Origin of the sequence: Acidovorax sp. 100 (assembly GCF_003688355.1) — a bacterium.
GTDB classification, from domain to species: domain Bacteria; phylum Pseudomonadota; class Gammaproteobacteria; order Burkholderiales; family Burkholderiaceae_C; genus Acidovorax; species Acidovorax delafieldii.
In genome coordinates this window covers 1,758,380-1,814,927 of the sequence record NZ_REFD01000001.1, presented here as the reverse complement: position 1 = coordinate 1,814,927, position 56,548 = coordinate 1,758,380, and the positions used below count along the sequence as shown (strand labels likewise).

Annotated in this window: 53 protein-coding genes and 1 pseudogene (2 of these 54 cut by a window edge); 20 read left to right on the top strand and 34 right to left on the bottom strand. The window is 64.3% G+C overall.

What is annotated here, in order from left to right; genetic code table 11:
* The 3 genes from C8C96_RS08495 to C8C96_RS08485 all read left to right on the top strand — a co-directional run.
* Positions 1-640 carry the 3' portion of a YcjF family protein gene (locus tag C8C96_RS08495; RefSeq protein WP_121942037.1) on the top strand. The gene continues 335 nt to the left of window position 1, outside the view, so 640 of the gene's 975 nt are visible here — the last part of the coding sequence; its start codon lies off the left edge, out of view; it ends in the stop codon at positions 638-640.
* 203 nt (positions 641-843) lie between these two features.
* On the top strand, positions 844-2,193 hold the full coding sequence (locus C8C96_RS08490; protein ID WP_121942036.1) for an SPOR domain-containing protein: 1,350 nt from the start codon (positions 844-846) through the stop codon (positions 2,191-2,193).
* A gap of 115 nt (positions 2,194-2,308) precedes the next feature.
* A complete protein-coding gene (locus C8C96_RS08485; protein ID WP_121942035.1) occupies positions 2,309-3,061 on the top strand; it encodes an SGNH/GDSL hydrolase family protein in 753 nt (250 codons plus the stop codon).
* A 6-nt stretch (positions 3,062-3,067) separates the two neighbouring features.
* Here C8C96_RS08485 and C8C96_RS08480 read toward each other — a convergent pair whose 3' ends face one another.
* Both C8C96_RS08480 and C8C96_RS08475 read right to left on the bottom strand, forming a co-directional pair.
* On the bottom strand, positions 3,068-3,853 hold the full coding sequence (locus tag C8C96_RS08480) for an alpha/beta fold hydrolase (RefSeq protein WP_121943932.1): 786 nt from the start codon (positions 3,851-3,853) through the stop codon (positions 3,068-3,070).
* A gap of 1 nt (position 3,854) precedes the next feature.
* Positions 3,855-4,859: a M14 family zinc carboxypeptidase gene (locus C8C96_RS08475; protein ID WP_121942034.1), complete on the bottom strand. Its 1,005-nt coding sequence runs from the start codon at positions 4,857-4,859 to the stop codon at positions 3,855-3,857.
* A 188-nt stretch (positions 4,860-5,047) separates the two neighbouring features.
* Between C8C96_RS08475 and C8C96_RS25275 the strand changes: the two genes are divergently transcribed.
* The 4 genes from C8C96_RS25275 to C8C96_RS08465 all read left to right on the top strand — a co-directional run bounded on the left by C8C96_RS25275 (position 5,048) and on the right by C8C96_RS08465 (position 6,648).
* Positions 5,048-5,179 carry a hypothetical protein gene (locus C8C96_RS25275; RefSeq protein WP_255342784.1) on the top strand — a complete coding sequence of 44 codons (132 nt, stop codon included), beginning with the start codon at positions 5,048-5,050 and terminating at the stop codon, positions 5,177-5,179.
* Entirely contained in the window at positions 5,151-5,312 is a 162-nt protein-coding gene (locus tag C8C96_RS25005) for a hypothetical protein (RefSeq protein ID WP_167514362.1), read from the top strand. Before C8C96_RS25275 ends, C8C96_RS25005 begins: the two co-directional genes overlap by 29 nt.
* A 10-nt stretch (positions 5,313-5,322) precedes the next feature.
* Positions 5,323-5,964, top strand: a complete 642-nt coding sequence (locus C8C96_RS08470; RefSeq protein ID WP_121942033.1) for a hemolysin III family protein — start codon at positions 5,323-5,325, stop codon at positions 5,962-5,964.
* Positions 5,965-6,171: 207 nt separating this feature from the next.
* Positions 6,172-6,648 (top strand): HU family DNA-binding protein, encoded by a 477-nt coding sequence (locus C8C96_RS08465; RefSeq protein WP_121942032.1) that lies wholly within the window; start codon positions 6,172-6,174, stop codon positions 6,646-6,648.
* 122 nt (positions 6,649-6,770) lie between these two features.
* Here C8C96_RS08465 and C8C96_RS08460 read toward each other — a convergent pair whose 3' ends face one another.
* Genes C8C96_RS08460 through C8C96_RS08450 form a run of 3 tightly spaced genes read right to left on the bottom strand, consistent with a single transcriptional unit; the run spans position 6,771 to position 10,587 of the window.
* Entirely contained in the window at positions 6,771-8,570 is a 1,800-nt protein-coding gene (locus C8C96_RS08460; protein ID WP_121942031.1) for a feruloyl-CoA synthase, read from the bottom strand.
* A 48-nt stretch (positions 8,571-8,618) separates the two neighbouring features.
* Positions 8,619-9,584: a 3-hydroxyacyl-CoA dehydrogenase NAD-binding domain-containing protein gene (locus tag C8C96_RS08455; RefSeq protein WP_121942030.1), complete on the bottom strand. Its 966-nt coding sequence runs from the start codon at positions 9,582-9,584 to the stop codon at positions 8,619-8,621.
* A 10-nt stretch (positions 9,585-9,594) separates the two neighbouring features.
* A complete protein-coding gene (locus C8C96_RS08450) occupies positions 9,595-10,587 on the bottom strand; it encodes a Bug family tripartite tricarboxylate transporter substrate binding protein (RefSeq protein WP_121943931.1) in 993 nt (330 codons plus the stop codon).
* A gap of 138 nt (positions 10,588-10,725) precedes the next feature.
* Between C8C96_RS08450 and C8C96_RS08445 the strand changes: the two genes are divergently transcribed.
* Entirely contained in the window at positions 10,726-11,418 is a 693-nt protein-coding gene (locus C8C96_RS08445; protein WP_121942029.1) for a Crp/Fnr family transcriptional regulator, read from the top strand.
* A gap of 60 nt (positions 11,419-11,478) precedes the next feature.
* Here the strand turns inward: C8C96_RS08445 and C8C96_RS08440 are convergent, their stop codons facing one another.
* The 4 genes from C8C96_RS08440 to C8C96_RS08425 are packed head-to-tail and all read right to left on the bottom strand — an operon-like array spanning position 11,479 to position 15,981.
* Positions 11,479-12,309 carry an alpha/beta fold hydrolase gene (locus C8C96_RS08440; protein WP_121942028.1) on the bottom strand — a complete coding sequence of 277 codons (831 nt, stop codon included), beginning with the start codon at positions 12,307-12,309 and terminating at the stop codon, positions 11,479-11,481.
* Entirely contained in the window at positions 12,306-13,859 is a 1,554-nt protein-coding gene (locus tag C8C96_RS08435) for a benzoate-CoA ligase family protein (protein ID WP_121942027.1), read from the bottom strand. Before C8C96_RS08435 ends, C8C96_RS08440 begins: the two co-directional genes overlap by 4 nt.
* Positions 13,860-13,908: 49 nt before the next feature.
* Positions 13,909-15,459 (bottom strand): 3,4-dehydroadipyl-CoA semialdehyde dehydrogenase, encoded by a 1,551-nt coding sequence (locus tag C8C96_RS08430; protein ID WP_121942026.1) that lies wholly within the window; start codon positions 15,457-15,459, stop codon positions 13,909-13,911.
* A gap of 54 nt (positions 15,460-15,513) precedes the next feature.
* Complete coding sequence (locus tag C8C96_RS08425) at positions 15,514-15,981, bottom strand: DUF4863 family protein (protein WP_121942025.1); 468 nt, start codon at positions 15,979-15,981, stop codon at positions 15,514-15,516.
* Positions 15,982-16,172: 191 nt separating this feature from the next.
* Between C8C96_RS08425 and C8C96_RS08420 the strand changes: the two genes are divergently transcribed.
* The 9 genes from C8C96_RS08420 to C8C96_RS08380 all read left to right on the top strand — a co-directional run bounded on the left by C8C96_RS08420 (position 16,173) and on the right by C8C96_RS08380 (position 27,537).
* Complete coding sequence (locus C8C96_RS08420) at positions 16,173-17,114, top strand: helix-turn-helix transcriptional regulator (RefSeq protein ID WP_056746950.1); 942 nt, start codon at positions 16,173-16,175, stop codon at positions 17,112-17,114.
* Between the two features lie 272 nt (positions 17,115-17,386).
* The gene (gene boxC, locus C8C96_RS08415) at positions 17,387-19,057 is read left to right on the top strand and encodes a 2,3-epoxybenzoyl-CoA dihydrolase (RefSeq protein WP_121942024.1); all 1,671 of its coding nucleotides are present in this window, start codon (positions 17,387-17,389) and stop codon (positions 19,055-19,057) included.
* 41 nt (positions 19,058-19,098) lie between these two features.
* Positions 19,099-20,526 carry a benzoyl-CoA 2,3-epoxidase subunit BoxB gene (boxB, locus tag C8C96_RS08410; protein ID WP_121942023.1) on the top strand — a complete coding sequence of 476 codons (1,428 nt, stop codon included), beginning with the start codon at positions 19,099-19,101 and terminating at the stop codon, positions 20,524-20,526.
* Between the two features lie 148 nt (positions 20,527-20,674).
* The gene (gene boxA, locus C8C96_RS08405) at positions 20,675-21,952 is read left to right on the top strand and encodes a benzoyl-CoA 2,3-epoxidase subunit BoxA (protein WP_121942022.1); all 1,278 of its coding nucleotides are present in this window, start codon (positions 20,675-20,677) and stop codon (positions 21,950-21,952) included.
* Between the two features lie 256 nt (positions 21,953-22,208).
* Complete coding sequence (locus tag C8C96_RS08400) at positions 22,209-23,009, top strand: DUF3348 family protein (protein WP_121942021.1); 801 nt, start codon at positions 22,209-22,211, stop codon at positions 23,007-23,009.
* Positions 23,006-25,675: a DUF802 domain-containing protein gene (locus C8C96_RS08395; protein WP_121942020.1), complete on the top strand. Its 2,670-nt coding sequence runs from the start codon at positions 23,006-23,008 to the stop codon at positions 25,673-25,675. Before C8C96_RS08400 ends, C8C96_RS08395 begins: the two co-directional genes overlap by 4 nt.
* On the top strand, positions 25,672-26,340 hold the full coding sequence (locus C8C96_RS08390; RefSeq protein ID WP_121942019.1) for an OmpA family protein: 669 nt from the start codon (positions 25,672-25,674) through the stop codon (positions 26,338-26,340). The genes C8C96_RS08395 and C8C96_RS08390 overlap by 4 nt, the downstream gene beginning before the upstream one ends.
* A complete protein-coding gene (locus C8C96_RS08385) occupies positions 26,337-26,927 on the top strand; it encodes a DUF2894 domain-containing protein (protein ID WP_121942018.1) in 591 nt (196 codons plus the stop codon). The genes C8C96_RS08390 and C8C96_RS08385 overlap by 4 nt, the downstream gene beginning before the upstream one ends.
* A gap of 316 nt (positions 26,928-27,243) precedes the next feature.
* Positions 27,244-27,537: a DUF4148 domain-containing protein gene (locus C8C96_RS08380; protein ID WP_121942017.1), complete on the top strand. Its 294-nt coding sequence runs from the start codon at positions 27,244-27,246 to the stop codon at positions 27,535-27,537.
* 241 nt (positions 27,538-27,778) lie between these two features.
* Here C8C96_RS08380 and C8C96_RS08375 read toward each other — a convergent pair whose 3' ends face one another.
* From C8C96_RS08375 to C8C96_RS08350, 6 genes are all read right to left on the bottom strand, one after another.
* Entirely contained in the window at positions 27,779-28,354 is a 576-nt protein-coding gene (locus C8C96_RS08375) for a VOC family protein (RefSeq protein ID WP_233584190.1), read from the bottom strand.
* A 4-nt stretch (positions 28,355-28,358) separates the two neighbouring features.
* Entirely contained in the window at positions 28,359-29,372 is a 1,014-nt protein-coding gene (locus tag C8C96_RS08370) for a zinc-dependent alcohol dehydrogenase family protein (RefSeq protein ID WP_121942016.1), read from the bottom strand.
* A gap of 8 nt (positions 29,373-29,380) precedes the next feature.
* Positions 29,381-29,959 carry an amino acid synthesis family protein gene (locus C8C96_RS08365; protein ID WP_056066523.1) on the bottom strand — a complete coding sequence of 193 codons (579 nt, stop codon included), beginning with the start codon at positions 29,957-29,959 and terminating at the stop codon, positions 29,381-29,383.
* A gap of 29 nt (positions 29,960-29,988) precedes the next feature.
* Positions 29,989-30,960 carry a tripartite tricarboxylate transporter substrate binding protein gene (locus tag C8C96_RS08360; protein ID WP_121943929.1) on the bottom strand — a complete coding sequence of 324 codons (972 nt, stop codon included), beginning with the start codon at positions 30,958-30,960 and terminating at the stop codon, positions 29,989-29,991.
* A gap of 97 nt (positions 30,961-31,057) precedes the next feature.
* Entirely contained in the window at positions 31,058-31,918 is an 861-nt protein-coding gene (locus tag C8C96_RS08355) for a fumarylacetoacetate hydrolase family protein (protein WP_121942015.1), read from the bottom strand.
* Positions 31,919-32,275: 357 nt separating this feature from the next.
* Entirely contained in the window at positions 32,276-32,995 is a 720-nt protein-coding gene (locus C8C96_RS08350; RefSeq protein ID WP_056066532.1) for a GntR family transcriptional regulator, read from the bottom strand.
* Between the two features lie 34 nt (positions 32,996-33,029).
* Between C8C96_RS08350 and C8C96_RS08345 the strand changes: the two genes are divergently transcribed.
* The 3 genes and pseudogenes from C8C96_RS08345 to C8C96_RS08335 all read left to right on the top strand — a co-directional run.
* Positions 33,030-33,617 (top strand): NADPH-dependent FMN reductase, encoded by a 588-nt coding sequence (locus C8C96_RS08345; protein WP_121942014.1) that lies wholly within the window; start codon positions 33,030-33,032, stop codon positions 33,615-33,617.
* A gap of 106 nt (positions 33,618-33,723) precedes the next feature.
* Positions 33,724-34,140 (top strand): SRPBCC family protein, encoded by a 417-nt coding sequence (locus C8C96_RS08340; protein WP_121942013.1) that lies wholly within the window; start codon positions 33,724-33,726, stop codon positions 34,138-34,140.
* 31 nt (positions 34,141-34,171) lie between these two features.
* Positions 34,172-34,438, top strand: a pseudogene (locus C8C96_RS08335) (cytidyltransferase); the annotation flags it as partial.
* A gap of 79 nt (positions 34,439-34,517) precedes the next feature.
* Here C8C96_RS08335 and C8C96_RS08330 read toward each other — a convergent pair.
* The 19 genes from C8C96_RS08330 to C8C96_RS08240 form a co-directional block, all read right to left on the bottom strand.
* Positions 34,518-35,774, bottom strand: a complete 1,257-nt coding sequence (locus tag C8C96_RS08330; protein ID WP_121942012.1) for a Zn-dependent hydrolase — start codon at positions 35,772-35,774, stop codon at positions 34,518-34,520.
* A 25-nt stretch (positions 35,775-35,799) separates the two neighbouring features.
* A complete protein-coding gene (locus C8C96_RS08325; RefSeq protein ID WP_121942011.1) occupies positions 35,800-37,284 on the bottom strand; it encodes a M81 family metallopeptidase in 1,485 nt (494 codons plus the stop codon).
* 39 nt (positions 37,285-37,323) lie between these two features.
* The gene (locus C8C96_RS08320) at positions 37,324-38,025 is read right to left on the bottom strand and encodes an ABC transporter ATP-binding protein (protein WP_121942010.1); all 702 of its coding nucleotides are present in this window, start codon (positions 38,023-38,025) and stop codon (positions 37,324-37,326) included.
* On the bottom strand, positions 38,022-38,798 hold the full coding sequence (locus tag C8C96_RS08315) for an ABC transporter ATP-binding protein (protein WP_121942009.1): 777 nt from the start codon (positions 38,796-38,798) through the stop codon (positions 38,022-38,024). Before C8C96_RS08315 ends, C8C96_RS08320 begins: the two co-directional genes overlap by 4 nt.
* Positions 38,795-39,805: a branched-chain amino acid ABC transporter permease gene (locus tag C8C96_RS08310; RefSeq protein ID WP_056743892.1), complete on the bottom strand. Its 1,011-nt coding sequence runs from the start codon at positions 39,803-39,805 to the stop codon at positions 38,795-38,797. The genes C8C96_RS08315 and C8C96_RS08310 overlap by 4 nt, the downstream gene beginning before the upstream one ends.
* A 5-nt stretch (positions 39,806-39,810) precedes the next feature.
* Positions 39,811-40,671: a branched-chain amino acid ABC transporter permease gene (locus C8C96_RS08305; RefSeq protein WP_121942008.1), complete on the bottom strand. Its 861-nt coding sequence runs from the start codon at positions 40,669-40,671 to the stop codon at positions 39,811-39,813.
* 118 nt (positions 40,672-40,789) lie between these two features.
* A complete protein-coding gene (locus tag C8C96_RS08300; protein ID WP_121942007.1) occupies positions 40,790-41,995 on the bottom strand; it encodes an ABC transporter substrate-binding protein in 1,206 nt (401 codons plus the stop codon).
* 204 nt (positions 41,996-42,199) lie between these two features.
* Complete coding sequence (locus C8C96_RS08295) at positions 42,200-42,958, bottom strand: response regulator transcription factor (protein WP_121942006.1); 759 nt, start codon at positions 42,956-42,958, stop codon at positions 42,200-42,202.
* Positions 42,959-42,996: 38 nt separating this feature from the next.
* Positions 42,997-45,009, bottom strand: coding sequence for a sensor histidine kinase (locus C8C96_RS08290; RefSeq protein ID WP_121942005.1), 2,013 nt, complete (start codon positions 45,007-45,009; stop codon positions 42,997-42,999).
* A 462-nt stretch (positions 45,010-45,471) separates the two neighbouring features.
* Positions 45,472-46,404: an electron transfer flavoprotein subunit alpha/FixB family protein gene (locus C8C96_RS08285; protein ID WP_121942004.1), complete on the bottom strand. Its 933-nt coding sequence runs from the start codon at positions 46,402-46,404 to the stop codon at positions 45,472-45,474.
* Positions 46,405-47,154, bottom strand: a complete 750-nt coding sequence (locus tag C8C96_RS08280; protein WP_015012599.1) for an electron transfer flavoprotein subunit beta/FixA family protein — start codon at positions 47,152-47,154, stop codon at positions 46,405-46,407. It lies immediately after the preceding gene.
* Positions 47,155-47,186: 32 nt separating this feature from the next.
* Complete coding sequence (locus C8C96_RS08275; RefSeq protein WP_121942003.1) at positions 47,187-48,752, bottom strand: class I adenylate-forming enzyme family protein; 1,566 nt, start codon at positions 48,750-48,752, stop codon at positions 47,187-47,189.
* A gap of 8 nt (positions 48,753-48,760) precedes the next feature.
* Positions 48,761-49,774, bottom strand: coding sequence for a tripartite tricarboxylate transporter substrate binding protein (locus C8C96_RS08270; protein WP_121942002.1), 1,014 nt, complete (start codon positions 49,772-49,774; stop codon positions 48,761-48,763).
* Positions 49,775-50,112: 338 nt separating this feature from the next.
* The gene (locus C8C96_RS08265) at positions 50,113-51,120 is read right to left on the bottom strand and encodes a tripartite tricarboxylate transporter substrate binding protein (protein WP_121942001.1); all 1,008 of its coding nucleotides are present in this window, start codon (positions 51,118-51,120) and stop codon (positions 50,113-50,115) included.
* 78 nt (positions 51,121-51,198) lie between these two features.
* A complete protein-coding gene (locus tag C8C96_RS08260; RefSeq protein ID WP_121942000.1) occupies positions 51,199-52,446 on the bottom strand; it encodes a CaiB/BaiF CoA-transferase family protein in 1,248 nt (415 codons plus the stop codon).
* On the bottom strand, positions 52,443-53,279 hold the full coding sequence (locus tag C8C96_RS08255; RefSeq protein ID WP_121941999.1) for an oxepin-CoA hydrolase, alternative type: 837 nt from the start codon (positions 53,277-53,279) through the stop codon (positions 52,443-52,445). The genes C8C96_RS08260 and C8C96_RS08255 overlap by 4 nt, the downstream gene beginning before the upstream one ends.
* Positions 53,280-53,283: 4 nt before the next feature.
* The gene (locus tag C8C96_RS08250) at positions 53,284-54,417 is read right to left on the bottom strand and encodes an acyl-CoA dehydrogenase family protein (RefSeq protein WP_121941998.1); all 1,134 of its coding nucleotides are present in this window, start codon (positions 54,415-54,417) and stop codon (positions 53,284-53,286) included.
* A gap of 10 nt (positions 54,418-54,427) precedes the next feature.
* Positions 54,428-55,636 (bottom strand): acyl-CoA dehydrogenase family protein, encoded by a 1,209-nt coding sequence (locus tag C8C96_RS08245; protein WP_121941997.1) that lies wholly within the window; start codon positions 55,634-55,636, stop codon positions 54,428-54,430.
* A gap of 162 nt (positions 55,637-55,798) precedes the next feature.
* Positions 55,799-56,548 carry the 3' portion of an acetyl-CoA C-acyltransferase gene (locus C8C96_RS08240; protein WP_121941996.1) on the bottom strand. 426 nt of this gene lie beyond the right edge of the window, so only the last 750 of its 1,176 coding nucleotides appear in the window; the start codon falls outside the window, past its right edge — the gene reads right to left on this strand; its stop codon occupies positions 55,799-55,801.

The following is a 56,548-nucleotide window of genomic DNA, read 5'->3' as shown; positions in this document are numbered from 1 at the left end:
GACGGCAGCGTTTGACCTGCAAGCCGATGCGCTGGTGGACGTGGCCGAAAAGGCCGTGCCGATGGCGGTGCCGGTGGCCACTGCTGCGGCAGCGCCTCTGGCCGTAGCAGTCGGTGCAGGTGCCTCGGACGCAGAGCTGGACAAATCCATCCTGAACTATGCGCTGCTCAATGGCGCGCTGGAGCTGCTGCCGCAGTCATGGGCGTCGATGGCCATCATCCCGCTGCAGGTGAAGATGGTCTACGGCATCGGCAAGGCCCACGGGGTGGAGCTGGACCAGGGCCACATCAAGGAGTTCATCGCCGCTGCCGGCGTGGGCATGACGTCGCAGTATCTGGAGCAGTTTGGTCGCAAGCTGCTGGGCGGCCTGCTGGGCAAGGTGGCGGGCCGCACCATCGGCGGGCTGGGCGGCGCTGCCACAGGCATGGCGTTTTCGTTTGCCACCACCTACGCGCTGGGGCAGGTGGCCAAGCGCTATTACGCCGGTGGCCGGGTCATGAGCACGGCCATGCTGCGCGAGACCTTTCAGGGCCTGCTCACGCCCGCCAAGCAGCTGCAGACGCAGTACTTGCCACAAATTCAGCAGAAGGCAGCGACGCTGGACGCGGGCCAGATCATGGCCCTGGTACGGGGCAAATAGCGAACGCTATATAATTGATAGCTGCTTGCACATATTCGACTAGCGCTTGCAGCCGATTTGACTCAAAACCCGTCCCACAGGCACGTAGTGGCTTGCTCGGACGCTCCGCAGCGCGCCACCACGCTGCGCGCACCCGTTGCCGCCGCGCAGCACCTTGCAATTCGGCAGGTAATACACCGCCCGGTGCATGACAGAATCCGACCATGCTCGACCACACGGATCCTGTCGCCTCCATCATCCCGGCCATGTCGCTCGATTCGCCGTCCGACAATGCCATGGCGGCCATGTCGCGGCTGGCCCTGGGGCCCGTGAACACGGACTACTACCTGAAGGTGTTCGAGCGCTTTGACGACACGGGCCGCACGACCACCACCTGGAACTGGGCCGCCTGCCTGTGCACCCTGAACTGGATGCTGTTTCGCCAGCTGTGGGGTGCCGCGCTGGTCTATGTGGCGGCGGCAGAGGGTCTGGCACTGATCGTGTTTGGCGTGGGCCGTTCGTTTTTGCACTGGCCTGTGGGCATCGAACTCGGGGTGCTGGGCGCCTTTGCGGTGCTGGCCTTTGCCGTGCCGGGGCTGTACGGCAACGCCATCCTGTACGCCGACATCCGCAAGCGCATTGCGCGCGCGCTGGCCGCGTCGCGCACCGTGCCGGAAGCCTGCGCGCTGCTCGAAAAGCAGGCCAGCTCGCGCAAGCGGCTGCAGGTGCTGGTGCTCGCAAACGTGGTGCTGGGCCTGGCCGCACTGATCGCCTACCTGGCGCTGTCGCCGTCGGACGTGAAGCCCCTGGCGCTGGAACCCGCCGTCACGGTGGCGCAGGCCACGGCAGCGGCCCAGGCGGCATCTGCCACCAAGCCCGTGGGTGCCTTGCCGGTGCCGGAGGCCGAAGGGGTCACCACGCCGCCAACGCCTGCCCCTGAAGTGGCAACAGAACCACCGCCAGCGCCACCGCCAGCGACCACACCCGCGCCCCAGGCTCCTGCTGCAGCAGCAGCCCCCAAGCCTGCGCCTGCACCTGTGGCATCGGCACCTGCGGCTGTCGCGTCCGCTCCTGCCGCCACTGCCGTTCAAAAATCGGCCGAGCCCCCAACTACAGCACTGTCCGCATCGGTCACGGCCGCCCCCCCAGCCGCCAAAGCGTCCACACCCAAGCCAGCCACGCCAGCCGCATCGACCCGCGCACCGACGCCTGCGGCCAGCGCCACCGCTACCGCCCCTGCACGCCGTGATGCCGCCAGCCGCGCAGCAGCCCCCACCAAGCCCAAGACACCGGCGGCAGCAGCGTCCTCCACCGCCGACACCGCGCTGCCCGCGGTGGGCACTGCCCCGGGCTACTACATCAACGTGGGCCTGTTCGCCGAGGAAGCCAACGCCCGCAAGACGCAGGCGCGCTTGCTCAACGAAGGCCTGCCCGCGTTTCGCCAGGAGCTGAACAATTCCAAGGGACGCCGCATCCGCGTGCGGGTGGGGCCTTACGCCACCCGCGCCCAGGCCGATGCCGCGGCCGAGGCGATCCGGGCGATGGCGCTGGACGCCGTCGTCTTCAAGCAGTAGCACCCCCTGGACGCGGGGCGTAGCACTGTCCTACGCACGTGAATGCCCGACGCCGACGCAGGGTCGCCGAGTCTGCAGGTACGCTGAGCCCAGAGCAACTTCGGGCGCATGCACCATGACGCGAAAGACCTCCCCGCACCACAATGCCACCCGCCGGTGGGCCACCCTGGCCGCGGTGGCTGCGGGCGCACTGCTGCTGACGGGCTGTGCCCCTTGGCGCATGTGGACGGCCGCCGACCTGGCCCGCGATGCACGCCCCTACACCGCTCAGCCCCCGCAGCCGACGCGGCGTGTGCTGGTGGTGGGAGACAGCACCGCCGTGGGCACTGGTGCCAGCACCGCAGCAGACAGCCTGCCGGGGCGCATCGGCCAGGACCATCCCCAATGGCGCATCGACAACCTGGCGGCCAACGGCGCCAAATTTGGCGATGTGGTGCAGCAACTGGAACGCGCTGGCGGCGGCTACGACCTGGTGCTGGTGCTGGCAGGAGGCAACGATGTGATCCGCTTCACGTCTGAAGACACGCTGCGCGACCACGTACAGCAGGCCGTGGCGCTCGCGCGCCGCAAGGGGCAGCAGGTGGTGCTGATGCCTTGTGGCAACGTGGGCCACGCGCCCTTTTTTGTGCCGCCCCTGTCATGGGCCATGTCGCGCCGGTCCGAGGCGCTGCATGCCCTGGCGCGGGAGGCAGCCAGCGCGCAGCAGGTGCATTACGTGCGCTTGCTCAAGCCGCGCGACCAGGACCCGTTCGTGACCCGCAGCCAGGAACTGAACGCCGCTGACGGCCTGCACCCCAGCAGCGCGGGCTATGCGGAGTGGTACCGCGAGCTGGTGACACAGGGTGCGTTGAACAGCCTCACGCCGTAGCCCCCGTCACCCGTCTGTTGACTCGCTACGGGACAGCCACTGCAGCACGGCATCGATGACCCACTGCGGGTCATCCAGCGGCAGGTCGTGTCCCGCCCACGGATGCGACTGCAGCGGCAGCCCCCAGGCCTGCGCAATGGCCTGCGAGCATTGGTGGGATACCAGGTGGTCCTTCTCGCTGCCCAGCAGCAGCACACGGTCCACGGGTGCTGCTGCCGGCGCGCGGTACCGCGCGGCCGCCACCAACTGGCGCAGGGCATTGTGGGCCGACACCGGCCGTTGCCTGCGCACCGCGGCCCACTGCGCCAACACGCCGGTGGCGGCGGATGGCGCGCTGCGGCTGGTGATTTGCCACACCACCTGCTCGGCGGCCTCCGCAGATCGCCACCGCCAGGCCAGCCGCAGCAGCGGTGCGACGTTGTGCAGTTGCAGGCGGTGCCAGAACGGGCTGAACGGGCGCAGGCTGGTGTTGATGAGCACGCAGCCCGCCACCTCGTGGGGCGCCACGCGCGCCCATTCGGTGGCCACCATCGCCCCCAGCGACATGGCCAGCAAGTGGTAGGGCGGCGCCACCGCACGCTGCGCCAGCTCTGCACGGCAGGCCCGCACCATGCCTTGTACCGACAAGGGTGATGTCAGATGGTGGAACTGGCCGTTACCTGGCAGGTCCAGCGCCAGCACGTCGTCGCCCGGCACCGCTTGCGCAAAGCGCTCGCCAAAGGCGCCCCAGTGCGCGGCCTCGCGCGTCAGCCCGCGCAGCAAGATCCATTGGCGTGGTGGGCGCACTGGCATCTCAGTACCACGCAGCCAGGGCATCGGCCCGGCGCTGCGCACGCTGATCGGGCGCAGGCACCCAGCGTGCGTGGCTGCAGGCCGCGCGCGACAGAAAGTCCAGCAGTGACAGGTGCCGCCGCAGCACCCGCTGCTGGCGGTGGTTGATGAGCGGATTGAAGATGCCGTTGCGCGAGAACAGCTGGCGCGGGTTCTTCTTGATCCACAGCCACGACCCCATCTCCAGAGTGAGCGGCAAGAAGGTGTGCGCGGGCACGTCGCGGCAGGCCTGCAGGTACAGGTGGTCCCACAGGTCGCCATGGGCCAGGTACTGCGCGCTCTGCGGCTCGATGATGTACTGGTGGTTGCTGTGCGCCTGCAGAAAGATGTCTTGCAGCGCATGCAGCTCGGCCAGGTGCGGAATGGGCCGGCGGGTGTGGGCAAACGGGAACCACAGCCGGTCCTTGACCCCAAAGCCCGAGTGGCAGTCCAGCGCAATGCTGAAGGGCCGCGCCAGCAGCTGCTGCGCCACCACGTCGCACAGCGCCTGGCTCTCGGCCTCCATGGGCTCGCCCAGCCTGCCCCGGTACCAGGGCAGGCCCGCGCTCACGCGCTGCCCGCCAATGCCCCAGGGCACCGGGTCCACCGCGTCGACGGGCGCATTGCGCATCAGGTCCACACCGCGCGGGTTGGCGCGCGTGGCAGACCACATGCCGCCGGGGTTGACGATGGGCATGAAGACCAGGCGCACACGCTCCAGCTGCTGGTGCAAGGTGGTGTCCCACTGCAGCCGCATGACCACGTTTTGCAGGTAGGCAATGACCACCTCGGCACCAATGCGCTCCAGCCCATGCACGCCGCCAAAGAATCCGACGGCGGGCACGTCCAGCGCCGGGTTGCCCAACCCAATGGCATAGATGGGAAATTGCGTGCCCGATGCCACAGACACCTGCTGGACGACCTGCACCTGCAGATGGGGCGCCCCCAGGTCCAGGATTTTTTCCAGCGCCGCAAGCTCGGGCAGCATGTTCAATGGGTGGGGGTAAGTCGGTGTGTGGAGCACGCCAGAGCGCGTGCCAGGCAGTGAGGATAGCGCCCGGGGCCCAGCACGAACAGCGCTGCGGCCAACCTGTGGGGTTTGCGCGAGCCGACGCGAAACCGTCACACAAGGGCGCTACCTTGCCTGCAGTCACCACCCTTTGGAAGAGGCGCAACATGCTCTGGAAATTGTTCGGACTGCAGCGGCTGCTCGATGAGCTGTTCGATGAACGCGGGTGGCTGAGCCTGGACCTGCCCCGCACCACCGGCTGGGACCACGATGATGTACCCGCCATCGCGCAAGACTGAGGCCTACCGCTGGGCCATGGGCTGGGCGATGCTGGCCTGTGCACTGGCCTGGGGCGTGGTGGAGTTCCTGGCCCTGCAGCGCGCGCGCTGGCAGCTGTGGCGCGAGCGGCTGCACACGCCTGCCCACCACTAGCAAGATCGCCATGAGCGACCGGCCGCAGGACCTGCACGAAGAGGTGGCCAACAGTGCGCTGCACGGTGCTGCGCTGGTGGGCGCCTGCCTTGCCGTGCCACAACTACTGCAATCAGCCCCCGCCGCGCATCCCGCAGCCATAGGGGGTGTGCTGGTGTTTGTGGCTACCATGGCGCTGCTGTATGGCGCGTCCACCCTGTACCACGCGCTGCCGCCGGGGCGGGCCAAGCAATGGGCGCTGCGGCTGGACTATGCGGCGATCCACTTGTTCATTGCGGGCAGCTTCACCCCGTTTGCGTTGAGTGCGCCGGGCCACACGCACCATGTCACCGCCCTGGCCCTCGTCTGGCTCGCGGCCCTGGCGGGCTGCTGGCTGCAGCTGCGCACAAGGCGCACTGCGCCCTGGCTGTCAACGGCCTTGTATGTGGCGATGGGCTGGGTGGCGCTGCTGGCGGCCTTGCCCCTGATGGCCCATGTGCCCGCCGTGAGTGCGGCCTGGCTGGTCATCGGCGGGGCCGCGTACACGGCCGGTGTGGTGTTTTTTGTGATGGACGCCGTAGTGCGCTACGCCCACGCCGTGTGGCATGGCTGTGTCATCGCAGGCACGGGCTGTCACGTGATCGCGGTGCTGGGCCTGCAGACGGCAGCTTAGCCACGCAGACAACAAGGGGGCGCAACGCGCGCTCCTGCAACGACCTCGCGGGCCCTGCGCAAACAGTTGGCACCGCACCCATGCGACGGCTGCAAACACCTGCGGCACGCAGGCCCTATCGCGTCTGGCGTTATCGCACCTAAAATCACGCAGGTCCTCGCCCGCAGAGGCAGGGCCCATCGTCATTCCAATCAACGAAAAAACATCATGGCAACTGCAAAGAAAACTCCCGCTCCCGCAAAGAAGGTGGCCGTCAAGGCCGCAGCACCCGCCGCCAAGAAGGCAGCACCTGCAGCAAAAAAGGCGGCTCCAGCCGCCAAGAAAGCAGCCGCTCCCGCCGTCAAGCCCGTGGCCGCTGCTCCCGCCCTGAAGCCCATCAAGGCTGCGTTCAACAAGACCACACTGGTCGCCCATCTGGCCGAACAGTCGGGTGTGGAGCCCAAGGCCGCCAAGGCCGTGCTGGCTGCGCTGGAAGCCGCCATCCTGGGCTCGGTGCACAAGAAGGGCTCTGGCGAGTTCACGCTGCCTGGCGTGCTCAAGATTGGCCTGCAGCAAGTGCCTGCCAAGAAAAAGCGTTTTGGCAAGGACCCGTTCACGGGTGAAGAGCGCTGGTTCCCCGCCAAGCCCGCCTCGGTCAAGATCAAGACCCGCGCCCTGAAGAAGCTCAAGGACGCAACCGCCTGATGCACCCAGCGCCGCAAGGCGCCTGCTTCAGCACCAGGGGCCGCGAGGCCCCTTTTTTCTTTTGGGGGAACCCGCAAGGGTGCGCGACGACGCCTCCCCTACACGCCCTGGGCCCCGCGCAATCAGGCCCTGATAACCCCTGGCGCTGCAGGATGGGCGTACAACGCCTGCACCGCCGCCGCGCGGCGTGAGAGCACCGCCCCCTGGTTGATGTAGCCCTTGTCGGTGATCTCCCCGGCGTCTGCATCAGGCGCCATGTCCATCACCATGGCCCGCGTGGGGCATTGCGAAGACCCAGCGCCCGCATCGCGGCGCGCGCGCATCACGGCCTGCAATGCTTGCTCCAGCCGCTCATCGTCGGCCGCACCGGCCGCAGACGGAAACACCAGCATGCCCACCTCATCGCGGTCATGCCCGGTGAGCACGATGTCCTGGACCAGCGGCGCCAGTTGCGACACCAGCTCCACCCGCAACGTGCCCACCGACACCCAGCTGCCGCTGGACAGCTTGAAATCCTCCGCCACGCGCCCGTTGAAGACCACGCCTTTGTCTGGCTGCTCCGCGTCCACCAGATAGCCCGCGTCGCCGATGCGGTAGAACCCCTCGTGATCGAACGCGGCCGCCGTTTCGCGCGGCGCATTGCGGTAGCCCGCAAAAACCGACACGCCACGAACCCGCATCTCCAGCTTGCTGCCGTTGGGCACCAGCTTCAGCTCCAGCCCTGGCAAGGGTGCACCAATGCAGCCCGCGCCTTCAAGGTGCCAGTGCGCGGTGGTGACGGCAGGTGCTGTCTCTGTGGATCCCCACGATGTCGTGAGCCACAGCGGCTGGGCGGGGCGCACGCGCCGCGCAACGGCCTGCAGGCGCTGCCAGGTCGATGGAGCCAGCGCCGCCGCCGCATAGAAGGCCAGCCGCATGCGCGCCAGCACGTCGGCGGCCAGGCCGTCGTCGGCCTCCAGAAACGGCAGCAGCATGTCAAAGCCCCGAGGGACGTTGAACAGCATGGTGGGCTGCACCTCGCGCAGGTTGCGCACCGTCTTGTCGATGAGCCCCGGCACCGGCCGCCCCTCGTCGATGTAGAGCGTGCCGCCGTGGCACAGCACCATGTTGAGGTTGTGGTTGCCGCCAAAGGTATGGCTCCAGGGCAACCAGTCCACTAGCACTGGCTTTTCGTGCTCCAGAAAGCGCCACGCCTGGGCCATCATCTGCTGGTTGGCGCAGAGCATGCGGTGGGTGTTGATGACCACCTTGGGCCGACCGGTGGAGCCGGAGGTGAGCAGGTATTTGGCATGGTCATCGGGCAGCAGCGCCTGCATGGCCTGCTGCACCTGGGGCGTTTCCTGCCCAGCGAGCAGATGCTCCCAGGGCAGCGCACCCGGACACGTGGAGGCGTTGCGGCTGAACACCCGCACGGCATCGCTGTCCCAGCCTTGCAGGGCTGCCGCATAGACGCTGGCATCGGACGCATAGACCAGGCTGGGCTCCAGCACCGACAGCATGCTGTGCAGGCGGCTGGGGTCCTGGGAGCGCGCATACGCGCTCGACAGCGAACAGGGGGTGATGCCCACATGCATGGCCGCCAGCATGAGCACCGCATGGTCCACCGCGTTGTCGGACAGGATGGCAATGGGCCGCCCGGCTGGTAACCGCAGGTCCAGCAGCGACTGGGCCACGGCGCCCACCTGGCGGCGCAGCTGGGCATAGGTCAGGCTGCGCCAGCCTTCTGCACCGTCGCCGCGCTCGGCCAGCGCCAGCGCATCTGGCGTCTCTCGCGCCCAGCGTTCCAGCCATTCCCCCACACAGCGGGCATAGGGTTGCAGCGCCATGGGAGAGCGCAGCGTGAAAGAACCATCGTCAAACTGGGTGCGCACAGCGCGCGCAGGGGCAATCTGGCGCTCGTCATCAAGAAAGGCTGGGTACATGGTGGGTTCTCGGGAGCGATGGAGGTTCAAACACTGAGGCGCTATGCCTCAGGCATCGAGATCAGGGTCAGGTTGGCCGAGCAGCCCAGACGCCTGCTTGGCGCGCAACAGCTCGATGAGCAAGGCATCCCGCGCACGGACCAGATCGCTGGCCTGCCTGTCACCCAGCGCCTGCGCCACACCTTCGGTCACCCGGCGCTGCAAGGCTTCGGTCATGGACGGGGAGCCCAGGTCCTGCCACCAGCTTTCGATGGGGCCACCCAGGTGGGCCAGCAGGTGGGCGATGCCACCGTCGCCGCCCGACAGGTGCAGGTTCATGAACGGCCCCATCAGCGCCCACCGCAAGCCAGGGCCCTGCGAGATGGCGGTGTCGATGTCCTCCACGGTGGCCACGCCCTGGTCCACCAGGTGAAAGGCCTCGCGCCACAGAGCGGCCTGCAAGCGGTTGGCAATGTGCCCTTTGATCTCGCGCCGCACCTGGATGGGACGCTTGCCGATGTGGGCATAGAACGCCATCGCATCATCCACAGCCTGGGGCGTGGTGCGCTCGCCGCCGCCCACTTCGACCAGCGGGATCATGTGCGGCGGATTGAACGGGTGGCCCAGCACCACGCGCCCGGGGTGCGTGCAATCCTTCTGCATGTCCGTCACCGCCAGTCCCGAGGAACTGGAGGCCAGCACCACATGCGCCGGGGTCGCGGCATCCATGCGGCGGAACAGGTCCACCTTGAAGTCGAGCCGCTCGGGTCCGTTCTCTTGCACAAAATCGGCCTGCGCCAGAGCATCTTCCAGCCGCACATGAAAGTGCAGTCGCTCCTGGCTTGCCCCCGAGGCCAGCCCCTGCTGCGCCAGCGCCACCCAATGCGAGGCGACGGCGTCCCGCAGTCGCTGCTCGGCCCCTGGCGACGGGTCGATGGCCTCCACGTCCAGGCCCCGCGCCAGAAAGTAGGCGGCCCAGCTTGCGCCAATGGTGCCGGTGGCCACCACAGCCACGCGCTTCACGGTGTGTGCCATGGTGAACCTTTCAGGACTCTGCCGTGAAGCCGACCTTCTTCACCAGCGGCCCCCAGCGCTCATATTCGGCCTGTTGCGAGGCCAGCATCTCCGCAGGCGTAGAGCCCTTCGCGATGAGCCCCACCACGGCCAGGCTGTCCATGACGGCCTTGTCCTTGATCGCTGCGTTGATGGCGGCATTGGCGGCAGACACCACGGCTGCTGGCGTGCGGGCCGGGGCGTAAAAGCCAAACCATTCCTCGGTCGTGAGTTCTGGAAAGCCCTGCTCTGCAAACGTGGCGACCTCGGGCGAAAACGGCGACCGCGCCTGGCCCGAGGTGGCGATCAGCCGCAGCTTGCCCGCCTTGTGGTTGGGAATGAAGTCTCCGCTGGGCGTGACCATCGACGCGATCTGCCCGCCCACCACATCGGTCACCCCAGGGATGGACCCGCGGTACGGCACATGCTTGAGGTCCACGCCGTTGTTCAAGCCCAGCAGCGCACCAATGAAGTGCGGCGTGGAGCCTGCTGCGGGTGAGCCGTAGTTCGCCTGCCCGGGGTTGGCCTTGGCCCAGGCCAGAAAGTCCTTCACCGTCTTGACGGAGACAGGCACCAGCGGCCCCACAGCCAGACCATGGTGCATGACGGCGCCGATGGACACCGGCACAAAGTCCTTGGCCGGGTCGTAGCTCAGGCGGCTGTAAATGTGCGGGTAGATGGACGTGCACGAGAACGGCGACAGCGTGAGCACGCTGCCATCGGCGGGCGCACCCTTGAGCGACTCCAGCGCGATGCGGCCGCCCGCGCCGGGCTTGTTTTCCACCACCGCGGGGTTGCGGGTGTAGGGCGATCCCGCCAGTTTCTCGCCCACCCTGCGCGCCACGCTGTCACCCGCGCTGCCTGCGGGAAAGCCGTAAAAGATCTTGACCTGGTCGATGGTCTGCGCCCAGGCGGCCAGCGGCGACAAGGCCCCCAGCGCAGAGGCGCAACCGACGTGGTGCATGAACTGGCGGCGCGTGTGCATCATCATGTGTCTCCTGTGGATGGAGCGGTCATTATTTTTTGTAGCCCCGCGCCACTCAGTCATCGCGATGACATTTGGACTCAGGGAATACGCGCACGCGCCTGTACAGCACCCGGGGGCGCAGGAGACACTCTCACCATGTTGGTCAAACTGGCGCCCCCTACCCTCACCGATCTGCTGCTGCACTCTGCCTGGTTCCCGGCCCTGGACAGCGCCGCCCAGCAGCGGGTGATGGACGATGCGCGCGAGGTCGAAGTGCCCCAGGGCGGCGAGCTGTGCCGGCGCGGCCATACCCCGGTGCACTGGTACGGCGCCATCGAGGGGCTGCTGAAGTGGACTGTGACCTCGGGGGATGGCCGCTCAGTCACGCTCGGCGGACTGTCGGCGGGAAGCTGGTTTGGCGAGGGCACCTTGCTGCGCGGCACGCCCCGCACGGCCGACGTGATCGCACTGCGCCCCAGCCGCGTTGCGCTGGTGCCGATGGAGACTTTTGAATGGCTGCACGCCACGCAGCGCAGCTTTGACCACTTTCTGCTGCGCCAGATCAACGAACGCATGCACTGGTTTCTGGGTAACTTTACGGCCCACCATTTGCTCGATACCGACAGCCAGGTGGCCCGCGCGCTGGCAGGCCTGTTCCACCCCTGGCTGCACCCGGGCAGCGACACGCACTTGCAGGTGTCGCAAGAAGAAATTGCCAATCTCTCGGGCGTATCACGCCAGCGCTGCAACGCGGCGTTGAAGCGGCTGCAGGCCGCTGGCCTGCTGGAGATCGAATACGGCGGCATTACCGTGACCGACCTGGAAGGCCTGCGGCGCCAGGTGGAATAGCCCCTTTTTTTTGGCGTCACTGGGTGCATGGGCTACCGCCCGCTACTGCCCCATCTGCCGCTATGTGGGCGAGTGGTGCGCTTGGATGAAGGCAACCGCAGCGGCCATCACCGCACCAGGCTGGTCGCGATGCGGAGAGTGCGCGCAGTCCGGCAATTCCAGCACCCGGGTGCCTGGCACCCGCTGAGCAATGCCCCGGATCTGGGCCAGGGTGCCGTATTCGTCATCACAGCCCTGGATGGCCAGCACGGGGGCGCGGATCTGGGCGACCTCTGGCTCGATGTTCCACGCACGGAAGGCCGGGTCCAGCCAGACGCGGTTCCAGCCCCAGAAGGCCGAATCCCCATCGTCGTGGTAACGCGCCAGCTTGTGGCGCAGATCAGTCTGTTCGTAAGCGTCCCGCGCGCGTTCGATGTTTTGCACCGTCACGTCTTCCACAAAGATGTGCGGCGCCATCACCACCAGACCTTGCACGCGCTGCGGCCAGCGTGCAGCCAGCAACAGGGCAATCGATGCGCCATCGCTGTGACCGAAGAGCCAGGCGGCTTCCTGCACTCCCAGTGCATCGAGGAATGCGGGCACCACCTCGTGTGCCTGCTGGTGCATGAAGTCCACGCCCCACACCTCGTCCGCGAGCCGGGGTGTGGACCGGCCATAAGCAGGACGAGAGAACACCAGCCCCCGAAACCCACCCGCATCGCACAGCTGGCGCGGGAAGTCCTTCCACATCGCCACGGAGCCCAGGCCCTCATGCAGGAACACCACCAAGGGGGCAGTGCTGCGCTCGGGGGCTATCCACTGGTACTCGATATGGACCGTACGGTTGCGCCAGCGCACTGGCACATGCTCTGTGCGCCCCAAGGGGCTGGGTGCAACGACGTTGGCACTCACGCCCGCAGCTCCCGCTCGCGCAGCCGAAAGCGCTGGATCTTGCCGGTGGCCGTCTTGGGCAGCTCGGGCAAGAATTCGATCAGACGCGGGTACTTGTAGGGCGCCAGGCGTTCCTTCACAAAGGCCTTGAGTTCATCCGGTGTGACCGCCTGCCCATCTTTGAGCACCACAAAAGCCTTGGTCTTGGTCAGGCCGTCGGCGTCCTGCGTGCCGACCACGGCTGCCTCCAGCACGGAGGTGTGCTGCATCAGCGTGGCCTCCACCTCGAAGGGGGACACGTAAATGCCGCTGACCTTGAGCATGTCGTCGCTGCGCCCGGCGTAGGTGTAGTAACCCTCGGCATCGCGCACATATTTGTCGCCGCTTTTGGTCCACGCGCCCTGGAATGTCTCGCGGGTCTTGGCGCGGTTGTTCCAGTACATCAGCGCAGCGCTGGGGCCCTGGATGTAGAGGTCGCCAATCTCGCCCTGCGCCACCTCGCTGCCGTCTTCGCCGCGCAGGGATATCTCATAGCCCGGCACCGGTTTGCCCGTGGTGCCGTAGCGCACATCGCCAGGGCGGTTGGACAGGAAGATGTGCAGCATCTCTGTCGAGCCAATGCCATCGATGATGTCGCAACCGAAATGGTCCTTGAAGCGCTGTGCAATCTCGGCCGGCAGCGCCTCGCCAGCAGACGAGCACATGCGCAGCGCCACCGCACTTCGGGAAGGCAGGCGAGGCGAGGCCAGCATGCCGGCAAAACCGGTGGGCGCCCCAAAGAACACCGTGGGCTGGTGGCGCGTCCAGCGCTCGAACGTGGCGTCTGGCGTGGGTCGCTCGGCCATCAGCACCACTGTGGCGCCCACTGACAAAGGGAAGGTCAGGCTGTTGCCCAGCCCATACGCAAAGTAGAGCTTGGCAGCCGAAAAGCACACATCCTTGTCGGTCAGGCCCAGCACCGCCTTGCCATACAGCTCAGCCGTCCACCACAGGCTGCCCTGCGTGTGCACCGTGCCCTTGGGCTTGCCCGTGGAGCCCGAGGAATAAAGCCAGAACCCAGGCTCGTCCGGGCCGGTGCGGGCGGGCGCAGTCAGCGCGGAGGTGCTGGCGATGGCGGCCTGCATGTCCACCGCCCCTGCAGCCAAAGTGCCCTGCGGCTGCGACACCACGCAAGCACGCACCTCATGGTGGGGTGCCAGGGCCAGCGCCTCGTTCAGCACGGGCAGCAATGCGCCGGAGACCAGTGCCGCCTGCGCGCGGCAGTGCGTCAGCATGTAGGCGTAGTCGTCGGGCTTGAGCAGGGTATTGACCGCCACCGGCACCACACCCGCGTACAGGCACCCCAGAAACGCCACCGGCCAATCGCTGGTGTCCAGCATCAGCAGCAGCACGCGCTCCTCGCGCCGCACGCCAGTGTTGGCCAGCACCGCCGCCAGCCGCCGTGCGCGGTCTTCCAGCGCGCTGTAGCTCAGGGTCCCCCGGTCGTCGATGTAGGCGGTGCGGTCACCCCGCGCGCGGTTGAGAGCAAACAGATGCTCTGCAAAATTGAACTGTTCCGGAAGGCTCTTCATGGCGTGTCTCCGTCGCGATGGTGTTGTCGTTGTGGGTGGGGCTGAGGGGTCAGCAGCCCAGCGCAGCAAGCACTTCGGGGCTGGCCTGCACCGCACTGCGCTGGTGGTAGAAGTCCAGCGCCCGCAAGCCACCCAGCTCAGCACCACCACCAGCCCGGCCGGGCCCGCCATGCAGCGACATGGGCATGACATTGCCGTGGCCCGTGTGCGCAGTGGCCACTGCCGGCGTCACCACATGCACACGGCCATTGCTCGCAGCCAGCTCTACGGCGGCCTGGGCCAGGGCCTTGTCGTCGGCACCATAGAGCGAGGTCACCAGCGAGCCCTGGCCACGCTGCGCAAGGGCCAGCGCATGGGGCAGGTCGTTATAGGGCAGCAAGGTGGCCACCGGTCCAAACACCTCCACGTCATGAACGACGGAGGCCTTGTCGGCATCGCGCGCGCCCAGCAGCACCGGGCCGACGCAGGCGGCCACTGCAGGGTCGGCATCGACCAGCGGCCGCGTTCGGCCGTCATACACAAGGTCGGTATGGGCCCCCAGGGCGGCAATGCCTGCCTGCACCCCATCGAACTGGGCGCGGCTGACCAGCGAGCCCATGCGCACTTCCGGGTTGCGGGGGTTGCCAACCACCACGCGGGCCAGCTGGGCGCTGACAGCCTCTGCCACCGCAGCGTACGACGCAGTGGGGACGAGGATGCGGCGGATCGCGGTGCACTTCTGGCCGGACTTGACGGTCATCTCACGAACGACTTCGCGCACCAGCAGGTCAAAGGCCGAACTGCCCGGCGCCGCGTCGGGCATCAGCAGCGCAGCGTTGAGGCTATCCGCCTCGATGTTGGCGCGCACCGAACGCTGCGCCACCGCCGGATGCGCGCGGACAACGCCCGCCGTCTCGGCAGAGCCGGTGAACGACACCACATCAAAGGGTTGCAGCGCATCCATCAAACCCGCCGAGCTTCCCGCGATGATCGAGAGTGCACCGGCGGGCAACACCCCCGCGTTCACCACGTCTTGCACCATGCGCTGGGTCAGCCACGCCGTGGATGTACCGGGCTTGACGATGACCGGCATGCCCGACAGCAAGGCGGGCGCAGTTTTTTCCCACAGCCCCCAGGCGGGAAAGTTGAACGCGTTGATGCACAGCGCCACCCCTGGCCTCGGCACCTGCAGGTGCTGCGACTGAAAGACCGGTTCCTTGCCCAGCCTGACGGCATCCCCGTCACGCAGCACGCGCACATCGCCCAGCGCATCCCCCCATTTGGCGTATTGGCCGAGCGTGAAGATGCCGCCGTCGATGTCCACCGCAGAGTCCGTCTTGACGGTGCCGGAATTGGCGGTGGCGATGTCGTAATAGCTGTCGCGGTGCGCCTGCAGCACCTTGGCGACCGCGCCGAGCATGGCGGCCCGCTCACGATAGGTGGCAGCGCGTAGCGCAGCTCCCCCCTGTTCGCGGGCAAACGCAAAGGCCTCGGGCAGATTCAACCCCGTGGCGTCCACCCGCACCAGGGCGTTGCCCAGCACAGGATCGCGCAGCTCAGTGCCGGGCCCCGTTCCGTGTTGCCAGCGGCCGGCAAGGTGGTTGGCGAGCAATTCAGTCATGCAGTCAATCTTTCAGAGCAGGAAAGTCAATAGGGAGCAGCGCTGGCGCCAGCCCTAGCGTGTGAAATGGATCTGCCCCTCGGGCAACAGGTACAAAACCAGCGCCCTGCCGCGCGCCACCGTAGGGTGGTGTGCACTGCCGGGCGGGTAGACGCACCAGCCGGCAGGGTGGCCGTCAAACAACGCCTCCCCCTCCAGTGGCATGATCAAATCGATTTCGCCCTGCGGGTGGGTGTGGTGGGGGCCAGCAATGTTTTGCATATCCACCACGTCCACAGAAAACCGGTGCAAGGCATCTTCGGGCTTGAACACACGGCCATAGCGGATGCCGCCGCCTTCGCGTTCACACAGCCAGCCTTCACGTGCGCCCTGAATGCACGCCTCCCGCAAGCGCTGGTAGGTCGCACTGGTGGGGCCGTGCATGGTGTTCAGCCATTGCGCCAGAGCGGCATCCAGGGGTTTGCCAGCGAGCTGGGCGGTCACATCAACCAGGGCTTGGTGAAATGCAGTTTTGTCGGACATGGGCAGTGGGTGCAGCTAGAGTCGGGGCCCAATCTGCACCGTTTTTGATCCACCGCCTTGCGCGCATCCAAAACATGCAGTATTTTGCCAATTGATGAACCATAGTTACCTCAAAGATCCATGTCAAGCACTATAGTGCATGAATGGCGTTTTCCCTGAGAAGACCAGGGCGCTCCATGAAAAGGATGGGTATGAATGAAACAGAAACGGCGGGGCTGCTCGCACCCGCCTCCGCGCAGGAGGGTGCGCAGTCATCGGCCGAGGAGCCCAAGAACCCTCTTCTGGTGTCGCTGGGCGAGCGCGTTCGCAATCTGCGTGCACAGCGGGGCCTGACCCGCAAGGCGGTAGCAGTGGCCGCCGACGTGTCGGAGCGCCACCTGGCCAACCTGGAGTACGGCACGGGCAACGCCTCCATCCTGGTGCTGCAGCAGGTGGCCCATGCGCTGCACTGCTCGCTGGCGGAGCTCGTGGGCGATTTCACGACGCAATCGCCCGAATGGCTGCTGATCCGCGAACTGCTGGAACACCGCAGCGAGCCCGAACTGCGGCGTGCCCGCCTGGCGTTGCACGAGCTGCTGAGTGGGGGGCACAACGACGCAGCAAGGCACCGCCGCATTGCGCTGGTGGGTCTGCGGGGGGCGGGCAAATCCACCCTGGGGCCGCTGCTGGCACGCGAGCTGGATGTTCCCTTCATTGAACTGAGCCGCGCCATCGAGGCCCTCGCCGGGTGCAGCGTGCGCGAAATCCACGACCTGTACGGCACCACCGCCTACCGCCGCTACGAGCGCAGGGCGCTGGAAGAGACCATCCAAATCCACAGCGAGGTGGTCATTGCCACGCCGGGTGGCATTGTGTCGGACCCCGCCACTTTCAACGAGCTGCTGGCCCACTGCACCACCGTGTGGTTACGGGCCGCGCCCGAGGAACACATGGGGCGGGTGGTGGCACAGGGCGACATGCGCCCGATGGCCGCCAGCAAGGAGGCCATGGACGACCTCAAGCGCATCCTGGACGGGCGCGCTGCTTTCTATTCCAAGGCCGAAATCACGGTGGATACCTCCGGCCAGACCCCCGAGCAGAGCCTGCAGACCTTGAGTGCCAGCGTGCGCAAGGCCATGGCCCGCGTGGCGTAAAAACCTGCACCCGGTCTGAACGGCTGCAGCCCGGACATCGGCGCCGCAGCACCCACGCCCATCCCGGCACAGCACAGCGCCCGCCACCACCGCGGCCTGTGCAGCTCGCCCCCTCCCAATCGCCCCCCCCCGCGCAGCCCTCAGCAGCGCTGCCCGTCTACCCGAATGCCATCGGCAAAAAAATGCATTGACACACCGAGAAACATGCATGATGATGCACATCAACAACTGCGCACAAGCACTATATTGCATTAATTCTCCACGGAGACCTCATGGCAGACCTCACCCACGTTCCCGAACGCGTTGACTACCGCACTGATCCCACGCAGTACCGCCACTGGACCTTGTCGGTCGAGGGTGCCATTGCGCGGCTGTCCCTTGACATTGCGGAGGACGGCGGTATCCGTCCTGGCTACAAGCTCAAGCTCAACAGCTACGACCTGGGGGTGGACATTGAGCTGCATGACGCGCTCAACCGCATCCGCTTCGAGCACCCCAACGTGCGCAGCGTCATCGTCACCAGTGGCAAGGACCGTATCTTTTGCTCGGGCGCCAACATCTTCATGCTGGGTGTGTCCAGCCATGCCTGGAAGGTCAACTTCTGCAAGTTCACCAACGAGACGCGCAACGGCATTGAAGACTCCTCCAAACACTCGGGTCTCAAGTTCATTGCGGCAGTGAATGGCGCCTGTGCAGGCGGTGGCTATGAGTTGGCACTGGCGTGCGATGAAATCATCCTGGTCGATGACCGGTCGTCTGCCGTGTCGCTGCCCGAAGTGCCTTTGCTGGGCGTGTTGCCCGGCACCGGTGGGCTGACACGTGTCACGGACAAGCGCCACGTGCGGCACGATCTGGCCGACATCTTCTGCACCAGCGTGGAGGGTGTGCGTGGCCAGCGCGCGGTGGACTGGCGCCTGGTGGACCGTATCGCCAAGCCCGCGCAATTTGCCGTCACGGTGCAAGAGCGCGCCGCCGCCCATGCACAGACCAGCACCCGCCCCAGCGGAGCACAAGGCATTGCCCTGCCACGTGTGGAACGGCAGGACCATGCCGACGGCATGCGCTACCAGCACGTGACGGTGGACATCGACCGCGCACGGCGCACGGCCACGCTGTGCATCCGCGCCCCCGAGGGAGCGCAGCCCGCTGACACGGCAGCCATTGAAGCAGCGGGCGCCGCCTGGTGGCCGCTGGCACTGGCCCGCGAGCTGGACGACGCCATCCTGAACCTGCGCACCAACGAACTGGACATTGGCACCTGGCTGCTGAAGACCGAAGGGGATGCGCAGGCGGTGTTGGCCAGCGATGCCATCTTGCTCGCGCATCAGGACCACTGGCTGGTGCGCGAGACCATCGGTGCGCTGCGACGCACGTTTGCCCGTCTGGATGTGTCCTCACGCAGCCTCTTCGCGCTGATCGAGACGGGATCAGCTTTTGCCGGCACCCTCGCAGAACTGGCCTTAGCGGCAGACCGCACCTACATGCTGGCCCTGCCCGACGCGCCAGAGCAGGCCCCAACGCTCACCCTGAACGCATTCAACTTTGGCCTGCTGCCCATGGTGAATGACCAAAGCCGCTTGCAGCGCCGCTTCTATGAAGAGGCGGGCCCGCTGGAAGCGGTCCGCGCTGCCGCGGGCCGGCCGCTGGACGCAGACAGCGCACTGGCGCTGGGCCTGGTCACGGCAGCCCCCGACGACATCGACTGGGCCGACGAAATCCGTATCGCCATTGAAGAACGCGCCGCCATGTCGCCCGATGCGCTGACCGGCCTGGAGGCCAACCTGCGCTTTGCCAGCAGGGAGAACATGAACACCCGCATCTTCGGGCGCCTGACCGCGTGGCAGAACTGGATCTTCAACCGCCCCAACGCCGTGGGCGAGAAGGGCGCGCTCAAGGTCTACGGCACCGGCCAGAAGGCCGGGTTTGACCAGACGCGCGTCTGACCCCCTGCCCTGCATTCGATTTCCATCCAGAGGAGCACCCCATGAGCAGCATCAACTACAGCGAGAAGATTCCCAACAACGTGAACCTGGGCGAAGACCGCACGTTGCAGCGCGCGCTAGAAGGCTGGCAGCCCAACTTCATCAACTGGTGGGACGACGTGGGTCCCGAGGGCTCAACCAACCATGAGGTCTATCTGCGCACCGCCGTGAGCGTGGACCCGAACGGCTGGGCCCAGTTCGGCCACGTAAAAATGCGCGACTACCGCTGGGGCATCTTTTTGAATCCGGGCGATACCAACCGCGAGATCCACTTTGGCGACCACAAGGGCGAAAAAGCCTGGCAGGACGTGCCCGGCGAGCACCGCGCCAACCTGCGCCGCATCATCGTGACCCAGGGCGACACCGAGCCCGCCTCGGTCGAGCAGCAGCGCCACCTGGGCCTGACGGCGCCCAGCATGTACGACCTGCGCAACCTGTTCCAGATCAATGTGGAAGAGGGCCGCCACCTGTGGGCCATGGTGTACCTGCTGCACAAGCACTTCGGCCGCGACGGCCGCGAGGAAGCCGAAGCGCTGCTGCAGCGCCAGTCCGGCGACGAAAACAACCCGCGCATCCTGGGCGCGTTCAATGAAAAGACGCCGGATTGGCTGGCGTTTTTCATGTTCACCTACTTCACTGACCGTGACGGCAAGTTCCAGCTCTCGGCCCTGGCAGAGAGCGCTTTTGACCCGCTGGCGCGCACCACCAAGTTCATGCTGACCGAAGAGGCCCACCACATGTTTGTGGGCGAAAGCGGCATCTCGCGCGTGCTGTCGCGCACCGCACAGGTAATGAACGACCTCAAGACCGACGACCCTGCCAAGGTGCGTGCGGCTGGCGCCATCGACCTGCCCACCGTCCAGCGCTACCTCAACTTCCACTACAGCGTGACCATCGACCTGTTCGGCGCTGACCAGTCCAGCAACGCCGCCACGTTCTACAGCTCGGGCCTCAAGGGTCGCTACGAAGAAGGAAAACGCACGGACGATCATGTGCTCAAGGGCCAGACCTACAAGGTGCTGGAGGTCAAGGACGGACAGCTGCTGGAAAAAGAAGTGCCCATGCTCAACGCGCTGAACGAAGTGCTGCGCGACGACTTCATCAAGGACTCCATGGCGGGCGTGGGCCGTTGGAACAAGGTGCTGGAGAAAGCGGGAGTCCCCACCCGCCTGGTGGTCCCCCACAAGGCCTTCAATCGCCAGATCGGCGCGCTGGCGGGCATCAAGATGTCGCCCGACGGCCGCGTGGTGAGCGAGGCAGAATGGACCGCACGCAAGGCCGAATGGCTGCCCACGCCCGAAGACTTCGCGTTTGTGGCGTCGTTGATGGGCCGTGTGGTCGAGCCGGGCAAGTTCGCCGGCTGGATCGCGCCCCCCGTCATGGGCATCAACCGCCAGCCGGTGGATTTTGAGTACGTGCGTTTTAATTGATCGCCGCTGAGTTGCCCGTGCCGCATTCGCCCCTGGCAAGACGGCACGAGCGGCCCGGCGAAGTGGGCTCTGCGTTGTGGCACACCGAATGCCTCCACTGTATGCAAGGTCCCAGCACTGGTAGCCGGATATTGCTCGAAGAATGAATATGGACACCCACACGCTGATCGACAACGGCATCCTGAAGCAGCATCTGATCGACCCGGAGATCTGCATTCGCTGCAACACCTGCGAGGCCACCTGTCCGGTCAACGCGATCACGCACGACGACAACAACTACGTGGTGCGAGCCGATGTGTGCAACGGCTGCATGGCCTGCATCTCGCCCTGCCCCACGGGTTCCATCGACAACTGGCGTGCGGTGCCAGTGGCCCGTGCCTACACCGTTGAGGAACAGTTCAGCTGGGAAGAACTGCCGGGCGAGCTTGCTCCCCATGAACTGGTCGCAGCAGGCGGAGAGCCCGCCACAGAGGTAACGGCGCTGCAGCAAGCCCCCGAAGCGCCTGCTGAGCCGGGCACGCAGGTGTTTCGCTCCGCACAGTACGGAGCCACGGTACCGCCCTGGTCTGCAGCCCATCCCTACACCAATCTTTTTCCGCCCAAAAACCCGACCACGGCCACCGTGGTCGGCAACTTCAATTGCACCGAGGCGGGTTTTGAGAGCGAGACCCACCATGTGGTGCTCGACTTCGGCAGCATGCCGTTCCCCGTGCTGGAAGGGCAATCGATTGGCATCATCCCGCCGGGCGCCGATGCGCTGGGCAAACCCCACCACGCGCGCCAATACTCGGTGGCCAGTCCGCGCAACGGCGAACGCCCCGGCTACAACAACCTGGCGCTGACCGTGAAGCGCGTGACCGTGGACCACGATGGCAACCCTGTGCGAGGCGTTGCCTCCAACTATGTTTGCGATCTGAAGGTGGGCGACAAGGTGCAGGTGGTGGGGCCGTTCGGCAGCAGCTTCCTCATGCCCAACCACCCGCGATCGCACATCGTGATGATTTGCACCGGCACCGGCAGCGCTCCCATGCGCGCCATGACCGAGTGGCGACGCAGGCTACGCAACAGCGGCAAGTTTGAGGGCGGCAAGCTCTTGCTGTTCTTCGGCGCACGCACGCAGCAGGAACTGCCCTACTTCGGCCCCCTGCAAAGCCTGCCCAAGGATTTCATCGACATCAACCTGGCTTTCTCCCGCACGCCCGGGCAGCCCAAGCGCTATGTGCAAGACCTGATGCGCGAGCGCGCCGCCGACCTGCTGGCCCTGCTGCGCGATGACAACAGCCACTTCTACGTCTGCGGCCTCAAGGGCATGGAAGAAGGCGTGGTGATGGCGCTGCGTGACATCGCCCAGGAGGCGGGGCTGAGCTGGGACGCCCTGGGTGGGACGCTTCAGCGCGAAGGGCGACTGCATCTGGAGACGTACTGAGGCGGGCATGGCATCGGCCTGAGCCAAACTCAAGCCGTGGCGCCCCCCCAAAAAGGCCCATTGGCCGGGCCTCGGGGCGCTGCATGGAGCCCTTTCCCTTGTGTAACAGCTGCAACGCCGGACGCTGACCGGCAAACTGGTCTGTCGTTCCTGCGAAAATAGCGGGCTTTGCCTTCGGGAGGACTCCTTCCCCCGATGCACGCGCCGCCGGACCGTCCCGCTCGGCCGTGCCCACCCAGTGCACAGCCTTCACGGGATGACCCAACACCACCGACTCAACAGCTCACGCCTCGTGGTCCTGCTCCAGCAATGGACGCGGGAAGCCAGCGAGCGGGCCGCGCCTCCGCTACCAGCAGCCAAGCCCCCCGATGTGGCAGAGCAGCTGAGCCTATGGCTGGGAACCGTGGACGCCGTCCAGCTCAGCCGGGCGCTGCACGCGATCGAGAACCTGCCATCGCAGGCGGCGACTGCACAGCACCCGGCAATGGCGCTGAACATGACGGTACTCGCCGGCCTGGTAGCGAAGGTTCGGGCCGACCTCGAAGTGCAGCTGGCCACGAGGCCCACTGCACCCAAGCCACTGCGGGCCCGGGCGGACAACACCCCCGTGGAACTGCCCGACCCGAGGGTGGACACGGATTTCGCCACCCACGCGCCACGCTATCTGGACCTGCAAAAGCAGATGGAGCTGCGGCTGCAGCCCCTGCGGGCACAGTTGCGCCAGGCGATCGCACAAGGCGCCCCCAGATTGCGCCAGGTGGCGGCGCTGGACGCTGTGATGGAGCGCATGCTGGCACCGCGTGAACAACGGCTGTGGGCCTTGCTACCAGCGCACCTGGAGCGCCGTATGGCGCACCGCCACCGGCAACACCAGCACAGGCTGACCACCCAAGGGTTGACCGATGAGCCTACGCGCTGGCGGCAGGCTGGAGGCTGGCTGTGGGCCTTCGAGCGCGACATGCAGGCCCTACTTGCCGCAGAGCTGCAAACGCGCATGGAACCGATCACGGGACTGCTGGAAGCAGCCCAGAACGACACAACAGGACAACAGGAATGAACAAGAGTGTGATGACCGCCATCTTCGCTGCGGGCCTTGCAGCCGCTGGCTGGGTGGGCTGGGGTTTTGTGGGCCACAGCCCGCTGGCACTGGCAATGACGGTGATGATCGCCGCCACCTACCTGCTGGGAGCCTGGGAGCTGATGCGCTATCGCGCGGCCACCGCCTCGCTGACGCGTGCGCTAGAGGCCCATCAAGAGCCCCCTGCCCTGGATGCCTGGCTGGAAAGCCTGGACCCCGCACTGCGCCACCCGGTTCGCCAACGTATCGAAGGGGAGCATGTAGCCCTGCCGGGACCTGCACTCACGCCTTACCTGGTGGGGCTGCTGGTCATGCTGGGCATGCTGGGCACCTTCGTGGGCATGGTGGTGACGTTCCACGGCGCCGTGTTTGCCCTGGAGGCCTCAGGCAACCTGGAATCCATCCGCAATGCACTGGCTGCGCCCATCAAGGGGCTGGGTCTGTCGTTCGGCACGTCCGTCGCCGGGGTCGCCACATCGTCCGCACTGGGCCTGTTGTCCGCCCTGAGCCGCCGGGAGAGGCTGCAGGCGGTGCGCCAGCTGGATGCGCGCATCCCCACGCTGTTCCGTGCCTTCTCGTCCGCCCAACGGCGTGAGGACACCTTGCTGGCCCTGCAAGCGCAGGCCCAGGCCCTGCCGCTGATTGCCGATCGCCTGCAAGCCATGATGGAAGGACTGGAGCGCCGCCACAGCCAGCTCAACGACCAGCTGCTGGCGCAACAGCAGGGGTTTCATCAAGAGGCCTCTGCCGCCTACACCCAATTGGCGCAGGCCGTGGGTACATCGCTGCAAGACAGCCTGAGCAACAGCGCCCAGCAGGCCACCGCCGCAATGAGCCCGGTGGTGGAACAGGCCATGACGACGCTGGCACAAGAGTCCCAGCGCACCCACGAGCGGCTGCGAGAGCACACAGGCCAGCAACTGCAAAGCCTCAGTGCGCAATGGGAGGGCACAGCACGCAAGGTGGCCGACACCTGGGCCAAGGCGCTCGACCAGCAGTCGAACACACAGGGCGCGCTGACCGCCCAGTTTGAGGTTGCAGTGCAAAAGCTCACGCAGACTTTCGACACACGCTCGAAAACACTGCTGGACTCCCTGCACGTATCGGCTGCACAGCAACAAGCTGACCTGGCGGAGTCCGACCAGCGGCGACTCCAAGGCTGGGAGCACTCCATGCAGGACATGGCTCGCAACCTGGCCAGCGAATGGCATCAAGCGGGCAACCACATGCTGGCCCAGCAGCAGGAGGTGGGCCAGGCCTTGGAGCGCACCGCACAGCAGATGGACCGGCAATTGCAAGCCACCACCCAGGCCTTTGCACAACAGGCCGAAGCCCTGGTCACCACACTGCAGGCGACGGTAGCCGAAGCCCACGGTGCGCAGCGCGCTGCGGATACGCAGCGGCTCGCCGACTGGACGCAGTCCATGCACCAGATGGCCCAGAAACTCAGCGGCGAATGGCAAAGCGCGGGGGCACAAACTGCCGAACAGCACCAGACAACCGGCGCGGCACTCGCCCAAGCAGCCCAGCAGCTGGAGCACCGCCTGCAGTCAGCCAACAACGCATTTGAAGAACGCTCCGAGGCCTTGCTGGCTGCATTGCAAAGCACCGTCACCGATGCTCAGCAGGCGCAGCGCGACGCCGATGCGCAACGGCTGGCAGGCTGGAGCCAGTCCCTGGAGAGACTGGCCCACACGCTCAGCGCTGAATGGCAGCGCGCAGCCACACAGACCGTGGAACAACAGCGCGCCCTGATGCAGACCCTGGAAGACACCGCCACGCAAGTGAGTCTGCGACTGAACGCCCAGGTGGACCGTACATTGGGCAGCGCCACCGCGCTGATGGAGCAATCCGACGCCCTGCTGCGCACACGCATCGACAACGAAGCGCAATGGGTGCAAGCCCAGGGTCAGCGCATGGATGCGCTGACCCTGGTGTGGCGCGAGGAACTGACCACCCTGCGCAATGCAGAAGCCGCGCGCGGACAGGCGGCAGTGGACCGCCTGGATACTCTGCAAGCCGCCGTGGCAGAGCACCTGGCCACCCTGGGCGCTGCGCTGGAAGCCCCCCTCACGCGCCTGCTGCAGACCGCCTCCGACGTGCCGCAAGCGGCGGCCGAAGTCATTACCCAGTTGCGACAGGAAATGACACGCCTGGGCGAACGCGACAACCTCGCACTGGCCGAGCGCACGGCCATGACACAGCAGCTGGGCAGCCTGCTGCAATCCGTGAACGAAGCCGCTGTGCAGCAGCGCGCGGCCATTGACGCACTGGTGGGTTCCGCCGCCGAGGTGCTCGAACAGGCGGGCCAGCAGTTTGCACAGGCTCTGGGCGCACAGGCGGGCAAGGTGGACGAAGTGGCAGCACAGGTCGCGGCCAGCGCCATCGAGTTGTCCAGCCTGGGGGAATCCTTCCAGCACGGCGTCGGCCTGTTCAGCGCCAGCAACGAGAAGCTCGTGGAGAGCCTGCAAGGCATGGAGGACGCCCTTCGCGAGTCCATGGGCCGCAGCGACGAACAGCTGGCGTACTACGTGGCGCAGGCCCGCGAGGTGATTGACCTGAGCATCAGCGCACAACAAGGCATCGTGGAAGACCTGCGTCGACTGCATGGCAAGGCCACGGCAGAACAAGGGGTGCCCGCGTGACCGGCGTGGACGACACCCTGGATGATGCTACCGACCAGACGGCACCGGTGTGGGCCGTCTTCGGCGATCTGATGGCGGGGCTGCTGGGTGCGTTTGTACTGATCCTCGTGGGCGTGCTGGTGGTGCAGATCGACCTGGTGACCAGCCTTCAGCAGGAAGTGCAAAAGCGCCAGATGGAAGAGCAGCGGCGCATGGCGCTTGAGAAGGCCCTGGCCATTCCGCTGGCCAGCGGGCGCGTGACGGTGAACAACGGGCGCATTGGTATCAGCGGCAGCGTGCTGTTTGCCACCGGTTCGGACGAACTGCGTGCCGAGGGACGGCAACTGCTCAAGAGTCTGGTGCAGCCGTTGGGGGTTTACTTGCGGGAGCGCGACGAAATGCTGATGGTCAGCGGCTTCACCGACAACACCGCGCTGCTGCGCGGCAGCCAGAAGCGTTTTGCGGACAACCTGGAGCTGTCAGCCCAGCGTGCACTCACCGTGACCCGGGCTCTGATTGACGAAGGCATGCCATCGTCCCAGGTGTTCGCCGCAGCCTTTGGCGCCGAACAACCCGTGGCTGACAACAGCGATGAAAAAGGCCGTGCACAAAACCGCCGGGTGGAGATGGCCCCAGTCCCCAAGGCCGCCAACACCCGGTCCACCGAGTCTCCTCGCGCACCATGACAGATCCCCGTCTGGAGGCATTGCGTGCAGTGGGCGCGCACCACAACGACCCCGCGCGTTTTCACTACCTGGAGATCCTGGCGCGCCGCCTGCCTGGCCAATCAGCGGCCGTGCAGCGGCTGTTGGCGCACAAGCTCGATACGGCGCTGGCGAGCTACCCCGAAAACCGGCCCCACACAACTCCATCTCAGGACAACCAACGCCCCGCCCCTGCAGCATCTGCGCTGGCACAACTGAACCAAACCCTGGGACCCCCTCGGCGCAGCATCGCCAGGGACGACCCCTTTGCGATGGACAGCGCTCCATTGCCCGCGCTCAAAAGCGTGCGCCATTTCAGCGAGGTCTGGTCGCACATCGCCGCCGAGCAGCAGGTGGTGCAGGCCCTGCACAGGGGGCCTGAGAACGCCGGGCCACTCAACGCCCACAAGCTGATGCTGCGCTCACTGAACCTGATGCGCTCCCTGTCCCCCGACTATCTGCGCCATTTCATGGCGCAAATGGACACCTTACTGTGGCTGGATCAGGCAAGCAACCGAGCCACAAGCCCCGCTCCGCGTTCGGTGCGCAAGACACGCAACAAGCCATAGACCGATAGATCCGCAGGCCTGTAACCAGAGCACAAGCCACTGCTGTGTAGTCCCCGGCCCAACGCCCGGGGCGAGGGAAACAGGCGCTTCGGCGCCTCCAACCGCTGACGCGAAACGTCACAGTACGTGGCCCAGCCATTGTTTTCAAAACTGGAACAGTTAGTTTGCGACTGGATGGTTTTTCCCTGAACACCATCGGCGTACAGTTCATCCCATCGATGAGCCGAACCCGCAAGGCGACTCACCGAACCCGGTTCAGAAATGGTTTTTGACCCGGCTTTTTTGAGACGCTTTTTAACTTTCAAGGATTTTCATCATGAACAAGACCGCCCGTTTCCTCTCCGTCGCCGCTGTTGCCGCTTTCGCCGCTTTTGGCGCCCATGCCGATGAAGCCGATGGCTCGCAATTTGCCCTGAAGTTCGACACCAACCGCACCCGCGCTGAAGTGGCTGCCGAAGCTGTCGTCGAAGCCCGCACCCACAACATGGAACCCGCAGGCTCGCGCGTGGTGACCTACCAATCCACCGCTGACCGCGCTGCCGTGCGTGCACAGGCTGCCGAAGCCGTGCGCACCGGCCAGATCTCTTCGGGCGAATTCAGCGCCATGTAATTTGGCAGACCAACTGCTTGGGTTGGATTGAAGCAGTTGCGGGACTTCCCAAGGCGGTGGCACTTCGCGCGGTGCGGGTGCTGCCGCCATGGGGAGTGTTAACTGAACCGCAGGGGCGGGCAGGCAAAAAGGGCTCCCTCTGGGAGCCCTTTTTGTTGCGTGCGAACACAAGCAAAACGTCGTATGCCTGTTGCATCTCCAAGCCGAAAGCCTCTGCGTCATCGCGAAAAACGAGCGCTCGCTACGCGGTCCCGGCCTTCAATGCCGCGCGTCGTTCCGCAAACTGCGCAGCCCACTCAGATACCGGCATAAAGCTGGGGTCCGAACGCACCACACGCTCCGTCTGGGCCCAGATGGCTTCGTCATCCTGATCCAGGTCCAAAGGATCACCGTGGGGCTGGCTCACGTACCAAGGAGTGTCCAGATAAACCTCCACCGTGTTGTCTTCCGGGTCCATGCAGTAAATGGAAATAGCATTCCCATGGTTAAGCCCGCGCATCTTCGACGCGCCCAGTGCCAAGGCGCGGCGACGCGCCTCGCGCAGATGATCAATGGTCTGGACCTTGAACGACAGCTGCATCACGGTGCTCGGGGCATCTTCACCCCGCCCTCCAGCCAGCACCAACTGGTGGTGCTGATCACCACGCCCGCTCAGAAACACGATCTCGAAGCGAAAGGTCACGCCCTCGCCACGATCCGTCTCCTGCATGTCGAACACTCCGGTATAGAAAGCCTTCATCACCTCCAGGTCACGGCAAAAAATGCCACAGTGAGCGAGATTGGCGGTATAGGGTGGGTTCACGTTGCGAGACTCCATGGGTTCAGGGAATGAGGACCAGCTTGCCCAGCGTGCCGCCGGTGTCCAACAGCTCGTGGGCCTGACGAACCTCTGCCAGTGGCATGCGCATGGCACGCGGTGCACGCACCTGGCCACTCGCCATGAGCGCAATGGCTTGCTCCATCAAGCTGCGGCGCTGAGCCACATCGGCATCCACTGCATGAATGGAGAAGGTACGTATCGCCAGACTCTTGGCGAGCAGTTTGCGAAGCTCATCGAACACATCACTCGATGGTGGGCCTGCAAGGATGTTGTACGACACCGCCATGCCTGAGGGGGCCAGCGACCGCAGACAGGCGATAAACAGCGCCGCACCCACATGATCAAAAGCGAGGTCGACGCCACGCCCCCCAGTGAGCTCCATGACGCGTTGCGGCAGGGCCTGCACGTCGCCATCCACAAGATCGCTAACTCCGTTTTCCAAGGCGAACTGGCGTTTTTCCGGGGTTGATGCAGTACCGATGACGCGCATGCCTCGCGAGCGCGCCACCTGGGCCAGCGCGGTGGCAACCCCACCTGCTGCACCGGGAATCAGGATCGCTTTAGCGGGCAGATTGCCGTTGCTGGCCAGTAGCGCCAGTGCGAGCTGGAAGTTACCGAGACTCACCGCGTCCTCGAACGCAATGCTCTCAGGCAGCACAAATGGCACAACTTCGGGCACGCAGATCGCCTGCACGTAGCAGCCCCCGCGCTGTGGCAACTCTCGTGCACTGACCAGCACGCGGTCACCCACAGACAGGCGGGTGACGCCCTCACCGGTGGCGTCGACGATTCCGGACAGCTCATTGCCAGGCACGGCGGGCAGTGGGGGCATCCATTTGTAAGTACCGTTGCGAATCAGAACGTCCGGCCCACCTGCACCTATGGCATGAGCCCGGACGCGTACCTCGCCCGGTCCGGGATGAGGTACAGGGATGTCCACCAAAGACAGAACCTCCGGACCACCCGTGACCTGGAGCTGCACGGCCTTCATCGTGCCAGTGGAAGAAATCGCCATGTCTAACCTCAGCGCTGGCCGTCGTGTACAGACACCTGCTCGCGCGTCAGGCCGCCCAGGCGCGAGTGGACGCGTCCGCCATCGGCCATCACCAGTGCGAAAAGGATTTCGTCGGGGCGGGGCGCGTCCTGGATCCCCACCTCGGCACTGTTGAAATGGCTGCGGACATAGGCCGCATGGATGTAATGCAGTGGCACCATCAAGCGGTAGCCCGTAGCGGCCACGGCCTTCGCCGACGGCACGATGGCTTTGGGTTCACCCAGCACTTGTCGCATTGCCCAGCCCCCCGCTTCGTGCCAGACGGCGCCATGCTCCAACTCGCCATTCACGCCGACGATGGCTGCCTTGCTATAGGCCTGTACTTTTTCCTTGCCCAGCGTAGCCACCAGCTCTTCAGCGAGCATCGTACCGAGGGTGCGCAGCTCGGCCATGAAGGGCAGCAGATCTGGCTCATAGCGGCCAGCGTAAGGATTGCGAATCACAGCGCAAGCAGAGGCGATACGCAGCGGCGTGTCTACCGGTGGTCCGCCCTCGTGGTACACCGTTTCAATGGTCAGGCTGCGTTTGCGGATAGCGATCAAGTTCATTCAAAAGTCCTTCGACAAGGTAATTGGAGTCATTGTTTGGGAATCTTGGCATCAGCCACTACCTGCTGCCATTTTTCGATCTCGTGGCTCACCATGACCTTCATTTCCTCGGGCGTGCTGCCGCGTGCTTCCCCGCCCATGTCCTCCAGACGCTGCCGTACTGCTGGCGCCTGTAGCGCACGGAGCACCTCCGCATTGAGGCGATCAACGATCGGTCGGGGCGTTCCTACGGGCGCCAGAAGGCCGGCCCACGAGCGCACGTCATAGCCCGTCACACCTTGCTCCACGACGGTGGGAACATTGGGCAGGCCTGGCCACCGTTGGGGGCCGGTGGTTGCGATGGCGCGCAGCTTCCCCGCCTGGATGTTGGTCAATACCGCGGTCGGCGGAGCGATGATGAATGGCACATCGCCTGCCAGCAGCGCCGTGATCGATGCAGCATCGCCCCGATAAGGAACGTGCAAAAGATTGACTCGAGCCATCTTGGCCAGCAGCTCGCCCGCCAGATGGTGGGTTGAGCCCACGCCCGCAGTCCCGTAGCCAACCGATCCCGGTGTGGCCTGCGCGTTTGCGATGACTTCACGCAGGCTCTGGACTTTCGAATTGGCGTTGACAACCACCAGGAACGGAAAGAAGGTGATCGTGGAAACCATCTCGAAGTCCGCGACAGACTTGTAGGGGAGCGTGTTGTAGAGAGCGCCCGCCACCGCATGCCCCCCGGTGGCGAGCAGCAACGTGTATCCGTCGGGCTTTGCCCGCGCTACCGTGGTGGCGGCGATGGTGCCGCCAGCTCCAGACTGTGCCTCCACCACCACGGCCTGGCCCAAGGCTTTGGCCATCTCTGCGCCCACAGCGCGGGCGATGGCGTCCGCATTTCCACCAGGAGCGAACCCCTGATAGAGCTTGATCGCTCGCTCGGGATAGGCTTGGGCCAGGGCCGGCAGCGCCGGCCACCCAAGAGCGGCCGCGCTGCAGGCGGCCAGGACGTGTCTTCTTTGCATGGTGTTTGTCTCCGTGGGCGGCAGCCGCATGGGGCCTTGCTCTACCCTTGCAGGGTCTGGATGGAAGATCGAACGGGCAAATGGCGCCAGACGATGGTCAGCCCTGCGCAACCACTGGATTGCGCAGCACGCCGATGGCTTCAATCTCCACTTCCACGACGTCGCCAGGTTTCATGAACTGCGGCGGCTTCTTGCTCCAGCCCACGCCAGCAGGAGTGCCAGTGATGATCACGTCACCGGGGACCAACGTAAAAATGGTTGAGGCATACGCAATCAGGCGGGGGATCGAAAAAATCATGTGCCCCGTATGGCTGGACTGCACCACAACGCCGTTCAGACGCGTCTCCAGCTTGAGTTCGCGACCAGGCGCGATCTCGTCTGCAGTCACCATCCAGGGACCGAAAGCACCAGTGGATTCGAAGTTTTTGCCGGAGGCGATCTGCTTGGCATGGAACTGCCACTCACGCACGCTGGCATCGTTGTAGCAGCTATAGCCTGCAATGTGCGCCCAGGCGTCCGCCTCGCTGATGTCACGACCTTCCTTGCCAATCACTACGGCCAGCTCGCCCTCCCAATCCAGCGACTCCGAAACATGGGGACGGACGATCGGACCTTGATGTGGCGTCTGTGAACGCCACACGCGCAAGAAGATCGGCGGCTGCTCGGACAGCTCGCGCTGCATGCCAGCAGCGAGCACCTCCTGGTGGTGATCCATGTAGTTGCGCACCGCGCAGACAATTTTTTCGGGGCGAGGAATCACCGGCAGGAACGTCACTTCGGCCAACTTAGCGTCGGCCTTGAGATCTGCCACCAACGCATCCCGGCGCGCGAAGTCCGGGCTTGCGATGAAGCCAGCCAGCGTGGCATGGCCGGTTCGGATTGCCAGTTCGGCAACACCGTCACCGAGGACGGCACCCCAGGTTTCACGGCCGGCGATTGAGTAGGACATCAGTTTCATGGGTTTCCTAGAAAAGGGATGAAAGAGGAATCTGAGAAGGCACAACGATCAGAACTTGGACTTTTGGATTTTCTAATCTAGTGCATGAATGTATTTTTATGCACAAAATACAAATTATGCGTAGTGGTTTACACCGAGCGATTTGAGGGAACTTGCTAGGGCCCTTGCGCAAGAAGAGGCACTTGCAGACAACGGAAATGGGGAACTCAGAAGCGAAAAAGCCCACATGCGCGATGCATGCGGGCTCTGCACCACGCGAGTCGGGTGCAACCAGAAATGAGGAGGGGCAGGGCTGCCCAGGAACCGGCGAAATGCCTGTACCTAGACCATGCCCGGGCTCGCAATGGCAGTGGAGGGTCAGCCTCCCTGGCTGTGCTCCAGCTTGCTCAGCACCGAGAGCACATTGCGCTCGGTACTCAAGATGTGCTCTTGCAAGAGTGCACAGGCGGTGTCTGCATCGCGCCGCAGCGTAGCGTCCATGAGCTTACGGTGCTCGCTGGATTTGTGCTTAAAGGTCTTGCGAAAGCGCGCTGAAAACCGCCGGTAACGCTCCGCCTGGTCGAAGAGGCTTGCACTCCAAGTCCGCAGGCGTTCTGATGGACTGGCTGAAATCAGTGCCATGTGAAAGGCAGTGTGCACTTCCGTCCACCCTTGGTCCAAAACGACCGGACCATCGCTAAGTCGGCCTTCTACCTTCTCCAAGCGGTGAAATGCCCCCACTACTTGCGCCTCCCACACGTCATCACCGTGGGCAATCGATTCGCGCAGCGCCTGAACGTCAAGCATCACACGCATGCGCGTGATGTCGCCCAAGTCCTCTGCAGAAATCGCCGTTACACGAAACCCTCGCCGTTCATCTGCCCGGATCAACCCCTCCTGGGCCAGACGACTCAGCGCCTCCCGCAACGGACTGCTGGAAAAGCCGTAGGCAGCTTGCAGTTCATCGAGCTTGAGCTTGGCGCCTGGACCGTAGGTGCCATTCAACACATCCCTGCGCAATTGCGCGAAGGCCTGATCCACCAGGGGCGGAGTGCGAGGGGATGTGTCTGTTTTGTACATGTTTTGAATTTTATGCATAAACTTCAGGCATTGAAAGAACGAAAGAATCTCAATGAACACCAACCAGATGACACGTCCTATCCGCCTCCTCGCCATCTCCGGAAGCCTCCGCCGCGCGTCGCACAGCACTGCCGTGCTGCGAAGCCTCCAGCCACTGCTACCTTCTGGAACCACACTGGAGTTGTTCGCTCTCGACGAGATCCCCATGTACAACGCAGATCTGGATGGGGAGCAACCGCCGCCTCCAGTCGTCCAGCTCAAGAACGCCATTGAACATGCGGATGGCCTGGTACTGTGTTCTCCTGAGTACAACTACGGCATACCCGGGGTACTCAAGAACGCGATTGACTGGGCTTCACGGCCGGGATTTGCATCTCCTCTCAAGGGCAAGCCCGCGCTCATCATGACGGCGTCGCCAGGCACGGCAGGGGGAGTGCGGGCACAGGCCCAAATTCGTGATGCTTTGGCAGCCACACTGGCACGCCCCTTGGTGCGGCAGCACATCGCCATTGCGGGAGTCGCCGCGCGCATACAAGACGGTCACTTAGTGGACAAGCCTACTCTGGATATCATCCAAACAGGATTGCACGAGCTGGTCGAGGAGATCCGGTGGATCGCCGCGCGCAGCCAACAAGTCTGAGACAGAAGTCGCTAATAAGGCCGGGTTTTAGCGGCCAGTGCCGATAGGGCTCGACTCGGCACCCAATCTTTGAATATGTGCCGGGTCACCCGAATGGAGTTCGCTCATGAAGATCACCGTCTCAACTGTGGTTGCCGCACCGTTGAAAGAAGTCTGGCGCGCATACACAACACCCGAAGACATCAAACAATGGAATACAGCGTCCCCAGACTGGCACACGACCACCTCGTCGGTGGATCTGCGGCCAGGTGGCAAGTTCTCCTCTCGCATGGAGGCGAAGGACGGCTCATTCGGGTTTGACTTTGCAGGTGAATACACCAAGGTTGTGCCGTGCCAGCTCATCGAATACGCCTTCGGGGATCGAGCAGGACTCGTTGAGTTCAACGAGGGCACGGACGGAGTCAAAGTTACGGTCACATTCGACGGGGAACAAACGCACTCCGAAGAGCAGCAGCGAGCCGGCTGGCAGGCTATCCTGGACAACTTTTCCCGCCACGTGGTCGCAAAGCTGACGCGGCAATAGCGGCCAGCTCGCAGAGCCTCTTGCCCGTACATGCGACCTGCCCGAGGCCCGCATGCGCGCTGCGCTGCAGTCAGTGGCCGTGTTCGACCACCCCGACCGCAGCCAGCGCGGTCGCACCATCACGCATGCACACTACTTTGACCTGGGCGATGCGCCCTTCCCGGTGGTGCAGGCCGATGACGATGCAGCGCTGGTGCAGTGGAGCCGCATCGACCAGCTGGCAGGCCTGGAAGAGGAATTCTTCGAAGACCACTTCCACATGCTGGACCACTTTCTGGGGCTGACGAAGCTGGACTGATCCGTTCCACCCGTTTTTTGCATCCAAACGGGCTCAAGCGCTACGGAATCATACATCTATCGCTATATTTTATATAGCACTAGGTACCAGCCCGCTCCAGCATGGCGTGCAGCAGCACGTTGCATCCCGCCTCGATGTGCTCGGGTTTCGCATCCTCGATCTCGTTGTGGCTGATGCCGTCCTTGCAGGGGATGAAGATCATGCCGCTGGGTGCGAGCTTGGCCATGTACACGGCATCGTGCCCCGCGCCGGAGACGGCAGGCATGTGGCTGTAGCCCAGCTTGGCGGCGGCGTGGCCCACGGCCTGCACGCATTCGGGCTGGAAGAGCTGTGCGGGGTAGCTGGACACCATTTCAATGTGGACCTGCACACCGTGTTCTTGGGCCACCTGGTCGGCAAAGGCCTTGACCTCGGCGGCCATGGCGTCCACCAGCGCGTCGGTGCTGTTGCGCAGGTCGATGCTGAATTTGACCCGGCCGGGGATGACGTTGCGGCTGTTGGGGAAGACTTGCACCATGCCCACGGTGCCGCGCCCGTGCGGTGGGTGGCGGTGGGCGGCGGCGACTACGTCTTGCATGATGCGTGTGGCGGCCAGCATCGCGTCCTTGCGCAGGGCCATGGGGGTGGGGCCTGCGTGGGCTTCCATGCCGGTGACGGTGCAGTCAAACCAGCGGATGCCCAGCACGCCGCTGACCACGCCGATGGTCTTGTCGTTGTCTTCCAGCACGGGGCCTTGTTCGATGTGGGTTTCAAAGTAGGCGCCGATGGGGTGGTCGCCGGGTTCCTGGTCTCCGATGTAGCCGATGCGCTCGAGTTCGCCTTTCACCGTCTTGCCTTCGGTGTCGGTGGCGGCGTAGGCGTGCTCCAGCGTGAAGGCTTTGGCGAACACGCCCGAGCCCATCATCACGGGCACGAAACGCGATCCTTCTTCGTTGGTCCAGAAGGCGACTTCGATGGGGGCTTCGGTTTCGATGCCATGGTCGTTCAGGGTGCGCACGACTTCGATGCCGGCGAGCACGCCGTAGTTGCCGTCGAACTTGCCGCCGGTGGGCTGGGTGTCGATGTGGCTGCCGGTCATGATCGGGGGCAGACTGTTGTTGCGCCCGGGGCGGCGCATGAAGCCGTTGCCGATCTTGTCGATGGTGACGGTCATGCCTGCCTCGCGCGCCCAGCGGGTGACCAAGTCACGGCCTTGTTTGTCCAGGTCGGTGAGGGTCAAGCGGCACACGCCGCCCTTGGGGGTGGCGCCGATCTGCGCCAGCTCCATCAGCGATGCCCACAGGCGTTCGCCGTTGATGCGCAGGTTCTCGATGTCGGGTTTGACTTTCGTGTCCATGGGGTTCTCCAGAGATATAGCTCAGTCAGGGATATGTGAGCACGTCGCCCAACGGGTAGACGGGCTGGCGCAGGTTTTCGAACGGGAACAGCTGGTAGTCCGAGCTGGTCACGCCTGGGCTATCGCACTCCACCAATCCAGCAGAGAGCGGCACAAAGACCGGTCGGCAGTACATGCGCGACTTGAGCAGCAGGTAACGATATGCCGTGGGGTCCAGGCCCACACAAGAAAAAACGCCCAGATCCCACGGTTCGTGCGGCTGCTCCACCACCACGATCTGAGTGCCGCCGGCATCCAGCCAGACGGCACGCCCCATGGAGCAGCGCTGGCCGGTGTATATCGGGCCCGTCACGGTATAGCTGCCGTCGCTGATGGCACGCACTGTGCCCTGCACCAGCACGGGCTCTTTGACAATGCCCAGCCGAGCCAGCGGCACCTTGTTGCCCAGGCGCACCGACACCTGCGCGCCCACACCGGCCGCCACGAGCTGCTCAACTGCTTCCGGATCAGACAGCGGCCCCGTGGCGATACCAGTCAGGCCATGCCGCCAGGCGGCCTGCAGTACATCCATGGTGTCGCAGGTTCCTCCGGACATGCAGTTGTCGCTGTGATCCAGCAGCAGCACGGGCTTGCCCACCCCTTCGGCCATGCGCTGCGCCCGAACGAAGGCTTCGGCCAAGGGCTCGCTGGCATACACGTAGCCTTCACGTTCCGCCCAGATCTGGGCAGCCACGCGGTCCAGCGCAGCGGCGCACAGCGCTTCACACTCGGCAGTGCATTCCGCCGTGGCCACTACGCTCACGCATGGTGCGGCGATGTCGGCCAAGGAGAAGCCTGCAAAGATGGTCATGGCCGGCACACCCTCCCCTTCGGCCTGCCGCGCCGATGACACGGCGGCGGCCATAGCGCCACCCAAGGTCGTGCTGCGCAGGGTGTGACTGAGCAGCGGCAACTGTCGCCAGCGCACGGCGTACCTCGTCCCTTGCTGCAACATGTGCAACACGAGACGTGCCGCGTGCTCGCCCGTCTCGTACATGTCCACATGCGGGTAGGTCTTGAACCCCACCATCACATCGGCGTTATCGACCATCTTCTGCGTGATGTTGCCGTGCAGGTCCAGAGCTACGCCCAACGGTACGCCAGGCGCAGCCGCCCTCACCCGGACAAGCAGGTCTCCTTCCCCGTCCGGTGTGTTCTGCGCCACCATCGCGCCATGCAAATCGAGCAGGATGGCATCGCAACCCACCGCTGCGGCGACGATGCGGTCCGTCAACTGGCGGTAGGCGTCGGCATCTACCGGCCCGCTGGGGTTTGCCGTGGCGGAGACGGGCGTCACGCACTGCGCCCCTACCCGCTTTGCTGCATCAATGAAAGCCGCCATCGCCGTTCGCATGCCGAAGTTGGCATGGAAGGCCGCCGCGTCGTACTCGGGCGCAAACGCCTTCAAGGGCGTGGGCACTGGAGAAAAGGTATTGGTCTCGTGGTTAAGACGAGCAATCAGAAACTTCATGAAACGCCCTTCGGGATTCAGTGCGGGATGGGCCACAGCTCAGGCCAAGCCCACGCCCAGATAGCGGTCTTTGACCTCTTCGTCGGCAAGAAAGCTTGCGTTGTCGGCTGTGTAGACGATGCGTCCTTGTTCCAGGATGCAATGGCGGTCGGCCAGTTGCGTGCAGACCTCCAGGTTCTGCTCCACCAGCAAGATGGCAACGCCTGCGGCCTTGATGGTCTTGAGCTGGGCCACGATTTCCTCCACGATCACGGGGGCCAGCCCCTCCACGGGCTCGTCCAACATGAGCAACTTGGGGTCGTTCATCAGCGCGCGGCCGATCGCTAGCATCTGCTGCTCGCCGCCGGAAAGCTGCCCACCGCCGTTGCGCCTGCGCTCCTTGAGCCTGGGGAAAATGCGGTACACGTCGTCCAGTTGCCAGGGTGAGCTTTTTCGCAGGCCCAGCATCAGGTTCTCTTCCACGGTCAGCAGCTTGAAGATGCCCCGGTGCTCCGGTACCAGACACACCCCCTGCCGGGCGATCACATGCGAAGCCTGACCCTGCAGCGGTTTGCCGGCAAATGCCACACGGCCCTGCGTGGGAGCGACTACCCCTGCAATGCTCTTGAGTGTGGTGGTCTTGCCTGCGCCGTTGCGCCCCAGCAGGGTGACCAGTTCGCCGTTACCCACCGTGAAACACACACCCTGAAGCACATGGCTTTTGCCGTAGTGGGCATGCAGGTTGTCAACATCGAGAATCATGCCTTGCCCCCTGTGATCATGTTGCCCAAGTACGCAGTCCGCACCCTTTCGTCGCTGCGTATGTCGTGTGGCATGCCTTCGGCCAGCACACGCCCCAGCTGCATCACCGTCACGGTGTCCGAGATATCCATCACGATGTTCATGTTGTGCTCGATCAAGACCACCGTGTGTTCGTCGCGCAGGCTCTTGATCAAGCGCTTCATGTCGTCCAGGTCATCGATGCCCATGCCCGAAGTGGGCTCATCCAAGAAAATGGCCTTGGGCCGTGCAGCCAGGGCCATGCCCACTTCCAGCCGGCGCTGCTGGCCATGCGAAAGATTGCCAGCGGGGGTGTCTGCGAGGTTCTCCAGTCCCACCTTGGACAGAACGGCGTCAACCACCTGCGACTGCGCACGCGCCCCTACCGGTTCGTGCCAAGGATTCAGGGCGCGTGCAGGCTGTACGCCTTGTGCGCCAAGGCGCAGGTTCTCACGCACCGGCAAGCTCAAGAACAGGCTGGTCACCTGGAATGAACGCGCAATGCCTCGCTGCACCCGCCGATGGTCTGGCTCATGCGTGACATCCTGTCCATCAAAAAGAATCCGGCCTCCACTGACTGTCTTGGTGCCGGTGAGCATGTGGAACAACGTGGTCTTGCCAGCACCATTGGGGCCAATCACCGAGTGCACGGTATTCGCACGCACCTGGAGACTTACACCGCCCAGCGCTGCAAACTTGCCATAGTGCTTCTCGACATCAATGGCTTCCAACAAGATCGGGGTCTTTGGGCTCATGCCTGTTCTCCTTTCGCAGGAACTGCAGCTGCCGATGGCGTCACCACCGTGTCAGCCGACTGCTTGCGATGACCTTGCAGCCGATTCCAGACCGTTTCACCCAAGCCCCACAGCCCGCGCTGCATCCAGAGGCTCACGGCCATCAATGCAATGCCCAGCAGCAAAAGCCAACGCGGCCACAGTTGAGACAGCCAGTCGGCCAGCAGCAGGTAGAACGCTGATCCCAGCAGCGAGGCAAACAGGTTGCCCGTCCCGCCAATAACGGTCATCACCAGGATCATTTCACTGGTGTGGTACTCCGCGTTGGACAGCGGAGCCAGGCCGGTCATCATGGCATGCAGCGCCCCCGCGAGACCGGTGACAGCACCCGAGATCACAAACGCCTGCAGCTTGAGCAGCCTGAGGTTGTAGCCAATGGCAGCCGCACGCTCTTCGTTGTCTCGCACTGCCAGCAAGGTTCGCCCGAATGTGGAGCGTGACACCTTGAGCAGCAGCCAGAACACCACCAGAAAAATCAGCGAAACAAAACCATAGAACTGCCAGGGCGACGCCAACGTCCACAGGTCAAAGCCCAGGATGGACACATTGGGACGAGGGATATCCATCAACCCGTTGTCCCCCCCCGTCAAGCCGGTAGCCGTATAGGCAATGAAATAGAACATCTGCGCAAAGGCCAACGTCAGCATCACAAAGTAGGTGCCACGCTGGCGAATGGCCACCCAGCCCACCACGGCCGCCCCGAGCGCTCCCATGACTGTGGCGAGCAGCAACGCAAGCGGCATGGGAACAGGCCAGCGGGTGAGTAGCAAGGCAACGGTGTAACTGCCCAGACCAAAGAAGATGCCCTGCCCGAACGAAAGCAAGCCGGTGAAGCCGAGCAGCAGATTGCAACCCATGGCCGCCAGCGCAAAGATGAGTACCTCGCTAGCCAAGGAGCCCGACTGCATCAGCAACGGCATGGCCACCACCACCACTGCTGCAAACAGGAAATGCGTGTATTTCTTCATGGGGTTCACTCCTTGCGGCCCAGCAGGCCGTGGGGACGCAGTAGCAGCACCGCTGCCATGGCCACATAGATCATCAGGCGGGCCCCTTCTGGCCATAGCGTGCTCATGACGCTTTGCACAATGCCGATCATCAATCCGCCCAGCAATGCGCCGCTGAAACTGCCCAGCCCCCCCACGACCACCACGACAAAGGCTACCGCCAGGGCTTCAATGCCCATGAAGGGTTCTGCTCCACGAATGGGGGATGCAAGCACGCCGGCCAACGCAGCGGTGGCTGCGCCCAACCCAAATACCAGGCTGAAAATACGCAGCACATTGATGCCGAGCAGCGAGACCATCTCGGTCGACTCGCTGCCTGCTCGCACAGCGCTACCGAGTCGCGTGCCCTCAAGAACCCACCACAGCAGCACTGCCAGCACCGAAGTAAAGCCGATCACGAACAGGCGGTACTTCGGGTAGATGAAACTGCCCCACATCACCACTCCCTGCAGCGAATCGGGAACCGCCACGCTGTCACCCAGTGGGCCCCATTGCAGGATCACCAGCTCCTGGACTGCGAGTGCCAGGCCCACCGTCACGAGGATGTGAAACTCATGGTCCGAGGCATACACGTGGCGCAGGACCAGCTTTTCCGTGGCCCAGCCAATCGCCCCCACCACCAGCGGCACCACGACCAGAGCCAACCAGAAGCTCATGCCCCATCGCGTCATCTGGTAGCAAAAATACGCTCCGATCAGGTAGAACGCCCCATGCGCGAAGTTCACGAATCGCAGCAAACCAAAAACAATGGACAGGCCCACCGCCAACAGGAAATACAGCATGCCAATGCCGATTCCATTGATGACCTGTAGAAGGTAAATGTTCATAAAGTGCTCGGCCGAACGACCACCAGCCGCACCCTGTCGGTGCCGCTGGGGTTCTCAAAAAAGGGGCGGCCACAGCGCGCGCATGGGGCTATGCCCAGCCCGGCGGACGCCGCGAGGGTCAGGCGCGCTTGCAGCCCGTCTGGTCGATGGGCAGGAACGACTTGCCCGAACTGAGCACGTCCACGTAGTCGTCCTTGTTCTTCATCTTGGACTTGGCCTTGCCCTTGAGCAGGTAGTAGTTCTTGAGCACCTGGTGGTCCGCCTTTCGCACCTCTTCCTCACCGGTCAGACCCTGGTATTTGTGGCCCTCCAGTGCGGCGATCACGGCTTTTTGCTCCACGGACCCGGCCTTGATGATTCCGTCGATCAGCAGCTTTGTACAGATATAGGAGCCCGCCAGGCTGTAGTTGGGGTTCATCTTGAGCTTGTCATTGGTGCGTTTGACAAGATCGCGGTTGAGTTCGGAATCCACCGTGTGCCAGTACTGGGCACCAAAGTAGATACCGTCGCACAGGTCAGCGCCCAGCGATTCGAACTGCTCCAAACCAGAGGCCCAGGCCACCAGGATCGTCATGTTCTTGTGCATACCAAAGCTCACGGCCTGGCGGAGCGTGTCGGCACATTGCGCGCCAAAGTTCAGCAGCAGCAGGACATCGGGCTTTGCGGCCAGAGCATTGGTGATGTAGCCGCTGAACTCCTTCTCGGTCAGCGAGTGGTAGCTGTTACCCACATGCTCGATCCCCTTTTCCTTGAAGATGTTCTTGGCAGCCGACAGCAGGCCATCGCCAAACACGTACTGCGGTGTGATGGTGTACCAGCGCTGGGCCTTAGGCATGGAATCGATCAGCGGACGCACCGTCTGCTCGACGGCGCCGAAAGTGGGTACCGACCAGCGGAAGGTCGCAGCATTGCAGTCCGACCCAGTGATTTCATCGGCCCCAGCCGTGGTCACAAACAGGCCGCCAGCCTTCTCGGCCTCCTTGCCCATGGCCAGGGCCTCGCCCGAAAGGATGCCGCCCGCGAAGAATCGAGCACCTTGCTGCTGGGCTGCTTCCTGCACCTTGCGCACGGCTGTAGCGGGCTTGCCCTCTGTGTCCAGGAGTGTGTAGGCAAGCGGGCGATTGAGGGCTTTGCCATATTGCTCAATGGCCAGTCGCATCCCCATGTCGGCGAACTTTCCGTTGGCCGCAAAAGGACCGGACATCGGCACCGGACAGCCAAACTGAATGGCGCCCGGAGCCTGCGCAAAGGCGCTGCGGGTCAGGCCGATAGAGGCGGACAGCGCACTCAGTGCCGAGACTTGCAGAAGATGACGACGTTGCATGGAGGACTCCAGTGAGTAGAAGTGGGAGATCAAGAGTTGCCACCTCCATGGTGTCCAAGAAACCACCTTCCTGATCTTTCCAAATCTTTCATTTGGATTCATGCAAGCACAGGGTTAACCCAGCACGCTTTCGTTGCTGGCGCGGCCAAGCCGCGGCGCGCTCCCCGTCTGGTTTAGCGCCGCTTCAAGATGATCACGGGAGTGTCAATGCAGCCGTTGAGTGTCCTGCACGAGCTGTGCTGAGGCTGTAAAGGCGTAGCCAATCTGGTGCAGCGTCTTGACCGGCAGAGGTTCAGAAAACGCTTCCGCCGCCTTTTTGCGTAGCCTCGTGAGAAGCAAGTTGAGCCGTTCAGCCCCGTTTTGGGCACGAGCACCAAACAGGTGAGTGCTGAGGTCGCGCTTGGGCACGGGCTGACCATCCGCTCGCAGGAGTTGCTGCAAGAACATGAACTCGTGGGTCGTCAGTTGCAGACACTTGCCCTGCGGCGATGACAGTACCCAGTCCTTCATGGCCAGCACCCAGCACGCCGCCTTTGCGACAGGTATGGTCGCAGCAATCAGCGATCCTGCGGGGTCTACGGCTGTCCTGGGGGCAAGTCGGCTCGCCGTAGCGTCAATATTGGCGGCCAACTCCAGCAGGTTGACCGGCTTGACCAGGTAACGATCTGCCCCAGCACGCATTCCTGCCAGGCGATCGTCAAGTGAATCTCGGGCGCTGAGGATGATCACCCCCACCTCGGGTCTGGACTTGAGTAGCGACGCCACGCTGAGGCCATCCTCTCCGGGAAGCCCTAGGTCCAAGAGAACCACATCGACCGGCTGAACGGTGAACCCTTTGTAAAACGCCTCGGCGCTACCCGCACCCCAAACGCTATAGCCCGAGTCGAGCAAGAATTCCTCGATGCTGTGCAGTTGATCGGAGTCGTCCTCTACGATAGCAATGCTGGGCTTGGATTGGGTCATGTTGCGAATACCTCCGGCACCTGTCCGGAATGCAACATTCAGGCCACCGGTGTCACGTTCAACGGGATGTCGATCACAAAGCGAGTGCCTTGGGGTTGGACGGCCTGTAGCTGGACAGCCCCACCATGCAAGTCAACGATCCGTTTTACCAAAGCCAGCCCCAGTCCGGCACCGGGTTTGCCCTCTGCCGTACGGCCGCGGCGGTACTTCTCAAACACCAGCGTTTGCTCTTCCAGCGGAATGCCAGGGCCTTCGTCCTCAATGACAAAACGGCACTGGCCCTCATGCTGATGCACGCTAAAAGACACCGTTGCACCCACCTCGGAATACTTGAATGCGTTCGACAGCACGTTCATGAGCATCACGCGCAACAGCACGGGGTCGCCATTCAATGATGGCAACCCGGGTTCCACCGTCAGGTACAGCGGGTGCTCGGCAGACAGTTGGCCTCCGTTTTCCGTTACCCACAGGCATAACTCCCCCACGTCAACGGGTACTGGCTCTACCGCAAAGTTGTGGCTATCGATGCGGTCCTGGGTCAGGCAGTTGTCAAAGAAGTAGCTCAATCGCGCCGAGCCCCGCAGGATGCGTTGCGCCAATGCCAGCTGCGCAGGCACATCCTTGGAGCGCAGCGCAAGCAACTGCCCGGCGGTATTGATCACCGCCAGCGGAGAACGTACCTCGTGGGACAGCATGGCGATGAAATGGCGCTGGTCGGTCAGCGTCTGCTCAATGGAGGCCACAGCACTCTCCAACTCCTGGGTGCGTTGCGCGACCATTTGCTCCAGATCTTCGGCATGCTCCTTCAAATGCCCTGCCATGTAGCCCATGGAATCCGCCAGAGACCGTAACTCGCGAATAGGGCTGGATTTAGGCGCCTGAGCATTCCAGTCGGACTGGGTCAGTCTAACTGCCCAGTCACTGAGTACCTGCAAGGGTCTCACCAACCGGCTGGCCACGAACACCGAAAACAGCACTGAAGCCAGCAAGACGGCCAGCGTGGTGTAGATCGTGTTGCGTAGCACTCCCCGCAACGGCGTGTTGAAGCGGCTCTCAGGCAGGATGATCGCCATCGTCAGCACAGGACCGCGATCCAGCGCATGCGTCCACCAACGCGCCAGGTGACGCACACCGTCCACATCCATGAATCGGTTTCCCTCGCGTTGACCGCTCTGCAGGATGTGCTGCCCCAACGCACGCATCACGGGGTCGTGACTTTGGTCGATGCGCACACGCTGCCCATCCACCAAAGCCGATACACCTGCAGACGGATCGTGCGAGGACATTGCAAGCAGTTCTCCCGAGGCCTCGGCCAGAAAGGCCCTGCCCCCGGACTCGGAGGCCAGCGCGGCCAGAAACTCGTTGAGCTGGGACAGCGCCACATCGGCGGTGACCACCCCGATCAAACTGCCATCGCGTGAGCGGACCGGAGCTGAAATCCCCATGCCAATTGCGGCATATGCGCCTTGCGCATCGTTGATCATGTAGCGATAAGGCGCGTACCACGCGACCCCATCATTGGCAATCGCTGACTGGTACCACGGACGGGTACGTGCGTCAAAGCCCACCTCGCTGCGAGAAATCAGCGTTGGCTCGCGACTCACGGCGTCGATACGCAAAACCTCCATGGCCCGGCCATCACTGATCCGTGCGCGCAGCATGCGCAAAGCGCGGTCCTCCCCCAAAGGGGGACGGCTGCCGGCGTAGTACTGGCCATCAGGCATGCCCATGGATATGAAGGTCAGTTGGGGTTGCTGGTCGATCTGCAGAATGAACTGGCGCATCAACACGTCAGGTTGCTGAACCATCAGGTATCCGGCGCGCACTTGCTCGACATTGAAAGCCACTACGCGCTGCGGCACATCAAAGAAGGAGACCACCTTTTCGCGGACCCTGCCTGACACCTCGTCAGCCAATTGCAGCGCGAACTCTTCCATGGCACCCGTAGCAGAGCGATAAAACAAACTGCTGCTGGCAAGTACCAGGGGCAGCAACACCGCCAACAGTGCAAGTGTCAGAAAAGTGCGCAGGGCAAGACGGCGAGTAAACATTGGGAGATCGAGGGTGTACAGGCGGCGCACCTCAGAGACACGCCTGTGCGCGCGGTTCGGCGCGTTGCCTCAGATTCAATCACATGTACTCGATGCGGTGCCTTGAACCTTTGTTTGTCGCCCCCACGCGACTCAACCTTACGGTGCGCCTATGCGCAGTGTCTTCGGATGCCAAGTTCAGTTCACGTACTGTAGAACCGGCCATCGCCGTCTTCCGTCGCTTGCCTGGCCGAGAACGGCAATTGTTCAGGCATTTAGATAGACCACATGGTGTCTGCCTCTTCCCTCTGTCAGTGCAGCAGTGACTCTGCCTACCTCTATCAGGAATGCCAGTTACGCAGCGATTGCCGCCAGTGAAATCAAATCAACGAACTCACGACATGTGAAGCAAAGCGGTCGTTGCTTTACGCTGGCACAAAAAAAGGCATCGCGAGCGATGCCTTTGTGTGCACAGGGGCGTTCTTACAGGGCCTTGACCAGTTCAGGCACAGCCGTGAACAGATCCGCTTCCAGCCCATAGTCGGCCACGCTGAAGATCGGTGCCTCAGGGTCCTTGTTGATCGCCACGATCACTTTGGAGTCCTTCATGCCCGCCAAGTGCTGGATGGCGCCCGAGATACCGGCGGCCACATACAGCTGCGGTGCCACGATCTTGCCCGTCTGGCCCACTTGCCAGTCGTTCGGTGCGTAGCCTGCGTCCACCGCCGCGCGGCTGGCACCCAGGGCGGCGCCCAGCTTGTCGGCCAGGGGCGTCATGACTTCGTCGAACTTTTCCTTGCTGCCCAGCGCACGACCACCGGAGACGATGATCTTGGCAGCGGTCAGATCGGGGCGGTCGCTCTTGGCGATTTCGCTGCCCACGAAGCTGCTCTTGCCTGCGTCGGCCGTGGCAGCGGCGGTTTCAACTTGTGCGCTGCCACCGGTGGCGGCTGCGGCGTCAAAGCCGGTGGTGCGCACGGTGATGATCTTGACGGCATCTTGGCTTTGCACGGTGGCAATGGCGTTGCCGGCGTAGATGGGGCGCTCAAACGTATCGGCTGCGATCACTTTGGTGATGTCGCTGATCTGGGCCACATCGAGCTTGGCCGCCACGCGGGGGGCCACGTTCTTGCCGCTGGCAGTCGCGGGGAACAGGATGTGGCTGTAGTTGGATGCGATGGCGAGCACTTGCGCGGCCACGTTTTCTGCCAGGCCGTGTTCCAGGCCAGGGGCGTCGGCGTGGATGACCTTGGCAACACCGGCTATTTTGGAGGCGGCTTGTGCAGCAGCGCCGGCGTTGTGGCCGGCCACCAGCACGTGCACGTCGCCACCGCAAGCCACTGCGGCCGTGACGGTGTTCAGCGTGGCGCCCTTGATGGACGCGTTGTCGTGTTCAGCAATAACGAGTACCGACATTTAGATCACCTTCGCTTCGTTCTTGAGTTTTTCGACCAGGGCGGCCACGTCGGCCACCTTGATGCCTGCGCCGCGCTTGGCAGGCTCGGTCACCTTGAGGGTCTTCAGGCGCGGCGCCACGTCCACACCGAGGTCTTCGGGCTTGACGGTATCGAGCTGCTTTTTCTTGGCCTTCATGATGTTGGGCAAGGTGACGTAGCGGGGCTCGTTCAGGCGCAGGTCGGTGGTGATGACGGCGGGGAGCGTGAGGGCCAGGGTTTCCAGGCCGCCGTCGACTTCACGGGTCACGCTGACTTTGTCGGCTGCGAGTTCGACCTTGCTGGCGAAGGTGGCCTGGGGCAGGTCGGCCAGGGCTGCCAGCATCTGGCCGGTCTGGTTGGCGTCGTCGTCGATGGCTTGTTTGCCCAGGATGATGAGAGAAGGTTGCTCTTTGTCCACCAGGGCTTTGAGGAGCTTGGCCACTGCCAGGGGCTGCAGTTCCACGTCGGTCTCGACCAGGATGGCGCGGTCGGCGCCGATGGCCATGGCGGTGCGCAGGGTTTCCTGGCACTGGGCCACGCCGCAGGAGACTGCGATGACTTCGGTCACCAGGCCTTTTTCTTTCAGGCGCACGGCCTCTTCAACGGCGATTTCGTCAAAGGGGTTCATGCTCATCTTCACGTTGGCGATGTCCACACCCGTGTTGTCCGACTTCACGCGGACCTTCACGTTGTAGTCCACCACGCGCTTGACGGGAACGAGGATTTTCATGGTTGGGTCTTTCTGAAAAAACAGGAAATCGATCAGTGCGACAGCGCGCGGTGCAGGTCGCGCAGCTCGCGCTTGAGCACCTTGCCAATCGCGCTGCGCGGCAGCTCATCAATGAAATGCAACGCAGCTAGCCGCTGCGTCTTGCCCGCACGGGCGTTGTACCAACCCATGATCTGGGTGGCGTCTTCGGTGGCACCCGGCCGGCGGCATACAAAGGCCACCGGCGTCTCGCCCCATTGTTCGGAGGGTACGCCGGTCACGGCCACGTCCTCCACGGCGGGGTGCTTGCGCAGCTCGGCTTCGAGGTCGCTGGGGTAGATATTGAAGCCGCCGCTGATGACCATGTCCTTGCGGCGGTCCAGCAGGGTCAGAAAGCCCTGCGCGTCAAACCGGCCCACGTCGCCTGTGCGGATGAAGCGCTTGCCGGTGGCATCAAACCACTCGGCCTCCCGCGTCTTGTCGGGCTGCCGGTGGTAGCCGGTCATCATGCCGGGCGAGTGGCCCACCACCTCGCCGGTGGCACCGGGCGGCAGCTCATGGCCCTCTTCGTCGATCAGGCGGATGTCGCTGGTAGATGCGGGCTGGCCCACGGTGTGCAGCTTGTCCGGGTGCTCGTGCGCCGCCAGGATGCAGGTGCCACCGCCTTCGGTCATGCCGTAGAACTCGTACAGCGCGCCCGGCCAGCGCGCCAGGATGTCGGCCTTGAGCTCGGCACGGAACGGCGCGCTGGTGCAGAACTTGGCGCGAAAGCACGACAAGTCGAATTCGCCAAACTGCGGCAGCGCCAGGATGCGCTGGTATTGCACCGGCACCAGCATGGAATGCGTGGCGCGGATCTGCTGCGCGGTCTGTAAGTAGCGCAACGCATCGAATTTTGGCATCAGCCGCACGCTGCCGCCCCAGCACAGGCCGGGGAAGAACGACACCAGCGTGGTGTTGGAATACAGCGGCGTTGCCAGCAGCGTGACACTGTCCGGGCCGTAGCCCTGCGCCAGGCCGCGCACCAGATGCGCCCAGCGCATGCCGTGCGATTGCACGATGCCCTTGGGGTTGCCGGTGGTGCCGGAGGAATAAATGATGTTGAACGGGTGCTCGGGCCCCACCTCCACCGGCTGCGGTGCGGAGCCTTCAGGGGCAAGCCACTCGACCCACGGCGTGCCTGCGCCGGTATCGTCCAGCGCCACCAGGGGCAGCACACCGGCGCCTTTCATCACTGCAGGCGGCACCGCCGCCCTACCCTGCGCATCGGCAAACAGCAGGCGCGCCTGGGCGTCGCCCAGCATCGATGCCATCGCATCGGGCGTGACGGATGGCGCCAGCGGTGCCACCACCACACCCGCACGCAGGGCGCCCAGGTACACAGCGGCATAACGCACCGACGACGCGGCGCACACGGCCACCACGTCGCCCGACCGCAGGCCCGCCTGCTGCAACGATGCGGCCACGCGGTCTACCAGGGCATCGAGTGCAGCCCAATCCAGCGCGGAGTCGTCATCGGCCAAGGCACTGGCCTGCGGGCGCTGCTGCGCGTTGTCACGCAGCAGATCGGAGACCCGGCGGAATGGGGGCAAAGGGGCAGAGGCAGTTGCGTTGGTCATGGCCCAACTTACTCGAAGATGATGCCCTTGTCGCGGATCACCTGGCCCCACTTGGCGTAATCGCCACTCACGCGCTTGGCCATCTGGTCCGGGCCCTGGTAGTTGGCGATGGCGCCGGCGCTGAGCAGCTTGTCCTGCACTTCCTTGTCGGCCAGGATGGCTTTGACTTCGGTGCTGATGCGCTCGACCACATCCTTGGGCGTACCGAGCGGGGCCATCAGGCCGCCCCACGACACGGCATCAAAGCCCTTGAAGCCCTGCTCGGCAATGGTGGGCACGTTGGGGATTACGCCCACGCGCTGCGGCGAGCCCACGGCAATGGCGCGCAGCTTGCCCGTCTGAATATGGGGCAGCGCTGCCACGAGGTCGGCATACATCATGGGCACCTGGCCGCCCAGCGTGTCGGTGATGGCGGGCACACCGCCCTTGTAGGGCACATGCTCCATCTCGAATTGACCCAGCTGCTTGAGCAGCTCCATGCTCAGGTGGCCAAAGCTGCCCACGCCCGAGGAGGTGTAGTTGAGCTGACCTGGCCGCGCCTTGGCGTGGGTGATGAGCTTTTGCAGATCGGTCACGGTGGGCATCTGCGCCGGGTTGACCACCACCACGATGGGCAGGTCGTACACGGTAGCCACGGACACGAAATCCTTGGTGGTGTCGTAGCCCGCCTTTTTGTACAGGTGCGGAGCCAACAGCGTGGGCGTGGCCAGCATCATGAGCGTGTAGCCGTCGCCAGGGGTCTTGGCGATCTGCTGCGCGGCAATCGAGCCCGAAGCGCCAGCGCGGTTCTCCACCACCACGGGCTGCTTCAGCCGCTCGGCCAGCTTCTGGCCGACGATGCGCGAGGCCGTATCGGTGGGCCCACCAGCCGGGAAGGGCACCACGAGCTTGATCATCTTGCTGGGCCAGACCTGGGCGTGTGCCGGGGCCGTGCCCAGCAGGCCGATAGCCGACACAGCGGCAGCTGCGGACAGCACCGCGCGACGCGAAAAGGCGGCGGGGAAAAGAGATTGTTTCGTCATCAGAGATCCGTTTTTACTTTCAGCTTTTGTGCTGACCCACGCCCGACGTAACCGGCGCGGCCCAGGCGCGGGCAGCCGCGCAAGGGCCGCCCCGCCGCGCTGGCTGCGTCCCCCTGCCCGCATGGCGCAGCCATGCGAGAGAGCGGGGGGATGCCGCGCAGCGGCTCAGGGGGTTAAGGCAACGCTGAACAAGTCCTCCCGCGCGGCGCATCCCTGGCTCAAGACGGTCTGCGGCGTTGCAAATACTCGCCATAGCGATGGCTATGGCTGCGTTTTGCGCCTTGCAGCCCATCCCGATCCAGGGCCCGCCGCATCGCGAGGACTTATTCAACGTCGCCTCAATCAAGCTTTGCGCCAGACACCTTCACCACGCGCTCCCACACAGGTGCGTCCTTCTTGAACTGGGCGCTGAACTGCTCGGGACTGCTGCCCACGGGGATGAAACCCATCTGCTGGATGCGGTCGCGCACTTCGGGCATCGCGATCACGGCCTGCAGCTCAACGCCAAGCCGGGCTACGACTTCGGGTGGCGTCTTGGCGGGTGCGCTCATGCCCACCCAGCCCGTCACCTGGAAGACCTCGTCCTTGATACCCTGCTCAGCCATCGTGGCCACTTTGGGCAACGCGTCCATGCGCTGCGCGCCGGTCACGGCCAGTGGCTTGAGGCGGCCCGATTCGATGTAGGGCCGGGCCGACTGCAGGCTGGCAAACGCCATCTGGAACTGCCCGCCCACGAGATCCTGCAGCATAGGGGCCTCGCCCTTGTAGGCCACATGGTTCATGTCGGCCTTGTGCTTGTCGGACAGCCATGCACCAGCCAGATGGGAGTACGAACCCATGCCCCACGAGCCATAGGCGATCTTGCCCTTGTTACGGTCGATGTAGGCCATCAGCTCCGCTGCGTTGTTGACCGGCAGCTGCGGGTTGACCAGCAGCACCACCGGCGCCAGCGCGATCTGCGTGATGAGGGCCTGGTCCTTTTGCGGCTGGTACGGCAGGCGGTCGTACAGGAACTGGTTGATGAGCATGGTGGTGCCCAGGGACACCAGCAGGGTGTAGCCGTCGGCTGGCGACTTGAGCGCCTGGTCGGTGCCGGTCACCCCGCCGGCTCCGCCGCGGTTGTCCACCAGCACAGGCTGGCCCAGACGGGCCGAGAGCTTCTCGCCCAGCGCGCGGGCGGTGATGTCGGTGGCGCCACCGGCCGGGTACGGCACGATCAGCTTGATAGGCTTGGCAGGCCAGGCTTCCTTGCCCGCCTGGGCCAGGGCCGAGCCCAGCAGGCCGGTGCTGATGAGGGCGGCCAGGCCCTGCAGGACCCTGCGGCGGGGAATACGGAAGAAGTTCATGTTTGTCTCCGGATGGCAATAGGAAAAGGTCGATAGCGCTTGTTCTGCAAGCGCATTTCGCTATCGTTTTTATAGCTATTAAAGCGGGGGAAGTGTGAGCACACCCTTGTCGCGCAGGGCCTGAAGCTCGGCCTCGGGCAGTTGCAGCAGCTGCTGCAGCACATCGCGCGTGGCGTCGCCCAGGGTGGGCGGTGCGTTGCGGATGGGCAGGCGCTGGCCGTCCAGCCGATAAGGCGGCGCGAACACATGCGTGGTGCCCGCCACGGGGTGGGGCATTTCCTGCAGCAGGCCGCCACGCCGCGTACGCTCGCTAGTCAGCGCCTCATGCAGGCCGGCCACGCGGCCGCAAGGGATGCCTGCAGCGGTCAGGCGTTCGAGCAGCACATCACGCGGGAAGCTGGCAATCAACGCCTTCATCTCGGGCAGCAAGGTCAGTCGATTGCGGGCACGCTCGACATTGGTGGCAAAACGGGGGTCTTCCACGATATCCGGGCGCATCACCACCTGACGGCAGAATTTGTCGAACTGGCTGTTGTTGCCCACGGCGATGATGAGCGGACCATCCTGTGCCTCGAACATGCCATAGGGCACGATGGACGGGTGGGCGTTGCCGTAGCGCTGCGGGTCATGGCCCAGCAGCATGGCGTCCAGGCCGTAGTAGCCGGTGATCATCAGACCGCAGTCGTACAGCGCCATCTCGATGTGGCGGCCCTTGCCCGTGCGCTCCCGCCGGAACAGCGCGGCCAGCACGGCCTGTGCCGCATACATGCCGGTCATCATGTCCACCGCGGCCACGCCGAACTTCAGCGGGGGCTGGTTGGCCTCACCGTTGATGGCCATCAGACCCGCCTCGCCCTGGATCACCAGGTCATAACCGGGGCGCTTGGCCTCGGGGCCGGAGCTGTCGTAGCCCGCCACCGAGCAGTAGATGAGGTCCGGCTTGATGGCCTTGAGCTGCTCGTAGCCCAGGCCCAGCTTCTCGGCGCCGCCGGTCTTGAAGTTCTGGACTACCACGTCGCACTGCGGCAGCAGGTCGCGGATGATCCTCACGCCTTCGGGCGTCTGCAAGTCCACCGTGATGGACCGCTTGTTGCGGTTCATGCTGTTGTAGTAGGTGGTCTCGGTCTTGCCGATGCGCATGCCCCAGTCGCGGGTGTCGTCACCCCGGCCGGGGTGTTCCACCTTGATGACGTCGGCACCAAAATCGGCCAGTACCTGGCCGCACAGCGGGCCCGCAAACACACGCGAGAGGTCGAGCACGCGCACGCCTTCGAGCGGGAAGTCCATGCCCTCGGGCAATGGGGGTGTGGGGGTGGTGGAGGTCATTGCGTAGTGTCTTGTGTACCCGCGCCGGCGGTATTGACCTGGCGCAGGCGGGCGAAATCGGCCGGGCGTTTTTCCAGAAACGCACCAATGCCTTCGCGGGATTCTTCGGTGGCTTGCGACTGCACCATGAGCTGAGCTTCCAGCTCCAGCTGGTCATCCAGCGGCTGGACGTAGGCACTGCGGCACAGCGCCTTGATGCGGCCCATGACCAGGTCCGGCCCGGTGGCCACCTGCGCGGCCAATGCCAATGCCTGCGTCAGCGCCTCACCGGGTTCGGCCAGCCGATTGACCGGGCCGAGTGCGTTCAGCCGCTCGCCCGAGATGCGTTCGCCGGTGAGGCACAGCTCGGTCAGCACCTGGCGTGACACGAACTCGGCCAGGAAGGCCGTGGCGCCGCCATCGGGCGTGAGGCCCACCTTCACGTAAGCCACCGAGAACACGGCATTGCGCGCAGCCACCAGCATGTCGCAGGCCAGCGCCAACGACAGGCCCGCACCAGCGGCAGCGCCCTCCACCGCTGCAATCACCGGCTTGCGGCAATCGCGCACGGTGCGGATCAGGTCGTGCAGGCCTTCGAGCTTGGCGCGGCGCTCTTCGATGGGCAGCTCACGGCGCTTGGCCAGCTGGCGCAGGTCACCGCCCGCGCAGAAGTGCCCGCCTTCGCCTGTGAGCACGATGGCACCGACGGTAGGGTCGGACTCGGCCTGCGCCAAGGCCTCGGTCAGCGCCGCGTAAAACGCGGGCGACAGCGCATTGCGCGCAGCGGGGTTGTTGTTGGAGAGCACGAGCACCGCGCCCTCGCGGCGTTGCAGCAGAGGCTGTGGCTGCTCCATGGCTTCAGCTCCGGCCTAGCGCAATGAAGCGCACCAGGTGGTGGTCTTCATCGCCAAACTGGTGATCCACCATGACCAGGCGCTTGGCATAGTGCGACAGGGGCAGCTCCCACGTCATGCCAATGCCTCCGTGCAGCTGGATGCTTTCCTCAGCCACCAGCGCTCCGATGCGGCCCATCGTGACCTTGGCGGCGGACAGCGCACGCTCGCGCTCGGCGCGGTCGGTGCTGTCCATGGCTGCCGCCGCATTGATGACGGCAGAGCGTGCCTGCTCCACTTCCAGCAGCAGGTCGGCCATGCGGTGCTGCAGGGCCTGGAAGCTGCCAATGGGCACGCCAAACTGCTTGCGGGTCTGCAGGTATTCCAGCGTGTGCTTCTTAGCCACGTCCATGGCGCCCAGCGCCTCGGCGCACACGGCCAGAATGCCCCAGCCCACGGCATGTTCCAGTGTGGCAAAACCTTGGCCTTCCGAGCCCACCAGCGCGCCGGCGCCGACTTGCACGTTTTGCAACGTGACTTCGGCCACGCGGCCACCGTCTATGCGGCCCATACCACGGCGGCTCAAGCCTGCCGCATCAGCGTGCACCAGGAACAGCGAGATGCCGTTTTCATCGTCCACAGCGCCCGAGGTGCGGGCACTGACCAGCAGCAGCTGCGCCTGGTCGCCATGCAGCACCACGGCCTTGTGGCCGGTGAGCAACCAGCCGTCGCCACTGCGCACTGCGCGGGTGGTGACGCGGTTGAGCGCATAGTGCGCGCCGGGCTCTTCATGCGCCAGCGCAGCCACAGTGCTGCCGTCGATGATGCTGGCGAGGTGTTCCTTTTGCGCCGCACTGCCCGCCAGGCCCAGCGCACGGCCCACCACCAGAGCGGCCACAAACGGCTCCACCACCAGGCCACCGCCCAGGGCTTCAAACACCACGGCCACGTCAAAGCCCGCGCCGCCAAACCCGGCATCGGCTTCGGGGAAGAGCGCGCCAATCGCACCCAGCTCGGCAAAGCGGGCCCACAGCGCCGGGTCCGTGCCGGTGTCGCCATAGGCAATGTGGTTGCGCGTTTCAATGCCGTACTGCTCGGCCACAAAACGATTCAGGGTGTCCGCCAGCATGCGGCGGTCTTCGGTATGTTCAAAGTTCATCGCGGCAACCTCACAGGCCGAGGATCATCTTGGAGATGATGTTCTTCTGGATTTCATTGGAGCCGCCAAATATCGACAGCTTGCGGTAGTTGAAGTAATTGGCTGCAGCCGTCGCTGCCTCTTTCGGGCCCACGGGTTCTTCGGCATAGCCTTCGTACTGCGCTTCTTCGATGAAGGGCAGCGCGTACGGTCCCACAGCGCGGCGGATGAGCGACAGGATTTCCTGGCGGATCTCGGTGCCGCGAATTTTGAGCATGGAGCTTTCCGCCCCCGGCACGCCGCCACCGGCTACGGCAGCAATCACGCGCAGGTTGGTGGTCTTCATGTTCTCCAGGTCAATCTCCACCTGGGCCATGCGGGCAGCAAACAGCGGGTCCTGGTCCAGCGGCTGGCCGTTCTTCATCACCTTGGCAGCCACCACCTTGAGCTTGGCCAGCGCGGCAATGCAAAAGCCCACGCCTGCGATGCCGGTGCGCTCGTAGGTCAGCAGGTACTTGGCGTAGGTCCAGCCCTTGTTTTCCTCGCCCACCAGGTTTTCCACGGGCACCTTCACATCGGTGAAGAACACCTCGTTGACTTCCTTGTCGCCATCGAGCGTGCGGATGGGGCGCAGCTCCACGCCGGGCGATTTCATGTCCACCAGCAAAAAGCTGATGCCCGACTGGGCCTTGGCTTCGCGGTCGGTGCGCACCAGGCAGAAGATCATGTTGGCGTGCTGGCCCTGGGTGGTCCAGGTCTTCTGGCCGTTGACGATGTAGTGGTCGCCTGTTTCGTCCGTGACTCGCACAGCCGTAGTCTTGACCGAAGCCAGGTCCGAGCCCGCGCCGGGTTCGGAGTAGCCCTGGCACCACCAGTCCTCGCCGCTCAGGATGCGCGGCAGCCAGTATTTTTTCTGCGCCTCGTTGCCAAACTTGATGAGCACCGGGCCCAGCATGTTCACGCCAAAGGGCACGATGCGCGGGCCACCGGCCAGGGCGCATTCGGTGTCGAAAATGAACTTCTCGACCGCACCCCAGCCGGGGCCGCCGTATTCCTTGGGCCAGTGGTTGGCCAGCCAGCCGCGCTCGTTCAGGATGGCGTGCCACTCGTCCTGGTCAGCCTTGGACAGGCGCTGCCCGGCCTTGACCTTGGTGGCGATGCGTTCGGGCAGCTTGGCTTTCAAGAAAGCCTGCACCTCGGCGCGGAAGGCTTCTTCTTCGGGGGTGAAATTCAGGTCCATTGACGGTTTTCCTCAGTCATCCATGGCGCTGTGCGCCTGTCTACGGCCTTCGCACCGGCGCGCCCCACGCGGGGGACGCCGAGCAAGGGCCGCCCCGCAGCGAGGGCGTCGTCCCCCTCCCGCAGGAGAGGGGGAAGCGGCGCCAGCCGCTCAGGGGGTGTTTCAATAAATTTCGAAGAGGCCTGCAGCGCCCATGCCGCCTGCAATGCACATCGTCACCACGCCGTACTTGGCCTTGCGGCGGCGGCCTTCGAGCAGCAGGTGACCCACCAGGCGTGCGCCGGTCATGCCAAACGGGTGGCCAATGGCAATGGCCCCGCCGTTCACGTTCAGCCGCTCAGACGGAATGCCCAGGCGGCGCTGGCAGTACAGGGCCTGCGAAGCAAAGGCCTCGTTCATCTCCCACAGGTCAATGTCCTGCACCGTGAGACCGTGGCGTGCCAGCAGCTTGGGCACGGCAAACACGGGGCCAATGCCCATTTCGTCGGGCTCGCACCCGGCCACCGCAAAGCCACGGAAGGCGCCCAGCGGCTGCAAGCCACGGCGCTCGGCTTCTTTCGCTTCCATGAGCACGCAGGCGCTGGAGCCATCGGACAGTTGCGAGGCATTGCCCGCCGTGATGAACTGGCCTGGGCCCTTCACCGGCTCCAGCTTGGCCAGGCCTTCGAGCGTGGTATTGGCGCGGTTGCAGTTGTCGTGCGTGGCCGTCACTTCGCGGTAGGTGACCTCGCCGGTCTCCTTGTTCTTTTCCATCATGCGCGTGGTGCAGGGCACGATCTCGTCAGCAAACACGCCCGCCTGCTGTGCGGCGGCGGTGCGTTGCTGGCTTTGCAGCGAGAACAGGTCCTGGTCTTCACGGCTGATGCCGTAGCGGTGGGCCACGATGTCGGCGGTGTCGATCATGGCCATGTA

Bases quoted from the DNA above. Each gene is read 5' to 3' on its own strand.
- C8C96_RS08255 (WP_121941999.1), bottom strand. From the start codon at position 53,279: ATGGAGCAGCCACAGCCTCTGCTGCAACGCCGCGAGGGCGCGGTGCTC.
- C8C96_RS08370 (WP_121942016.1), bottom strand. From the start codon at position 29,372: ATGGCGATTTCTTCCACTGGCACGATGAAGGCCGTGCAGCTCCAGGTC.
- C8C96_RS08245 (WP_121941997.1), bottom strand. From the start codon at position 55,636: ATGGACCTGAATTTCACCCCCGAAGAAGAAGCCTTCCGCGCCGAGGTG.
- C8C96_RS08475 (WP_121942034.1), bottom strand. From the start codon at position 4,859: ATGCTGCCCGAGCTTGCGGCGCTGGAAAAAATCCTGGACCTGGGGGCG.
- C8C96_RS08430 (WP_121942026.1), bottom strand. From the start codon at position 15,459: ATGACTGAATTGCTCGCCAACCACCTTGCCGGCCGCTGGCAACACGGA.
- C8C96_RS08445 (WP_121942029.1), top strand. From the start codon at position 10,726: ATGTTGGTCAAACTGGCGCCCCCTACCCTCACCGATCTGCTGCTGCAC.
- C8C96_RS08360 (WP_121943929.1), bottom strand. From the start codon at position 30,960: ATGCAAAGAAGACACGTCCTGGCCGCCTGCAGCGCGGCCGCTCTTGGG.
- C8C96_RS08325 (WP_121942011.1), bottom strand. From the start codon at position 37,284: ATGAAGTTTCTGATTGCTCGTCTTAACCACGAGACCAATACCTTTTCT.
- C8C96_RS08350 (WP_056066532.1), bottom strand. From the start codon at position 32,995: ATGCATAAAATTCAAAACATGTACAAAACAGACACATCCCCTCGCACT.
- C8C96_RS25275 (WP_255342784.1), top strand. From the start codon at position 5,048: ATGCTCTGGAAATTGTTCGGACTGCAGCGGCTGCTCGATGAGCTGTTC.
- C8C96_RS08260 (WP_121942000.1), bottom strand. From the start codon at position 52,446: ATGACCTCCACCACCCCCACACCCCCATTGCCCGAGGGCATGGACTTC.
- C8C96_RS08315 (WP_121942009.1), bottom strand. From the start codon at position 38,798: ATGAGCCCAAAGACCCCGATCTTGTTGGAAGCCATTGATGTCGAGAAG.
- C8C96_RS08305 (WP_121942008.1), bottom strand. From the start codon at position 40,671: ATGAACATTTACCTTCTACAGGTCATCAATGGAATCGGCATTGGCATG.
- C8C96_RS08375 (WP_233584190.1), bottom strand. From the start codon at position 28,354: ATGGAGTCTCGCAACGTGAACCCACCCTATACCGCCAATCTCGCTCAC.
- C8C96_RS08425 (WP_121942025.1), bottom strand. From the start codon at position 15,981: ATGTCCGACAAAACTGCATTTCACCAAGCCCTGGTTGATGTGACCGCC.
- C8C96_RS08465 (WP_121942032.1), top strand. From the start codon at position 6,172: ATGGCAACTGCAAAGAAAACTCCCGCTCCCGCAAAGAAGGTGGCCGTC.
- C8C96_RS08340 (WP_121942013.1), top strand. From the start codon at position 33,724: ATGAAGATCACCGTCTCAACTGTGGTTGCCGCACCGTTGAAAGAAGTC.
- C8C96_RS08455 (WP_121942030.1), bottom strand. From the start codon at position 9,584: ATGGCACACACCGTGAAGCGCGTGGCTGTGGTGGCCACCGGCACCATT.
- C8C96_RS08470 (WP_121942033.1), top strand. From the start codon at position 5,323: ATGAGCGACCGGCCGCAGGACCTGCACGAAGAGGTGGCCAACAGTGCG.
- C8C96_RS08280 (WP_015012599.1), bottom strand. From the start codon at position 47,154: ATGAAAATCCTCGTTCCCGTCAAGCGCGTGGTGGACTACAACGTGAAG.
- C8C96_RS25005 (WP_167514362.1), top strand. From the start codon at position 5,151: ATGATGTACCCGCCATCGCGCAAGACTGAGGCCTACCGCTGGGCCATG.
- C8C96_RS08435 (WP_121942027.1), bottom strand. From the start codon at position 13,859: ATGAAGAGCCTTCCGGAACAGTTCAATTTTGCAGAGCATCTGTTTGCT.
- C8C96_RS08275 (WP_121942003.1), bottom strand. From the start codon at position 48,752: ATGACCAACGCAACTGCCTCTGCCCCTTTGCCCCCATTCCGCCGGGTC.
- C8C96_RS08250 (WP_121941998.1), bottom strand. From the start codon at position 54,417: ATGAACTTTGAACATACCGAAGACCGCCGCATGCTGGCGGACACCCTG.
- C8C96_RS08355 (WP_121942015.1), bottom strand. From the start codon at position 31,918: ATGAAACTGATGTCCTACTCAATCGCCGGCCGTGAAACCTGGGGTGCC.
- C8C96_RS08265 (WP_121942001.1), bottom strand. From the start codon at position 51,120: ATGAACTTCTTCCGTATTCCCCGCCGCAGGGTCCTGCAGGGCCTGGCC.
- C8C96_RS08320 (WP_121942010.1), bottom strand. From the start codon at position 38,025: ATGATTCTCGATGTTGACAACCTGCATGCCCACTACGGCAAAAGCCAT.
- C8C96_RS08420 (WP_056746950.1), top strand. From the start codon at position 16,173: ATGAATGAAACAGAAACGGCGGGGCTGCTCGCACCCGCCTCCGCGCAG.
- C8C96_RS08300 (WP_121942007.1), bottom strand. From the start codon at position 41,995: ATGCAACGTCGTCATCTTCTGCAAGTCTCGGCACTGAGTGCGCTGTCC.
- C8C96_RS08400 (WP_121942021.1), top strand. From the start codon at position 22,209: ATGACCCAACACCACCGACTCAACAGCTCACGCCTCGTGGTCCTGCTC.
- C8C96_RS08485 (WP_121942035.1), top strand. From the start codon at position 2,309: ATGACGCGAAAGACCTCCCCGCACCACAATGCCACCCGCCGGTGGGCC.
- C8C96_RS08380 (WP_121942017.1), top strand. From the start codon at position 27,244: ATGAACAAGACCGCCCGTTTCCTCTCCGTCGCCGCTGTTGCCGCTTTC.
- C8C96_RS08345 (WP_121942014.1), top strand. From the start codon at position 33,030: ATGAACACCAACCAGATGACACGTCCTATCCGCCTCCTCGCCATCTCC.
- C8C96_RS08365 (WP_056066523.1), bottom strand. From the start codon at position 29,959: ATGAACTTGATCGCTATCCGCAAACGCAGCCTGACCATTGAAACGGTG.
- C8C96_RS08310 (WP_056743892.1), bottom strand. From the start codon at position 39,805: ATGAAGAAATACACGCATTTCCTGTTTGCAGCAGTGGTGGTGGTGGCC.
- C8C96_RS08270 (WP_121942002.1), bottom strand. From the start codon at position 49,774: ATGACGAAACAATCTCTTTTCCCCGCCGCCTTTTCGCGTCGCGCGGTG.
- C8C96_RS08285 (WP_121942004.1), bottom strand. From the start codon at position 46,404: ATGTCGGTACTCGTTATTGCTGAACACGACAACGCGTCCATCAAGGGC.
- C8C96_RS08395 (WP_121942020.1), top strand. From the start codon at position 23,006: ATGAACAAGAGTGTGATGACCGCCATCTTCGCTGCGGGCCTTGCAGCC.
- C8C96_RS08290 (WP_121942005.1), bottom strand. From the start codon at position 45,009: ATGTTTACTCGCCGTCTTGCCCTGCGCACTTTTCTGACACTTGCACTG.
- C8C96_RS08450 (WP_121943931.1), bottom strand. From the start codon at position 10,587: ATGCACACGCGCCGCCAGTTCATGCACCACGTCGGTTGCGCCTCTGCG.
- boxB (WP_121942023.1), top strand. From the start codon at position 19,099: ATGAGCAGCATCAACTACAGCGAGAAGATTCCCAACAACGTGAACCTG.
- C8C96_RS08460 (WP_121942031.1), bottom strand. From the start codon at position 8,570: ATGTACCCAGCCTTTCTTGATGACGAGCGCCAGATTGCCCCTGCGCGC.
- C8C96_RS08295 (WP_121942006.1), bottom strand. From the start codon at position 42,958: ATGACCCAATCCAAGCCCAGCATTGCTATCGTAGAGGACGACTCCGAT.
- C8C96_RS08385 (WP_121942018.1), top strand. From the start codon at position 26,337: ATGACAGATCCCCGTCTGGAGGCATTGCGTGCAGTGGGCGCGCACCAC.
- C8C96_RS08480 (WP_121943932.1), bottom strand. From the start codon at position 3,853: ATGCCAGTGCGCCCACCACGCCAATGGATCTTGCTGCGCGGGCTGACG.
- C8C96_RS08330 (WP_121942012.1), bottom strand. From the start codon at position 35,774: ATGGACACGAAAGTCAAACCCGACATCGAGAACCTGCGCATCAACGGC.
- boxC (WP_121942024.1), top strand. From the start codon at position 17,387: ATGGCAGACCTCACCCACGTTCCCGAACGCGTTGACTACCGCACTGAT.
- boxA (WP_121942022.1), top strand. From the start codon at position 20,675: ATGGACACCCACACGCTGATCGACAACGGCATCCTGAAGCAGCATCTG.
- C8C96_RS08490 (WP_121942036.1), top strand. From the start codon at position 844: ATGCTCGACCACACGGATCCTGTCGCCTCCATCATCCCGGCCATGTCG.